This is a genomic window from Streptomyces sp. NPDC048441 (genome assembly GCF_043200235.1).
Classification (GTDB): Bacteria; Actinomycetota; Actinomycetes; order Streptomycetales; family Streptomycetaceae; genus Streptomyces.
This window is the reverse complement of the sequence record NZ_JBICXM010000004.1, coordinates 426,433-482,968: the sequence shown is the minus strand read 5'-3', so window position 1 is coordinate 482,968 and position 56,536 is coordinate 426,433. Positions and strand designations below refer to the sequence as shown.

General features: G+C 70.4%; 51 protein-coding genes, 1 pseudogene and 1 riboswitch. Of the genes and pseudogenes, 13 read left to right on the top strand and 39 right to left on the bottom strand.

What is annotated here, in order from left to right:
- Window positions 1–244 precede the first annotated feature (244 nt).
- Complete coding sequence (locus ACGFSB_RS13385; RefSeq protein WP_393397925.1) at window positions 245–1,615, bottom strand: peptidase C39 family protein; 1,371 nt, start codon at window positions 1,613–1,615, stop codon at window positions 245–247.
- Between the two features lie 205 nt (window positions 1,616–1,820).
- Between ACGFSB_RS13385 and ACGFSB_RS13380 the strand changes: the two genes are divergently transcribed.
- Window positions 1,821–2,477, top strand: coding sequence for a uridine kinase (locus ACGFSB_RS13380; RefSeq protein ID WP_393397923.1), 657 nt, complete (start codon window positions 1,821–1,823; stop codon window positions 2,475–2,477).
- A gap of 434 nt (window positions 2,478–2,911) precedes the next feature.
- Window positions 2,912–4,783, top strand: coding sequence for an AAA family ATPase (locus ACGFSB_RS13375; protein WP_393397921.1), 1,872 nt, complete (start codon window positions 2,912–2,914; stop codon window positions 4,781–4,783).
- A 38-nt stretch (window positions 4,784–4,821) separates the two neighbouring features.
- On the opposite strand, the gene ACGFSB_RS13370 is transcribed toward ACGFSB_RS13375, so the two are convergent.
- The 10 genes from ACGFSB_RS13370 to ribD all read right to left on the bottom strand — a co-directional run bounded on the left by ACGFSB_RS13370 (window position 4,822) and on the right by ribD (window position 13,418).
- Complete coding sequence (locus ACGFSB_RS13370) at window positions 4,822–5,889, bottom strand: hemolysin family protein (RefSeq protein WP_393397919.1); 1,068 nt, start codon at window positions 5,887–5,889, stop codon at window positions 4,822–4,824.
- Complete coding sequence (locus ACGFSB_RS13365; protein ID WP_393397917.1) at window positions 5,886–7,235, bottom strand: hemolysin family protein; 1,350 nt, start codon at window positions 7,233–7,235, stop codon at window positions 5,886–5,888. Before ACGFSB_RS13365 ends, ACGFSB_RS13370 begins: the two co-directional genes overlap by 4 nt.
- 240 nt (window positions 7,236–7,475) lie before the next feature.
- Window positions 7,476–7,946 carry a PH domain-containing protein gene (locus tag ACGFSB_RS13360; protein ID WP_393397915.1) on the bottom strand — a complete coding sequence of 157 codons (471 nt, stop codon included), beginning with the start codon at window positions 7,944–7,946 and terminating at the stop codon, window positions 7,476–7,478.
- Window positions 7,947–7,969: 23 nt separating this feature from the next.
- Window positions 7,970–8,818, bottom strand: coding sequence for an ATP phosphoribosyltransferase (gene hisG, locus ACGFSB_RS13355; protein ID WP_393397913.1), 849 nt, complete (start codon window positions 8,816–8,818; stop codon window positions 7,970–7,972).
- A 63-nt stretch (window positions 8,819–8,881) separates the two neighbouring features.
- Window positions 8,882–9,154, bottom strand: coding sequence for a phosphoribosyl-ATP diphosphatase (locus tag ACGFSB_RS13350; protein WP_055564821.1), 273 nt, complete (start codon window positions 9,152–9,154; stop codon window positions 8,882–8,884).
- A 35-nt stretch (window positions 9,155–9,189) separates the two neighbouring features.
- On the bottom strand, window positions 9,190–9,675 hold the full coding sequence (ribH, locus tag ACGFSB_RS13345; protein ID WP_393397910.1) for a 6,7-dimethyl-8-ribityllumazine synthase: 486 nt from the start codon (window positions 9,673–9,675) through the stop codon (window positions 9,190–9,192).
- 84 nt (window positions 9,676–9,759) lie between these two features.
- Window positions 9,760–11,058 (bottom strand): bifunctional 3,4-dihydroxy-2-butanone-4-phosphate synthase/GTP cyclohydrolase II, encoded by a 1,299-nt coding sequence (locus ACGFSB_RS13340; RefSeq protein ID WP_393397908.1) that lies wholly within the window; start codon window positions 11,056–11,058, stop codon window positions 9,760–9,762.
- Window positions 11,055–11,660, bottom strand: coding sequence for a nicotinamide riboside transporter PnuC (locus tag ACGFSB_RS13335; RefSeq protein ID WP_393398085.1), 606 nt, complete (start codon window positions 11,658–11,660; stop codon window positions 11,055–11,057). Before ACGFSB_RS13335 ends, ACGFSB_RS13340 begins: the two co-directional genes overlap by 4 nt.
- Before the next feature lie 56 nt (window positions 11,661–11,716).
- The gene (locus tag ACGFSB_RS13330; RefSeq protein WP_393397906.1) at window positions 11,717–12,361 is read right to left on the bottom strand and encodes a riboflavin synthase; all 645 of its coding nucleotides are present in this window, start codon (window positions 12,359–12,361) and stop codon (window positions 11,717–11,719) included.
- 1 nt (window position 12,362) lies between these two features.
- Window positions 12,363–13,418: a bifunctional diaminohydroxyphosphoribosylaminopyrimidine deaminase/5-amino-6-(5-phosphoribosylamino)uracil reductase RibD gene (gene ribD, locus ACGFSB_RS13325; RefSeq protein ID WP_393398084.1), complete on the bottom strand. Its 1,056-nt coding sequence runs from the start codon at window positions 13,416–13,418 to the stop codon at window positions 12,363–12,365.
- 218 nt (window positions 13,419–13,636) lie between these two features.
- A riboswitch (FMN riboswitch) is annotated at window positions 13,637–13,767 on the bottom strand.
- A 212-nt stretch (window positions 13,768–13,979) separates the two neighbouring features.
- Between ribD and ACGFSB_RS13320 the strand changes: the two genes are divergently transcribed.
- Window positions 13,980–14,840: an RNA polymerase sigma-70 factor gene (locus tag ACGFSB_RS13320; RefSeq protein WP_393398082.1), complete on the top strand. Its 861-nt coding sequence runs from the start codon at window positions 13,980–13,982 to the stop codon at window positions 14,838–14,840.
- 58 nt (window positions 14,841–14,898) lie between these two features.
- On the opposite strand, the gene ACGFSB_RS13315 is transcribed toward ACGFSB_RS13320, so the two are convergent.
- Window positions 14,899–16,098 carry an ROK family transcriptional regulator gene (locus ACGFSB_RS13315; protein WP_393397904.1) on the bottom strand — a complete coding sequence of 400 codons (1,200 nt, stop codon included), beginning with the start codon at window positions 16,096–16,098 and terminating at the stop codon, window positions 14,899–14,901.
- A gap of 98 nt (window positions 16,099–16,196) precedes the next feature.
- On the opposite strand from ACGFSB_RS13315, the gene ACGFSB_RS13310 reads away from it, so the two are divergent.
- Entirely contained in the window at window positions 16,197–17,408 is a 1,212-nt protein-coding gene (locus ACGFSB_RS13310) for an MFS transporter (protein WP_393397902.1), read from the top strand.
- Window positions 17,409–17,545: 137 nt separating this feature from the next.
- Complete coding sequence (locus ACGFSB_RS13305; RefSeq protein ID WP_393397900.1) at window positions 17,546–18,964, top strand: uracil-xanthine permease family protein; 1,419 nt, start codon at window positions 17,546–17,548, stop codon at window positions 18,962–18,964.
- On the opposite strand, the gene ACGFSB_RS13300 is transcribed toward ACGFSB_RS13305, so the two are convergent.
- On the bottom strand, window positions 18,943–20,064 hold the full coding sequence (locus ACGFSB_RS13300) for a glycoside hydrolase family 6 protein (RefSeq protein WP_393398080.1): 1,122 nt from the start codon (window positions 20,062–20,064) through the stop codon (window positions 18,943–18,945). The genes ACGFSB_RS13305 and ACGFSB_RS13300 overlap by 22 nt on opposite strands.
- Window positions 20,065–20,293: 229 nt before the next feature.
- On the opposite strand from ACGFSB_RS13300, the gene ACGFSB_RS13295 reads away from it, so the two are divergent.
- Window positions 20,294–20,998: a DUF5995 family protein gene (locus tag ACGFSB_RS13295; RefSeq protein ID WP_393397898.1), complete on the top strand. Its 705-nt coding sequence runs from the start codon at window positions 20,294–20,296 to the stop codon at window positions 20,996–20,998.
- Between the two features lie 100 nt (window positions 20,999–21,098).
- On the top strand, window positions 21,099–22,031 hold the full coding sequence (locus ACGFSB_RS13290) for an LLM class F420-dependent oxidoreductase (protein WP_393397896.1): 933 nt from the start codon (window positions 21,099–21,101) through the stop codon (window positions 22,029–22,031).
- Window positions 22,032–22,114: 83 nt separating this feature from the next.
- On the opposite strand, the gene ACGFSB_RS13285 is transcribed toward ACGFSB_RS13290, so the two are convergent.
- Window positions 22,115–23,809 carry a flavin monoamine oxidase family protein gene (locus ACGFSB_RS13285; protein WP_393397894.1) on the bottom strand — a complete coding sequence of 565 codons (1,695 nt, stop codon included), beginning with the start codon at window positions 23,807–23,809 and terminating at the stop codon, window positions 22,115–22,117.
- 62 nt (window positions 23,810–23,871) lie between these two features.
- Entirely contained in the window at window positions 23,872–24,660 is a 789-nt protein-coding gene (locus tag ACGFSB_RS13280; RefSeq protein ID WP_393398078.1) for a carbon-nitrogen hydrolase family protein, read from the bottom strand.
- A gap of 352 nt (window positions 24,661–25,012) precedes the next feature.
- On the opposite strand from ACGFSB_RS13280, the gene ACGFSB_RS13275 reads away from it, so the two are divergent.
- A complete protein-coding gene (locus ACGFSB_RS13275) occupies window positions 25,013–25,567 on the top strand; it encodes a Repetin (protein ID WP_393397892.1) in 555 nt (184 codons plus the stop codon).
- A 29-nt stretch (window positions 25,568–25,596) separates the two neighbouring features.
- Here ACGFSB_RS13275 and ACGFSB_RS13270 read toward each other — a convergent pair whose 3' ends face one another.
- The 3 genes from ACGFSB_RS13270 to ACGFSB_RS13260 all read right to left on the bottom strand — a co-directional run bounded on the left by ACGFSB_RS13270 (window position 25,597) and on the right by ACGFSB_RS13260 (window position 28,049).
- On the bottom strand, window positions 25,597–26,052 hold the full coding sequence (locus ACGFSB_RS13270) for an Lrp/AsnC family transcriptional regulator (RefSeq protein ID WP_393397890.1): 456 nt from the start codon (window positions 26,050–26,052) through the stop codon (window positions 25,597–25,599).
- Window positions 26,053–26,062: 10 nt separating this feature from the next.
- Window positions 26,063–27,526, bottom strand: a complete 1,464-nt coding sequence (locus ACGFSB_RS13265) for an amino acid permease (protein WP_393397888.1) — start codon at window positions 27,524–27,526, stop codon at window positions 26,063–26,065.
- Window positions 27,527–27,785: 259 nt separating this feature from the next.
- Window positions 27,786–28,049 (bottom strand): hypothetical protein, encoded by a 264-nt coding sequence (locus ACGFSB_RS13260; RefSeq protein WP_393398094.1) that lies wholly within the window; start codon window positions 28,047–28,049, stop codon window positions 27,786–27,788.
- On the opposite strand from ACGFSB_RS13260, the pseudogene ACGFSB_RS13255 reads away from it, so the two are divergent.
- Both ACGFSB_RS13255 and ACGFSB_RS13250 read left to right on the top strand, forming a co-directional pair.
- Window positions 27,936–28,313, top strand: a pseudogene (locus ACGFSB_RS13255) (LLM class flavin-dependent oxidoreductase); the annotation flags it as partial. The gene ACGFSB_RS13260 and the pseudogene ACGFSB_RS13255 sit on opposite strands and share 114 nt — an antisense overlap.
- Window positions 28,314–28,354: 41 nt before the next feature.
- Entirely contained in the window at window positions 28,355–28,513 is a 159-nt protein-coding gene (locus tag ACGFSB_RS13250) for a hypothetical protein (RefSeq protein WP_393398092.1), read from the top strand.
- A gap of 71 nt (window positions 28,514–28,584) precedes the next feature.
- On the opposite strand, the gene ACGFSB_RS13245 is transcribed toward ACGFSB_RS13250, so the two are convergent.
- The 5 genes from ACGFSB_RS13245 to rpe all read right to left on the bottom strand — a co-directional run bounded on the left by ACGFSB_RS13245 (window position 28,585) and on the right by rpe (window position 32,930).
- Entirely contained in the window at window positions 28,585–30,027 is a 1,443-nt protein-coding gene (locus ACGFSB_RS13245) for a GuaB1 family IMP dehydrogenase-related protein (RefSeq protein ID WP_393397886.1), read from the bottom strand.
- A 174-nt stretch (window positions 30,028–30,201) separates the two neighbouring features.
- A complete protein-coding gene (locus ACGFSB_RS13240) occupies window positions 30,202–30,564 on the bottom strand; it encodes a barstar family protein (protein WP_393397884.1) in 363 nt (120 codons plus the stop codon).
- The gene (locus ACGFSB_RS13235) at window positions 30,561–30,962 is read right to left on the bottom strand and encodes a ribonuclease domain-containing protein (protein ID WP_393397882.1); all 402 of its coding nucleotides are present in this window, start codon (window positions 30,960–30,962) and stop codon (window positions 30,561–30,563) included. The genes ACGFSB_RS13240 and ACGFSB_RS13235 overlap by 4 nt, the downstream gene beginning before the upstream one ends.
- A 75-nt stretch (window positions 30,963–31,037) precedes the next feature.
- Complete coding sequence (locus ACGFSB_RS13230; protein ID WP_393397880.1) at window positions 31,038–32,084, bottom strand: sugar-binding transcriptional regulator; 1,047 nt, start codon at window positions 32,082–32,084, stop codon at window positions 31,038–31,040.
- A gap of 159 nt (window positions 32,085–32,243) precedes the next feature.
- Window positions 32,244–32,930 carry a ribulose-phosphate 3-epimerase gene (gene rpe / locus ACGFSB_RS13225; protein ID WP_393397878.1) on the bottom strand — a complete coding sequence of 229 codons (687 nt, stop codon included), beginning with the start codon at window positions 32,928–32,930 and terminating at the stop codon, window positions 32,244–32,246.
- Window positions 32,931–33,062: 132 nt separating this feature from the next.
- Between rpe and ACGFSB_RS13220 the strand changes: the two genes are divergently transcribed.
- On the top strand, window positions 33,063–35,336 hold the full coding sequence (locus ACGFSB_RS13220; protein ID WP_393397876.1) for an MMPL family transporter: 2,274 nt from the start codon (window positions 33,063–33,065) through the stop codon (window positions 35,334–35,336).
- Here the strand turns inward: ACGFSB_RS13220 and ACGFSB_RS13215 are convergent.
- Window positions 35,310–36,749: an RsmB/NOP family class I SAM-dependent RNA methyltransferase gene (locus ACGFSB_RS13215; RefSeq protein WP_393397874.1), complete on the bottom strand. Its 1,440-nt coding sequence runs from the start codon at window positions 36,747–36,749 to the stop codon at window positions 35,310–35,312. The two genes, ACGFSB_RS13220 and ACGFSB_RS13215, sit on opposite strands and share 27 nt — an antisense overlap.
- A 34-nt stretch (window positions 36,750–36,783) precedes the next feature.
- The gene (fmt, locus tag ACGFSB_RS13210) at window positions 36,784–37,728 is read right to left on the bottom strand and encodes a methionyl-tRNA formyltransferase (RefSeq protein WP_393397872.1); all 945 of its coding nucleotides are present in this window, start codon (window positions 37,726–37,728) and stop codon (window positions 36,784–36,786) included.
- A gap of 462 nt (window positions 37,729–38,190) precedes the next feature.
- Here fmt and ACGFSB_RS13205 point away from each other — a divergent pair, with 462 nt between their 5' ends.
- Window positions 38,191–38,739 (top strand): hypothetical protein, encoded by a 549-nt coding sequence (locus ACGFSB_RS13205; protein ID WP_393397870.1) that lies wholly within the window; start codon window positions 38,191–38,193, stop codon window positions 38,737–38,739.
- Window positions 38,740–38,902: 163 nt separating this feature from the next.
- Here ACGFSB_RS13205 and ACGFSB_RS13200 read toward each other — a convergent pair whose 3' ends face one another.
- From ACGFSB_RS13200 to pyrR, 14 genes are all read right to left on the bottom strand, one after another.
- Window positions 38,903–41,053 carry a primosomal protein N' gene (locus ACGFSB_RS13200; RefSeq protein ID WP_393397868.1) on the bottom strand — a complete coding sequence of 717 codons (2,151 nt, stop codon included), beginning with the start codon at window positions 41,051–41,053 and terminating at the stop codon, window positions 38,903–38,905.
- A gap of 122 nt (window positions 41,054–41,175) precedes the next feature.
- Window positions 41,176–42,384, bottom strand: coding sequence for a methionine adenosyltransferase (gene metK / locus ACGFSB_RS13195; RefSeq protein WP_393397866.1), 1,209 nt, complete (start codon window positions 42,382–42,384; stop codon window positions 41,176–41,178).
- A gap of 290 nt (window positions 42,385–42,674) precedes the next feature.
- Entirely contained in the window at window positions 42,675–43,940 is a 1,266-nt protein-coding gene (coaBC, locus tag ACGFSB_RS13190) for a bifunctional phosphopantothenoylcysteine decarboxylase/phosphopantothenate--cysteine ligase CoaBC (protein WP_393397864.1), read from the bottom strand.
- A gap of 85 nt (window positions 43,941–44,025) precedes the next feature.
- Entirely contained in the window at window positions 44,026–44,298 is a 273-nt protein-coding gene (gene rpoZ / locus ACGFSB_RS13185) for a DNA-directed RNA polymerase subunit omega (protein WP_005319902.1), read from the bottom strand.
- Between the two features lie 94 nt (window positions 44,299–44,392).
- Window positions 44,393–44,986 carry a guanylate kinase gene (gmk, locus tag ACGFSB_RS13180; protein ID WP_393397862.1) on the bottom strand — a complete coding sequence of 198 codons (594 nt, stop codon included), beginning with the start codon at window positions 44,984–44,986 and terminating at the stop codon, window positions 44,393–44,395.
- Window positions 44,987–45,024: 38 nt separating this feature from the next.
- Entirely contained in the window at window positions 45,025–45,348 is a 324-nt protein-coding gene (locus ACGFSB_RS13175; RefSeq protein WP_005319887.1) for an integration host factor, read from the bottom strand.
- 276 nt (window positions 45,349–45,624) lie between these two features.
- Window positions 45,625–46,470 (bottom strand): orotidine-5'-phosphate decarboxylase, encoded by an 846-nt coding sequence (gene pyrF, locus ACGFSB_RS13170; RefSeq protein WP_393397860.1) that lies wholly within the window; start codon window positions 46,468–46,470, stop codon window positions 45,625–45,627.
- A complete protein-coding gene (locus ACGFSB_RS13165; RefSeq protein ID WP_393397858.1) occupies window positions 46,467–47,576 on the bottom strand; it encodes a quinone-dependent dihydroorotate dehydrogenase in 1,110 nt (369 codons plus the stop codon). Before ACGFSB_RS13165 ends, pyrF begins: the two co-directional genes overlap by 4 nt.
- A gap of 54 nt (window positions 47,577–47,630) precedes the next feature.
- On the bottom strand, window positions 47,631–50,939 hold the full coding sequence (gene carB, locus ACGFSB_RS13160; protein ID WP_393397856.1) for a carbamoyl-phosphate synthase large subunit: 3,309 nt from the start codon (window positions 50,937–50,939) through the stop codon (window positions 47,631–47,633).
- Complete coding sequence (carA, locus tag ACGFSB_RS13155) at window positions 50,932–52,089, bottom strand: glutamine-hydrolyzing carbamoyl-phosphate synthase small subunit (RefSeq protein WP_393397854.1); 1,158 nt, start codon at window positions 52,087–52,089, stop codon at window positions 50,932–50,934. Before carA ends, carB begins: the two co-directional genes overlap by 8 nt.
- Window positions 52,086–52,655, bottom strand: coding sequence for a hypothetical protein (locus ACGFSB_RS13150; RefSeq protein ID WP_393397852.1), 570 nt, complete (start codon window positions 52,653–52,655; stop codon window positions 52,086–52,088). The genes carA and ACGFSB_RS13150 overlap by 4 nt, the downstream gene beginning before the upstream one ends.
- Entirely contained in the window at window positions 52,652–53,938 is a 1,287-nt protein-coding gene (locus ACGFSB_RS13145; protein WP_393397850.1) for a dihydroorotase, read from the bottom strand. Before ACGFSB_RS13145 ends, ACGFSB_RS13150 begins: the two co-directional genes overlap by 4 nt.
- A 3-nt stretch (window positions 53,939–53,941) precedes the next feature.
- Window positions 53,942–54,928, bottom strand: a complete 987-nt coding sequence (locus ACGFSB_RS13140) for an aspartate carbamoyltransferase catalytic subunit (RefSeq protein WP_393397848.1) — start codon at window positions 54,926–54,928, stop codon at window positions 53,942–53,944.
- Window positions 54,929–55,010: 82 nt separating this feature from the next.
- Entirely contained in the window at window positions 55,011–55,583 is a 573-nt protein-coding gene (gene pyrR, locus ACGFSB_RS13135; protein ID WP_363211019.1) for a bifunctional pyr operon transcriptional regulator/uracil phosphoribosyltransferase PyrR, read from the bottom strand.
- Between the two features lie 198 nt (window positions 55,584–55,781).
- Here pyrR and bldD point away from each other — a divergent pair, with 198 nt between their 5' ends.
- Complete coding sequence (gene bldD / locus ACGFSB_RS13130) at window positions 55,782–56,282, top strand: transcriptional regulator BldD (RefSeq protein ID WP_135330908.1); 501 nt, start codon at window positions 55,782–55,784, stop codon at window positions 56,280–56,282.
- Window positions 56,283–56,536: the final 254 nt, after the last annotated feature.

Here is a 56,536-nt window from a genome sequence, read left to right as displayed (position 1 = left end):
CGTCGCGGGCGCGGGCATGGGCCTGACCCACTGGGCCAGGGGCGATTCCGGGACGGACTCCGCGTTGACGGGCGCCACCCAGGGCGTGGCGTACTTCTGCGCCTTCTGCTTCCTCAGCTGGTGGCAGTCGCGGAGGCAGCACCACCAGGCCCGGCCCGAGAGCCGACCACCGCCTCCACACCCGCCTGGGCCACCTCCACCGCTTCCACCACCGGGGCGGGCCACCGGCCCGCCCCGGTGAACGTCACCTGATCCCTACCCCCGCCAGCGCCGCCTTCTGCGCCGCGCTCAGCTTCGTCGGGAAGTACAGATAGCAGACGCCTCCCGTGCCGGAGACGACCTTTCCCGTGGCGTTGTAGCGCTTCGTGCGGAGCCAGATATTTTCCCACTCCCGCCTCTTGTAGACCCGGCGCACCGCCGGATCGCTGGGCGACGCCGGGTCGTTGGCGATCACGTCGCCATTCGCCGTGAAGCCGATCACTGTCATCAGGTGGCCCGCCGTGCCGTAGCCGGCGCCCGTCAGCTCCTCCTTGAGGAACGACTGGGACGTTATGGCCGGGATGCCCGCGGCGATCAGCGACTCCAGTTCGGTGAGGGAGGACAGGCGGGTGACGACGCCCTGGAGGTCCTTGTACGTCGACGCGTACGCCGCGTTGAAGGGCCAGTTGCCGCAGCCCGCGTACTGGTAGTCGAAGGTGTGGCGCGCCGCGTGGCACACCTGGGGGTCGGCGTAGGACGGGTCGACCCAGGAGAGGTCGTCGGCGGTCGGCTTGCGGCCCCAGGATTCGATGATCATCTGCGAGGAGGTGGGGCTGCACCAGGCCTCGCCGCCGTTGTCGTACTCCGGATACTGCCCGGCGTGGATCTCCTGCGAATAGCGCGGGACCTTCAGTTCCTTGGTGAGCCCCGGCTTGGACGCCGGGACCGTGAAGCGGTCGGGGACGTCGGACGCCATCGCGCCGAGGCGCCACACGGTGGGGGTCACCGTGGCGCCCGGCTTGCGGTACAGGGTCAGGCGCAGTCGGTACGAGGCGAGGCGGAGCCCCTTCGTCGTGTCGTCGATGGAGAAGGTGTCCGTCCAGATGCTGGACTTGCCGTCGCTCTGGTCGTCGAGCGACGTACGGCGGATGTCCTTCTCCTTGTCGTCGCCCGATGTCCAGCGGCCCAGGACGTACCAAGGAGTCTTCGTCTTGTCCGAGTACGTCCCCTGGAGCTCGACCTGGAGCCAGGTGCCGGTGGGCGTGCGGGCGTTCCAGGAGGCGACGACCTCCGTGGCGGGAGTGGTGGGGCGGTGCACCGGGGACGTCCACTGGGCGTACTCCCACGTGGCGGTCTTGCCGGTGTGCGGATCGGCGTAGTCGGTGCGGCCCGCGGCCTGGGCGATCTCCACGGCGGGGCGGGCTCCGGAGACGGCACGGGTGCCGTTGGCGGTGCCCGCGCTCCAGTCCGCGTGCGAGGTCCAGAAGCGGTTGCTCACCGGCCTCTCGGCGCGCGCCTGACGGCGTAGGCCTTGGCCGCCCGATGCGAGCGCCGGGCTCGCGGTGGCGGCCACGGCGGCTACGGCGGCGGCCGCGGCGAGGACGGTTCTGCGGGACATGTCATCAGCTCGGTCCATGGCGGGACCCCCAGTCGACGTGGGTTCCGGACGGATCCGGAAGGGGCAGGTCAGATGCACGGCGGTATGCCAACTATGGCTGCTGCACGCCGACTTCTGCCAGCGATTCGGACACCACCGCACCTGTCAATATTGGCCTCGACCACTGGCGTGAGCTGCGGCGGCGCGCGGAACTCTGGATTCCGCACCCGTACGCTGGTAGGCGATGACCGCACAGCCACCGCACACACCCGTTCCCCTCTCCCGCCTCGCCCACTCCCTGCTCCGCCTTCCGCCCTCCTGCGGCCCCGTCCGGCTCGTCGCCGTCGACGGGCACGCCGGTTCGGGCAAGTCGACCCTCGCCAGGGGCCTCGCCGGGGCGCTCGGCGGCGCGCCCGTCCTGCGCCTCGACGACATCGCGAGCCACGACGAGTTGTTCGGCTGGACGGAGCGGCTGCGGCGGCAGGTCATCGTGCCGCTCTCGCGCGGCGAGACGGCGCACTACGAGACGTACGACTGGAACTCGCGCCGCTTCGGCGCCGAGACCCGCACCCTGCCGCCCGCCCCCGTCGTCCTCATCGAGGGTGTCGGCGCGGGCCGCCGCACGCTGCGCCCGTTCCTGGCGTGGCTGCTGTGGATGGAGTTGCCCCGAGATGAGGCATGGGGACGGGGCCGCCACCGGGACGGAGCAGCCCAGAGCGACTTCTGGGACGGGTGGGAGCCCGCGGAGCGCCGGCACTTCGCCGATGATCCCTCGCGGCCCTTTGCCCAGTCTTTGGTACGACAGTTGCGAGAGGGATATGAGGTACTGCCGGGGCCGGATGTAACGGCCACACAGAGCCAATCCGTCACACAGAGTGATGGACCGGGGGCAGTGCGCTGACCCCGCGGAAAGCGACTTCCGGAAGTTCCGCCGAGTTTCCATGAGTGCCTCAACTCGGCTTGACCGAGGGCCCTTACAGGACTTACGTTCTGAATGTGCGGTCTTTCGGGGCCGCCCGCAGACGCGAAGCCCCCGGTTGTTCCCCCGTGATCGGGGGCTTCGTTCTGCCCTCCGCGCTCGCATTCCGGGCGCCACGAGCCGCCATTCGCTCACACTCGGTGACGACGGGATACCCCCTCACCTGCCTGATCCCGCGCTGCGGCACCCTACGGCCGAGCACTCCCCCGCAGGTACGATGCCCTTCGGTGCGATTTTCCGGACGGCTGCTCTGCGCACCGATTCAACGTCCGTCCGCAGCACGGCGGTTCAGCGAAGTTGCCGGCGGGCATCGGCCCGGCGGTACACAAACGGGGGCACGGTTTGTGGGGGACGTGATGGACTTCGACGCGGTGGGCTCACCCGCCCCGGCCGACCTCGCCTGGCTGAGGGGCGTCGACGCCTACACGATGGGCGCCTATCCGCAGGCGGAGGAGGAGTTCCGGGCGGCGGTGCGGATGGATCCGGGGATGGCTGACGGCTGGCTCGGCCTGCACGCGCTGCGGATCGACACGACGACGGCGCTCCTTCGGATGTTCCAGCACCGGGACAGGTTCGGCGAGCAGCGCACTCGGCACGGGCGCACGCTCAATTCCTGGTACTGGCTCGGCTGGTGGGTGCAGCCCGTCCTGGAGAGCACGCGCGACCTGCTGCTCGCGCACGCGTCGCACTGGCTCGACGGGCGCCATGTCCCGGAGCTCGACCGGGCGTTGGCGGGCCTTCCACCGGTCGACGCGGATCCCCAGGTGCGGTTCCTGCACGCCTGCCGGTCCTATCTGGTCAAGGACTGGGACCAGTTGGTCCGGCACACGGACTCGCTGATCGACGACGCGATGCTGGGCATCGAGGCAGGCCTCTTCGGAGGCATGGCCCGCGTACGCCTGGAGATGTACGGCCAGGCCGAGCCGCTCCTGTCCGCAGCGCTGATGCGATGCCGCAGCGAGCAGCCGCAGCGCAAGGAGCTGCGCTACTGGCTGGCCCGCGCGCACGAGGGCACGGGCCGCTCGGCGGCGGCCCTGCCCCTCTACCGGGCGGTGCACCGGGTGGACCCCGCCTTCATGGACACCTCGGCGCGGCTCGCGGCCATCTCCGAGGGCGATGGGTACGACGAGATGACGGACCTGGCGTCGATCGCCATGACCGGCTTCGGGCAGGACGTCATGGACGCGCCCGACGGGATCGATCCGCTCTTCGGTACAGAAGGCCGCGACCTGAAGGTCACCGAGCCCGAACTCCCGCCGGGCGGCGGCTCCGCCGAGACGGATTCCGTGCGCGAGAAGGCCGTGATCCCCATCCAGCCGGGGCCGGCTCAACTGCCTCCGGGGCCCACCGATCCGGCACTCCTCGAGGCGGCGCTCGCCGAGCTGGAGGGCATGGTCGGCCTCGAACCGGTGAAGCGACAGGTCAAGGCGCTCTCCGCGCAGCTGAACATGGCACGGCTCCGGGCCGCGCAGGGGCTGCCCGTGCAGCCGCCGAAACGACACTTCGTCTTCTCAGGCCCCTCGGGCACCGGCAAGACCACGGTGGCCCGCATTCTGGGCCGGGCCTTCTACGCGCTCGGCCTGCTCGGCGGCGACCACCTGGTGGAGGCGCAGCGCGCGGACCTGGTCGGCGAGTATCTGGGCCAGACCGCCGTGAAGGCCAATGAGCTGATCGACTCGGCGATCGGCGGTGTCCTCTTCGTGGACGAGGCGTACTCCCTCTCCAACTCGGGCTACGGCAAGGGCGACGCGTATGGCGACGAGGCCCTCCAGGTCCTGCTGAAGCGAGCCGAGGACAACCGCGACCACCTGGTCGTGATCCTCGCGGGCTACCCCGAGGGTATGGACCGGCTCCTCGCCGCCAACCCCGGGCTCTCCTCCCGCTTCACCACGCGCGTCGATTTCCCCTCGTACCGCCCGCTGGAACTCACCTCCATCGGGGAGGTCCTGGCCCGCGAGAACGGCGATGTGTGGGACGAGGAGGCGCTCGACGAGCTGCGCTCGATCAGCGGCCATGTCGTCGACCAGTCCTGGATCGACGAACTCGGCAACGGCCGCTTCCTGCGCACGCTCTACGAGAAGAGCTGCGCCTACCGCGACCTGCGGCTCACCGGCTACCCCGGCGAGCCGAGCCGTGACGACTTATCGACACTGCGGCTCCCGGACCTGATGCAGGCGTACGGAGAGGTGCTCTCGGGGCGGGGACCACAGAATCCGCCGGGACTCTGAAGCCCCCGACGGTGGGCTGAAACCCCCGCCCCGACCGCTCACACGAGGGCGCTGTCCCTGGCCTCCTGAGGTTTCCGTGGCACCGCGACCCGGTGCGCCGGGTCGCGGACCTCGCCGACCAGGAGCTCCAGGACATCCTCCAGGGCGACCAGGCCGAGCACCTTGCCCGAGGCGTCAGCGACCTGCGCCAGATGCGTCGCGGCGCGGCGCATCACCGTCAGGGCGTCGTCCAGAGGGAGTTCGGCGCGCAGTGTGGTCATCGGCCGCCAGATCTGCTGCGGCACCGCGCGGTCCGTCTCTTCGACGTCCAGTACGTCCTTCACGTGCAGGTAGCCCATGAAGGCGCCGTTCTCCGCGCAGACCGGGAAGCGGGAGTAGCCGGTGCGCCCGGTGAGTTCGATGACCTGCTCGGGAGTGACCGATGCGCCCACGGTGACCAGGGATGCCCGGTCGAGCAGGACGTCCGTCACCGGGCGCGAACCCAGCTCGAGGGCGTCCTCAAGGCGCTCCTGCTCCTCCGGTTCGAGCAGCCCCGCCTGGCCCGAGTCGCCGACGAGCCGGTTGAGCTGCTCACTGGTGAAGACGGCCTCGACCTCGTCCTTCGGCTCCACCCCGAAGAGCTTCAGGACGACCCGCGCACAGGCCCCGAGCGCCACCGTAACCGGACGGCACAGACGGGCGAAGGCGACAAGGCCGGGGCTGAACCAGAGCGCGGTCTTCTCGGGGGCCGCCATCGCGAGGTTCTTCGGGACCATCTCGCCGATGACGAGGTGGAGGAAGACGACGACGGCGAGCGCGATGGCGTACCCGAGCGGATGGATGACGCCTTCGGGGATGTGGGCCGCTTCGAAGACCGGCTCCAGGAGATGCGCGACGGTGGGCTCGGCGACCGCGCCGAGCGTCAACGAGCACATCGTGATGCCGAATTGGGCGGCCGCCATCATCTGCGGCAGATGTTCCAGGCCGTAGAGGACCTGACGGGCCCGCTTGCTGTCCAGCGGCTCGATCTGGCTGCGGCGCACGGAGACGAGCGCGAACTCGGCCCCTACGAAGAAGCCGTTGGCGAGGACGAGGAGAAGGGCGAACAGGAGTTGGAGCACGCTCATCGGACGGCCTCCGCGACCTGTGCCTTAGGGCTACCGCCGATGTCCACGGTCCGTACGAGACGCACCCGCTCGGCTCGGTAGTGGTCGACCTGGCGCACCGCGAGCCGCCAGCCCGGAAGTTCGGCCCGGTCACCGGGAGCGGGGATGCGGCCCAGCAGATCGGCGACGAGCCCGGCCACGGTCTCGTACGGCCCCTCGGGGACGTCGAGTCCTATCCGCTGGAGGGTGTCGACGCGGCAGCTGCCGTCGGCGTCCCACGCGGGGCTGCCGTCCTCCGCCGGTGCCACGGCGATTTCGGGCAGGTCGAGGAGGTCGTGCTCGTCGCGGACCTCGCCGACGAGCTCCTCGACGATGTCCTCCAGGGTGACCACGCCTGCTGTGCCGCCGTACTCGTCGACGACGACAGCTATCGGCTGCTCACTGCGCAGCTGCTCCAGGAGCTGCTGCACGGGCAGCGTCTCGGGGACCAGGAGCGGCGCCTGCGCGATGCGTCCCACGGGCGCTCTCAGGCGCTCGTGGGCCGGGACCGCGAGCGCGTCCTTGAGGTGCACCATGCCGACGATCTCGTCGATGCGATCGCGGTACACGGGAAAGCGCGAGAGCCCGGTGGCGCGGGTCAGGTTCACCACGTCCTCGGCGGTCGCCGAGGTCTGCAGCGCGCTGACCTTCACGCGCGGCGTCATGACGTGCTGCGCGGTCAGCTCGCCCAGGGAGAGCGTGCGGACGAACAGCTCCGCGGTGTCCTGTTCGAGGGTGCCCGCCTGCGCCGAGTGCCGGGCGAGGGAGACCAGTTCGCCGGGCGTGCGGGCCGAGGCGAGCTCGTCGGCCGGCTCGACGCCGAGCAGCCGCACGAGCCGGTTGGCCGTGGCGTTCAGGAGAGAGATCACGGGCCGGAAGAGCCGCGAGAACACATGCTGCGGGCCCGCGACGAACCGTGCGACCTGGAGCGGCTTGGACACCGCCCAGTTCTTCGGGACCAGCTCGCCGATCACCATCTGCACGGCGGAGGCGAGGAGCATCCCGACCACTACGGAGAAGCCCGGTACGGCACCTTCCGGAAGGCCGGTGGCCGTGAAGGGGCCCGCGAGCAGATGCGCGAGGGCCGGTTCGGCGAGCATACCGACCACCAGTGAGGTGATGGTGATGCCGAGCTGGGTGCCGGAGAGCTGGAAGGACAGCTCCTTGAGGGCGTCGACGACCGTACGAGCCCTTCGGTCGCCGTCGGCGGCTGCCTTCTCCGCGTCCGGGCGCTCGACCGTGACGAGCCCGAACTCGGCGGCCACGAAGAAGCCGTTGGCGAGAATCAGCAGGAATGCCGCCCCGAGAAGCAGCAGGGAGGTGGTCATACCGCCGCCTCCCTGGTCAGTCCAGTCCCGGTATGTCGGGAGGGGGCGGCGCATGTACTACAGGACGAACCGTCCATCGCCGGAGGGAGTCACTCCTCGGGTAGCAGGAGCCCCTGTGGACCGGGCGGACCCGTCAGGGGCGGGGCAGCACACCATGCGTGCCCCGCCACCAGATTAATCAAGACCGGGCCCGGAACGTCAGGGCGTGCGCCCCTGAGTGAGCCCGGATGTCGGTCCGGCTCAGCCCTGAGGCGTCTCGGGGGCTCCCGCCGATCGCGTATCGGCGAGGGCACGCAGGGCGCGGGCGTCCCTGATGGCGCGCTCCTTGGCGATGCCGGGCTGGATGCCGAGGGCCGGCAGGCTGGTGCCGTCGCTGAGGTTGAGGAACACCCAGGGGTCGCCGGGGCGCAGGTTGACCTGGACGATCTCGGCCCAGGCCAGGCGCCTGCTCGTGGCGATGTTCACGACGGTCACGCCGGACTCGTCGGCGACGACCTTGGGCCTGCTCAGGAGCATGAGCACGCCGAAGAGCAGCGCCCCGGTGAAGATGAAGCTGGTCCGCTCCCCCGGGCTGAGGCCCGGGATGAGCAGGGCGATCACCGTGAGGACCACGAAGATCGCGGCTCCAGCGGTGAGCAGCACGACCCGGGTCCGGCTCGGCCGGAAGGTGACCGGCAGAGTGGGCAGGGCGGGGGTGGTCTGGTCAGGCATGGCGGGCGTCTCCTGCCGGGTCATCAGAGGCGGCAGGCGTGAATGGCCGTGGTCAGGATGGCCCGCGCGCCGATGGCGTACAGGTCGTCCATGATCCGCTGGGCTTCCTTGGCGGGGACCATGGAGCGGACGGCCACCCAGCCTTCGTTGTGCAGGGGCGAGATCGTCGGCGACTCGAGGCCCGGGGTGAGGGCGACGGCCTGCTCCAGGTGCTCGGCACGGCAGTCGTAGTCCATCATCACGTACGCACGGGCCACCAGGACGCCCTGGAGACGGCGCAGGAACTGCTGCACCTTGGGGTCGTCGCTCTCGGCGCCGGTACGCCGGATGACGACCGCCTCGGACTTCATGATCGGCTCGCCGAACACTTCGAGGCCCGCGTTGCGCAGCGAGGTGCCGGTCTCCACGACGTCCGCGATGACCTGGGCGACACCCAGCTCGATGGCGGTCTCGACGGCGCCGTCCAGGTGGACGACGGAGGCGTCGATGCCGCTGTCGGCGAGGTGCTTGGCGACGATGCCCTCGTACGAGGTCGCGACGGTCTTGCCCGCGAGATCCGCGATGGTGCTCGCCGTGCCGGGCTTCGCGGCGAAGCGGAAGGTGGAGCGGGCGAAGCCGAGGGGCAGGATCGTCTCGGCGTTCGCGCCCGAGTCGATCAGGAGGTCCTGCCCTGTGATGCCGATGTCGAGCTTGCCGGCCGAGACATAGATCGCGATGTCCTTGGGCCGCAGGTAGAAGAACTCCACCTCGTTGTCGGGGTCGACGAGGACGAGTTCCTTCGACTCCTTGCGCTGCTGGTATCCAGCCTCATGGAGCATCGCCGACGCAGGTCCTGACAGTGAACCCTTGTTGGGGACGGCGATGCGCAGCATGAGGTCGGATTCCTTTGCGTTGAGGGGAGTTTGAGGGGAGATGGGACGGCGGGGGCGTACGGCTCAGAGGTGCGCGTACACGTCGTCGAGGGAGATGCCGCGGGCGACCATCATCACCTGCACGTGGTAGAGGAGCTGCGAGATCTCCTCGGCGGCGGCTTCCTTGCCCTCGTGCTCGGCGGCCATCCAGACTTCGGCGGCCTCCTCGACGACCTTCTTGCCGATGGCATGGACGCCCTTGTCCACCAGCTCGGCGGTGCGCGACGTGGCGGGGTCGCCGTTGGCGGCCTTGTGCTGGAGCTCGGTGAAGAGCTCCTCGAAAGTCTTCTTGGACATGATGTCGCTTACTTTACGCGGCTCCCCGACCCCGCTCACCGCCAGGGTTCGGAGATCGTACGCAGCGTGGCCGCGGTGGCGACGGCGGCGGTGACCGCCTCGTGCCCCTTGTCCTCGCGGGAGCCCTCGATGCCCGCCCTGTCCAGCGCCTGCTCCTCGGTGTCGCAGGTGAGGACGCCGAAGCCGATCGGCACTCCGGTGTCGATGGTGACCTGGGTCAGGCCCTGGGTGACGCCCTGGCACACGTACTCGAAGTGCGGGGTGCCACCGCGGATGACGACGCCGAGCGCCACGATCGCGTCGTAGCCGCGGCCCGCGAGGACCTTGGCGACGACCGGCAGCTCGAAGCTGCCGGGCACGCGCAGGACGGTCGGCTCGTCGATGCCGAGCTCGTGCAGGGCGCGCAGCGCGCCGTCGACGAGGCCGTCCATGACCTTCTCGTGCCACTGGGCGGCGATCACCGCGACCCGCAGGTCGCCGCAGTTCTTCACGCTCAGTTCGGGTGCACCCTTGCCGCTCACGCGCTTCTCCTGGTTCTCGTCTGTTCTCGTCTGTTTTCGTATGCCGGTACTTAGCTGATGCCAGTACTTAGCTGATGCCAGTACTTACTGATTGCCGCAGGCGGACACCTCGGGGGTGTCCAGCCACGGCAGGTCGTGCCCCATCCGGTCCCGCTTGGTGCGCAGGTAGTGGAGGTTGTGCTCGCCCGCCTGGACCGCCATGGGCTCGCGCCCCGTGACCTTCAGGCCGTGCCGGACGACCGCGTCGGTCTTGTCGGGGTTGTTGGTCATCAGGCGCAGGCTCTTTACGCCGAGGTCGTCGAGGATCCTGGCGCCCGCGCCATAGTCCCTGGCGTCGGCGGGCAGGCCGAGCTCCAGGTTGGCGTCCAGGGTGTCGCTGCCGCGCTCCTGGAGTTCGTAGGCGCGCAGCTTGGAGAGCAGACCGATGCCTCGTCCCTCATGTCCACGGAGGTAGACCACGATGCCGCGCCCCTCGTCCGTGATGCGCCGCATCGACGCCTCCAGCTGGGGGCCGCAGTCGCAGCGGAGGGAGTGGAAGACGTCGCCGGTCAGGCACTCGGAGTGGATGCGGACGAGGACGTCGTCGCCCTCGCCGATCTCGCCGTGGACGAGGGCGACGTGCTCGACACCGTCGACGGTCGAGCGGTAGCCGAAGGCCGTGAAGTCGCCGAAGGCGGTGGGCAGGCGGACCTCGGCCTCGCGGCGGACCGTCGGCTCGGAGCCGCGGCGGTAGGCGATCAGGTCCTCGATGGAGATGATCGTCAGGCCGTGCTTGCGGGCGAAGGGGATCAGCTCCGGCAGGCGGAGCATCGTGCCGTCCTCGCCCGCGATCTCGACGATCGCCCCGGCCGGGCGCAGGCCCGCGAGCCGGGCCAGGTCGACCGCGGCCTCGGTGTGGCCGTCCCGGACCAGGACACCGCCGGACTTGGCGCGCAGCGGGAAGATATGTCCTGGCCGCACGAAGTCGGTGGGTTCGTACGTGCCCGCCGCGAGCAGCTGGAGCGTGGTGGCGCGGTCGGCGGCCGAGATGCCCGTGGTGACGCCGTGCGCGCCGCTCGCGTCGACGGAGACGGTGAAGGCCGTCCGCATCGACTCGGTGTTGTTCTCGACCATCTGCGGGAGCTTGAGGCGGTCAAGCTCGTCGCCCTCCATGGGCGCGCAGATCAGGCCGCGGCACTCGCTCATCATGAAGGCGATGATCTCGGGCGTGGCCTTCTCGGCCGCGATGACGAGGTCGCCCTCGTTCTCGCGGTCCTCGTCGTCGACGACCACGACGGGCCGCCCGGCGGCGATGTCGCGGATGGCCGCCTCTACGGGGTCGAGGGCGAGGTCCGAGGCGTCTTCCTCATGACCCGTGCTGTACCAAACAGGTGCCGCAGTCATGCCGGGGCTCCTTCCATGTCGGGCTGCGAGGCCTGCGAGGCCTGCGAGGACACGGTGCGCGACCGCAGCCACCAGTCGCGCATCCCCCACAGGACGAGGGCGAGATAGATGACGTACACAAGGCCCGAGAAGGCCAGGCCGCTGCTGAAGGCGAGCGGCACTCCGACCATGTCGACCAGGAGCCAGGCGAACCAGAACTCGACGAGGCCACGGGCCTGGGCGACCATCGCGGCGAGCGTGCCGACGAAGATGTAGGCGTCGGGCCACGGGTTCCAGGAGAGATCCGGGACGGCGGCGAACAGTGCCCCGACCGCGAGCGTGCCGACCGCTGTGCCGCCGAGCAGCACCCCGCGCTCCTTCCAGGTGGCGAACCGGACGGCGATGGAGCCGTCCTGCGCCTGCTGCTTGCCGTTGGTCCACAGGCGCCAGCCCCACAGGGCTACGCCGATGACGAGCAGCTGCTTGCCGACGCCGCCGGAGAGGTGTGCGGACGCGTAGGCGCCGACGAGGATGACGCCGGAGAGGAACTGGGCGGGCCAGGTCCATATGGAGCGCCGCCAGCCGAGCGCGAGGGCGATCAGGCCGACGGTGTTGCCCACCATGTCGGACCAGATCACGTGCTGCCCGAAGGCCGTGAAGGCTTCGGAGTTGAGCCAGTTCACTTCGAGGCCTCCTGAGCGGGAGCGGGAGCCGGGGCGGGAGCTGTGGCGTGGGCGCGGTCGCCGAGCATCCGCTCGACGTACTTCGCGATGATGTCCACCTCGAGGTTGACCGGGTCGCCCGGCTGCTTGATGCCGAGCGTGGTCAGGGCGAGGGTGGTGGGGATGAGGCTGATGGTGAAGTAGTCGGGTCCCGCGTCGACCACCGTCAGGCTGACGCCGTCGACGGTGATGGAGCCCTTCTCGACCACATAGCGGGCGAGTTCGGCGGGGAGCGAGACCTTGACGATCTCCCAGTTCTCGGAGGGCTTGCGGTCGACGATCTCGCCGGTCCCGTCCACGTGCCCCTGCACGATGTGCCCGCCGAGGCGGTCGCCCACGGCCGTGGGCCGCTCCAGGTTGACCCGCGAACCTGCTGCGAGCGCGCCCAGACTTGACCGGTCGAGGGTCTCGGCCATCACATCGGCGGTGAACTCGTCACCCTCGTGCTCCACGACCGTCAGACAGACGCCGTTGACCGCGATGGAGTCGCCGTGCTTCGCGCCGTCGGTGACGACGGGGCCACGGACACGGAAGCGCGATGCGTCGTCCAGGTTCTCGACGGCGGTGATCTCGCCCAGCTCTTCGACGATTCCGGTGAACACTTCAGTGCTCCTTCGCTACGAGGGTCGCGGTGACGCGCAGATCGGGTCCGATGCGCACGGTCTCGCTCACGTCGAGCCGCAACGCTTCGGTGATGGTCGTGATTCCGCCGCCGGTGAGGACGGCGGGGCCCGCGCCGAGCAGGACGGGGGCGAGATAGCCGACGACGCGGTCGACGGCGCCCGCGGCGACGAAGGCTCCGGCGAGGGTCGGCCCGCCTTCGAGGAGGACGGAACGCACCCCGCGCGCGTGGAGCACGTCGAGGAGGGCTCGGATGTCCAACCCGCCGTCCGCGCGCGGGAGTCGTACGGTCTCGGCCTCAAGTCCGGGGGTGACATCCTCGGCGATCGCGATGAGTGTGGGCGCCGCGTCATCCAGGACGCGGGCGCCGGGCACGACGGCGGTGCCGTTCGTGTCGACGACGACCCGCAGCGGCTGGACGGCTCCCGCCACACCCCGCACGGCGAGGTGCGGGTCGTCGGCGCGCTGCGTGCCGGAGCCGACGACGACGGCGTCGCTCTCGGCGCGAAGGCGGTGGACGTCGGAGCGGGCCTCCGCCGAGGTGATCCAGCGGCTCGTGCCGTCGGCGGCGGCGATGCGGCCGTCGAGCGTCGCCGCGTACTTCCAGGTGACGTGCGGGCGGCCGAGCCGCACGGAGGTCAGCCAGGCGGCGTTCCCCGCGGCGGCCTCGTCCTCCAACAGGCCCGATTCCACGTCGAGTCCGGCGGTACGCAGCCGGTGCGCGCCCCCGGTCGCGGTGGGGGTCGGGTCGCCGACCGCGTAGACGACGCGGGCGATCCCGGCGTCGATGAGCGCCTGGGCGCAGGGGCCGGTGCGTCCCGTGTGGTTGCAGGGTTCGAGGGTCACGAGGGCGGTGGCGCCGCGGGCCCGTTCGCCGGCCGCGCGCAGGGCGTGGACCTCGGCATGCGGGCCACCCGCGCGCAGGTGGTAGCCCTCGCCGACGGCCTCTCCGGAGGCGTCGATGATGACGCACCCGACGACGGGATTGGGGCTTGTGGAGCCGAGGCCGAGCGCGGCGAGCGTGATGGCGCGGCGCATGGCGATGCGCTCATGCTCATTCGCTGCGACTGCGGGGGCGGTGGCCACCGGGTCCTCCTGCCTCATAGGGCACGGACTCCGGGGCCTGTCGATGACGACAGAATGTACGGACTGCGACACCGGGAGCGACGCCGGAAACGAGACCTCTCCCTGGGGAACCCGAAAAAACGGGTATCCCAAAAACAAGCCACTCGGCGACGTGCACGAATGCCCGCCCGCCGCGCACTGCCTCCCATCCGGACTTTCACCGTCGGTCCAGGAATTTCACCTGGTCAACCGGCCGCTGGAGGCGGACGGGTCGCGGACTATAACCGCCGGTTCGGAATTACACCGACCCCGGAGTGCGCTGCTTTTGGTACGAGGCCAGTGTGCCACGCCTGATCGCGGCCCATACGGGTGAGCCCGTGTGGGCTGGCTCACAGCAGCCTGTGACAGGGGCCTGACCGGCGGTGACGGGCCCTCTGGCACGCTGGGCGTGTGACGACCGCAGAGCCGAACGCAGAACCGACCGCAGCTCCGGCCGCAGAACCGGCCGCTGAGTTCGAGGCCCACCGCCCCCATATGTTCTCGCTCGCCTACCGAATGCTCGGCTCCGCCCAGGACGCGGAGGACGCCGTTCAGGACGCGTACCCGCGCTGGAGCGGTGCGGACCGCACCGCCATCGAGCGGCCCGCCGCCTGGTTGACCAAGGTCGTCACCAACCTGTGCCTGAACAGGCTGACCTCGGCGCGGGCGCGGCGCGAGGCGTACGTGGGGTCCTGGCTTCCGGAGCCGGTCATCACGTCGGATGGCGCGCTCGGCCCGCTGGAGTCCGCGGAGCAGCGGGACACGGTGTCGATGGCGCTGCTGATCCTCCTCGAGCGGCTCACGCCGGTGGAGCGCGCGGTGTTCGTGCTGCGCGAGGCCTTCGCGTACAGCCATCGGGAGATAGCCGGCGTGCTTGACATCGGCGAGGCCAACAGCCGTCAGCTGTATCGCAGGGCGTCACGGGCGGTGGTCGGCGAGCGGGCGCGATTCGACACGGTGACCGAGCGGCGGGAGGAGTTCGTGACGTCGTTCTTCGCCGCGGCCCGTGAGGGCGACCTCGCGGGCCTGGAGAAGATCCTCACCGCGGACGTGACGTGGTGGGGCGACGGCGGCGGCAAGGCCACCGCCACGCGCAGGCCGATCGCCGGGCGCGCGAAGGTGCTCCGGTTGCTGGTGGGCGGCATGGACAGGTTCGCGTACCCCGTGGATCTTTCGTACGCCGAGGTCAACGGCGCGCCCGCGATGGTCGCGCGGGCCACAGGGGCGGCGGGGAAGGCCGGGGCGGTCGTCGGCATCGCGTCGTTCGCGTTCCGGGACGGCCTGATCAGCGAAGTGCGGGCGGTGGTCAATCCCGACAAGCTCACCTTCGTCGCGCGTCAGCTGTCACCTGCCTGACCGCCGCGCGGCCGGCCCCCGAACGGGCCGTGGGGAAGGGCCGCCCGACCCCCCTCACTCAGCGGCGGGGCCCGAACAGCTCGTCCTGCGCCGCGTCCCTGGCCGCGAGCAGCGCGCCTCGCAGCACCGCCGAGCCGCCGAGCGTGCTGGCACGCACCTCGGTGCGCAGCGGTGACATAGCGGCGAGACGGCCCTCGACCCGGGTGGCGAGCACGTCACCGCCCGCGCGGCCCACCTCGCCGCCGAGCACGACGCAGCCGGGGTCGAGGATCGCGGCCGTCGCGGCGGCGCCCACGGCGACCCGGTCGGCGACGGCGTCGAGGAAGGCTTCGTGTCCGGTCGATACGGCGTGCCGGACGAGGTCCGCGGCTTCGCCCCCGACCGCCACACCGTGCTCACCGACCGCCACACCATGCTCACCGACCGCCACACCGTGCTCCGCGGCCAGTTCGCGAAGGGCGGCGGCGCAGACCAGCGAGTGGAAGCCGCCCTCGCAGCCGGTGGCGGACGGCAGCACGGCCGTGCCCGGCACCGGCAGGAACCCGATCTCCCCCGTGCCGCCCGAAGCGCCGCGGCGCAGCGTCCCGTCGAGCACGACGGCCGCGCCCACCCCTTCGCCGAGCCAGAGGAGCACGAAGGTGTCGCGGTCGTGGGCGGCGCCGTCACGCTGTTCGGCGCGGGCGGCGAGGTTGGTCTCGTTCTCCACCAGTACGCGCGCCGGGAGCCGATCCTGGAGGGCGCCCGCGAGGCGGCGGTGCCAGGCGGGGAGCGCGGTGGTGTCGCGCAGCTCGCCGGTGGTGGGGTCGATGAGGCCGGGGGCGCCGATCGCCACGGTGTGCAGCCGCCCGCTGCCGCCCTCCTCCGCGGTGCGCTCGACGAGGGCGACGGCCCGCTCGACGGCGGGCCCGGTGTCCGTGTCACCGCCGATGGTCGCGGAGGCCTCGGCGAGCACCGCGCCCAGCAGATCGGTGACGACGACGGAGACGCCCTCGGTGCGCACGTCGAGGGCGGCGAGATGCGCCTGGTCGGCGACGATCCCGTACAGCCGGGCGTTGGGCCCCCTGCGCTGGGCACCCGCCTCCCCCACGACCGCGATCAGGCCCGAGCCCTGGAGGCGCTCGACGAGGTCGGCGACCGAGGGCCGGGACAGACCGGTGAGCTGCTTCAACTGGTTGGCTGTCAGCGGCCCTTCGCGCTGGAGGAGTCCCAGGGCGAGCCGGTCGTTGATGACCCGGGCGGTGCTCGGTGATGCGGGCATGCCGGGGATCCTTCCATAAAGCTGCTATTTATCAGGCAGGGTTCCTGATAGTTTACGTCGCCGTAGCGAGGCGGCACCTTGGGAGGGGCGGAGTATCGATGAGTGAAGTGGTCTACGACGTACGTCAGTTGAAGCGGGCGCGGTACGCCGTGGCCGCCGTCTTCTGCGTGCACGGCGCCGTGACCGGCTCCTTCGCGACCCGCGTCCCCTGGATCCAGGAGCACGCGGGGCTGAGCGCGGGGCTCCTCGGCCTGGCCCTCGCCTTCCCCGCGATCGGCGCCTCCGTGGCGATGCCGCTCGCGGGCTGGGTCAGCCACCGCTTCGGCGCGAGGACGGCGCTGCGCGGGCTGCTCGCGCTGTGGACGATGGCCCTCACCCTCCCCTCGCTCGCGCCGAACCTGCTCACGCTCTGCCTCGTCCTGTTCGTGTACGGCGCGACGGCGGGCATGTCGGACGTGGCGATGAACGCCCTGGGCGTCGAGGTCGAGACCCGTATGAAGAAGTCGATCATGTCGGGCCTGCACGGCATGTGGAGCGTCGGCGCCCTGATCGGCTCCGCGGCCGGCACGGTCGCCGCCCACCTGGGCGCGGACGCCCGCCTTCACCACGCGCTCGCGGCGGTGGCGCTCACCGCGATCGGCCTCGTCGCCTGCCGGAACGTGCTCGACCTTCAGGCGGCACCCGAGGAGGCGGCGCCGCCGCGCTTCTCGCTGCCGCCCAAGTCGGCGCTCCTTATCGGCGCGGTCGGCTTCTGCGCGGTCTTCGCGGAGGGCGCGAGCCTGGACTGGTCGGCGGTGTATCTGCGGGACGTCCTGGACACATCGGCCGGTCTCGCCGCGGCGTCCACCACCGGCTTCACGCTCACCATGGCGATCGCGCGGCTCGCGGGCGACGCGGTGGTGGACCGCTTCGGGTCGGTGCGGACGGTGCGGGTGGGCGGCGTGGTCGCGGCCCTCGGCGGTCTTCTCGTCGTGGTGGCGCCGCATCCCGCGCTCGCCATGTGCGGGTTCGCCCTGATGGGGCTCGGCATCGCGGTCGTGGTGCCCCTCGCCTTCGCGGCGGCCGGGCGCAGCGGACCGAATCCGAGCCAGGCCATCGCGGGCGTCGCGACCATCACGTACACCTCGGGCCTGATCGCCCCTTCGGCGATCGGCACGCTCGCCGACGCGACGAGCCTGGTGGTCTCCTTCGGTCTGGTGACGGTGCTCGCCTGCGGGCTCGCATTGTTCGCGGGTGTCCTTCGCACGGACGGCCGCGACGCCACGCCGGTCGCGCCCGCGGACGCGACGGCGCCAGGGCCGAAGTCCTGAACCCGCGGCTGCGCAGGATGGGGCCGGGGCGCCCCGCGAGCGACCGCTGAGAAACCACGGCACTTATGCCGGATTAACATTGCGCTGACTCATTCGGGTCTTGACAAAGTCGGGCGCACAGAAGGCGGAGCAGAACCATGGATCTCGGCGTGCGCTGGAGACTGCACGGCGACGGGCGCACCCCCGCGCCCGGAGCCGTCGTCCGTCCCGACGAGCGGCTCTCGTGGCCGCGGACCATCGGGCTCGGCGCCCAGCACGTGGTCGCCATGTTCGGCGCGTCCTTCGTGGCGCCCGTCCTGATGGGCCTCGACCCGAACCTCGCGATCATGATGTCGGGCGTCGCGACGGTCATCTTCCTCCTGGCCACGCGCGGCCGGGTGCCCAGCTACCTGGGCTGTTCGCTCTCCTTCGTCGGTGTGGCGGCGGTCATCCGCGCCCAGGGCGGCTCCTCCGCGACCGTGACGGGCGCGGTCTTCGTGGTCGGCGCGGCACTGTTCCTGGTGGGCCTCGCCGTCCAGAGATTCGGGGCGCGGATCATCCATGCCGCGATGCCGCCGATCGTGACCGGCGCCGTCGTCATGCTGATCGGCTTCAATCTCGCGCCGGTCACCGCCTCCACGTACTGGCCGCAGGACCAGTGGACGGCGCTCCTGGTGATGCTGTTCACCGGTTTGGCCGTGGTGTGCCTGCGCGGATTCTGGTCACGCGTGGCGATCTTCCTGGGGCTGATCTTCGGGTACGCCCTGTCCTGGGCCCTCGACTCGGTGTTCGGCAAGATCCACTCGGCCGACGCCTCCGGCAAGGTCGTCGACCACTGGCGCCTCGACCTCTCCGCTGTCGGCAACGCGGACTGGATCGGCCTGCCCTCTTTCCACGCGCCGAGCTTCGAGTGGTCGGCGATCCTCGTCGCGCTGCCCGTGGTCATCGCCCTGGTCGCCGAGAACGCCGGGCATGTCAAGGCGGTCGGCGAGATGACCGGCGACGACCTGGACGACAAGCTGGGCACGGCCATCTCCGCCGACGGCGCCGCGTCCATGCTCTCCACCGCGGTCGGCGGCCCGCCCAACACGACGTACTCCGAGAACATCGGTGTGATGGCCGCGACCCGCGTCTACTCCACGGCCGCCTACTGGGCCGCCGCGGGCTTCGCCCTGCTCTTCGGCCTCTGCCCCAAGTTCGGCGCGGTCGTGGCGGCGATCCCGGGCGGCGTGCTCGGCGGCATCACCGTCATCCTCTACGGCATGATCGGCCTGCTCGGCGCCCAGATCTGGATCAGCGCCGGGGTGGATCTGCGCAATCCGCTGAACCTCGTCCCGGCCGCCGCGGGCATCATCATCGGCGTCGGCGGCGTCTCGCTGAAGATCACCGACAACTTCGAGCTGAGCGGCATCGCCCTCGGCACGATCGTCGTGATCACCGGATACCACGTCCTTCGCGCCTTCGCCCCGCCCCACCTCAAGTCGCAGGAACCGCTCCTGGATTCGGGCACTTCCACGTACGACGCGGAAGACGGCGAAGAGAACACCGACGGGTCTCAGCCGCGCGCCAAGTCGTAGGCGTACCCGGGTGTGAAGGTCCCCGGCTCGCCCTTGCAGCCATCGGACTCGCCCGGCAGTTTGATCCACAGATAGGCGTCGATCCGAGCCTGGCCGGTACGCAGCGTCGGGCTCTGCCCGAGCCCCCGGCCCGCCGGGTCGCACCACTCGCCGTCCGCCGGGGCTCCGTTCCCGTTCCGGCTGGTGTCGATGACGGCGCCCAGGCTCGCCGGGCCGCCGAGTGCGGAAAGGACCTTGCGGGCGTAGGCGGCTTCGTCGGCGGTGCGGTGGAAGTTCGACACGTTCGTGAAGACGCCGTCCGACGAGGCGGGGGACGCGGCGCCCGCCGCGCGCAGCCGCCCGGCCTGTCGCGCGGCGCCGTTCCAGCCCGAGTGCCCCGCGTCGAAGTAGACCCTGGCCTTGGGGTCGGCGGCCTTGAGGGTGCGGCCGGCGCGGGCGAGCGAGGCGTAGCGCGCGGTGCGCTGCTTCGCCGAGAGGCACTCGGACTGCGCGACCGCGTCCGGTTCGAGGATGACGATGACCTCGCCGGAGCCGAGGCCCGCGGCGAACTTCTCGATCCACGCGTCGTACGCCGCGAGATCCGGCGCCCCGCCCTGCGACGCTCCCCCGCAGTCGCGGTCCGGTATCGCGTACGGCACAACCACGGGCACCCTGCTCCCGGCGCCCGACGTCACCGCCCGCACCCGTGAGGTGATGGTCCCCGGCGCGTAGTCCGCGAACCAGACGGCGGCGGGCTTATCGGCTATCCGTGACTCGATGAGCGGGCGGCGCGGGTCGCTCCGGTTGCCTCTGACCCAGTCGAGGACCTGCGAATCGCCGTACCGGTAGAGGGAGTTGCCCTTCGGGGCGGCTGTGCTCGGTTTCTTCGGAGGCTGCGTCGAAGGCTTCGGCTTCGGTTTCGGCGCGGCGGAGGACTTCGCCGAGGAAGGCTTCGCCGAGGACTCCGACGCGGATGGCGTCGGCACCGCGGGCAGCGGTTCCAGCGTCGGCGACTTCGTCACCTTCGGCCGCGCCTGGTCCTTGCCGCCGCCCTCGTCCAGCGCGGACACCATTCCGGTGACGGTGCCGACGGCCGCCACGACCGAGGCCGCGGCCACCATGACCCCATGGCGGGCGGCGCGCCCGCGCTCGGCCCGCCGTTCGGCGCGATGTCGCGCACGGTTGCCTGACACACCTGACACAGTTCCGCTCCTCCCCCTCCGCCGCGCCCCCCTGACACGACGCACCCGCTCCCCTCCCCAGGGGCACACACGGTCGCCGTTCCCTCGTTCTGGGGACGCGGCCGGTGCGGTGGCACTCGGGCCAGCCTAGGACTGGGACGCTGCCACCATGGCGCAGTTGGAGCGGTTCGCGGAGTGCAGGAACCCGGCACATGAGGTGGACGGGGTGGTGACGCGGATGCGCACGCTCGGTGCGGGGTTCGCATCGGGTGACGGGGTCGGCGTCTTCAACCGGGTCTATCTGTCGGTCACCGAAGAGGTCGACCGGCATGTCGACGGCGGCCGTTTCCCTGATGCCGGGGCCGCCATCGCGCTGGACGTGCTGTTCGCCGAGCGCTATCTGGCGGCGGTCGCCGCCGTGGCCGCCGACCGCAGGCCGCCCGCGTGCTGGCGGCCGCTGTTCCAGTTCCGTCGCCATCCGGGCGTACGCCCCCTGCAGTTCGCGCTCGCGGGCATCAATGCGCACATCGGGCACGACCTTCCGCTCGCCGTCGTGGACACCTGTCGTACGCTCGGCTGCGAACCGGCCGACATCGAGGACGAGTTCGACCGCGTGGGCGACATCCTCGTATCACTGGAGGAGCGCATCCGCGAGGATCTGATGCCGGGGCCCGACCTCTTCCAGATCGCCGACCCGCTGACCCATCTCCTCGGCTCCTGGAGCCTGGAACGGGCCAGGGACGGCGCGTGGGCGACGGCGCTGACGCTGTGGGCGCTGCGCGAACTGCCCTCCGTCACCGAGGCGTTCCGCTCCCGGCTGGACGCGGCGGTGGGTCTGGTGGGCCGGATGCTGCTCACTCCCGTGCCGGACTGATCCGGCCACGCCGGCGTCGCCTGCGTTGCCCGGCGGAACAACTCACCCTCGGCGGTTGTAAGTTGAACGCAAGGGATATCGGATGCGAAGGAGCACCAGCATGGCCATTCGACTCGGACTCAGCCTCCCACAGGGCCGCCAGTACAGCATCGGACGTGATGTCCCCGCCGTGGCCCGCGCGGCCGAGGAGATCGGGTACGAGAGCCTCTGGGTCTATGAGCGCGTCCTGTTCCCCGAGCCCCCGACGCAGGGTCTGTACGGAATCGAGGGCCTGCCCTGGCCCGACACGTACCGCTCGGTGCCCGACCCGCTGATCACGCTGACGCTGGCCGCCGCGGCCACCGAGCGGGCCCGCCTGGGCACCAGCGTCCTGGTCGCCCCGCTGCACGTGCCGTTCCAGCTGGCGCGCTCGCTCGCCACGCTGGACGCGGCGAGCGGTGGCCGCGTCGTCGCGGGTCTCGGCACGGGCTGGTCGCACGACGAGTACGCGGCCGCGGCGGTGGCCCCCTTCAACAAGCGCGGCAAGGTACTGGACGAGCTGATCGACGTCTGCCACGCGGTGTGGGGCCCGGACCCGGTGTCGTACGAAGGTGAGCTGACCACGATCGCGCCCTCCGTGGTCGGCCCGAAGCCCGCCCGCCCCATCCCGATCCTGCTGCCCGCCAACAGCCCCCGCGCCCTGCGCAGGCTCGTGGACCGTGCGGACGGCTGGATGCCGGTGGGCATGGGCGCCGGCCAACTGGCCGAAGAGGCACGCGTACTCAAGGAGCTCGCTGCCGAGCGCGGACGCGAGAAGCCGGTCCAGAGCGTCCTGCGGGTCAACACGCGGTACACGGCGAAGGCGTACGAGGGCGAGGGCCGCGCCCCGTTCCAGGGCAGCGTCGAGCAGATCACCGAGGACCTCCAGGCCCATGCCTCGGTGAACGCCGTGGAGGAGATCCTCATCGAGCTCCAGGGCAGCACGCGGGACGCGGAGGAACTGAAGGACTTGGCGGCGGAGGTGTACGAGGCCGCGAGGGCGGCCGGGGTATAGGTCCTAGGGGCGCGGGGAACTGCGCGACCAGCCACAACGGACCGCCAGATTCCCACGCGCCCCACCTGAATCGGCGCTCCCTGTCAGTCCTCAGGCAGCTCGACAGGCGCAATCTCGTCGTACACATCCCCGGGCCCGGGGTTGGTCGCATCGGTAGCACCACCAAAGTGGTGCATAACCCCCCACACAGCATTCAGCGCAGTCTGAACCGCACCCTCGGCCCACCCGGCCGTCCAGGAAATATCGTCACCGGCGAGGAAGATCCCCCGCTTGTCCTCGGGCAACGAGCCCTGCATGAAGTGCGTGAACAGCCGCCGCTGGTATCGGTAGTGACCCGGCAGGTTCGCCTTGAACGCGCCCATGAAGTAGGGCTCGTTCTCCCATGACACGGTCACCGGATTGCCGATGATGTGCTTCCTGATGTCGACCTTGGGATAAATCTCGCCGAGCGACTTGAGCATGACCTCCATGCGCTCGTTCGCGGACAGCGGCAGCCACTTCAGGCTGTCGTCGCACCAGGTGTAGGAGAGGCAGATGGTCGCGGGCTTGTCCGGCCCGTCGTCCAGGAGGTAGGTACCGCGCGTCATGCGGTCGGTGAGCGTCATCGACATGACGTCACGCCCCGTCTCCTCGTCCTTGTCCAGCCAGAACGGCCGGTCGACCGGGACGAAGAGCTTCGAGGACTCCATGTAGTGGGTCCGCTCCATCGCCGTCCAGTGGTCGATGGGGAAGAGCGTGTCGTCGCACGCGATCTTCGAGAGCAGCATCCACGACTGGGCGGTGAAGATCGCCGCCTGGTAGGTGCGGATGTCACCCGAGGCGTCGGTGACCGTGACGCGGTTGCCCGCGGTCCGGTCGAGCCGGGTCACGGCGGGCTTCGGCACGCCGCCCTCGTGCAGCGAGCTCAGGGACGTACCGGGCTCCCAGTGCACGGTCTTCCGCGGCTCACGGTCCCACATCCGCAGCGGGAGCTGCTGGCTGCCGCCGACGATGCCCCGGTGGTGGTCGTCGGCCTCGGTGTAGACGACGCGCAGGATCTCCAGGATGGAGTTCGGGAAGTCGGTGTCCCAGCCGCCCGTGCCGAAGCCGACCTGGCCGAAGATCTCGCGGTGCCGGAAGGACTTGAAGGCCTCGGACTCGCAGAGGAAGCCGTAGAAGGTCTGGTTGTCGAGCTTCTCGACGAGCTTCGACCAGATCTCCCGGATCTTCGGTACGTCGCGCTCACGCAGGGCGCGGTTCATGTCGGAGAAGTCGGCGCCCTCCTCCAGGCAGGAGTTCCAGGCATTCATGACGTCGCGGTAGACCTGGGGCAGGTCGTCGACGGACGTCGCGTAGTGGGACTCGCCCTTGAGGTCGACGACCGTCGAGGGGGTCGACTCGGCGAGGGGGTTGGGGAACGGCTGAGTCTTGAGGCCCACCAGGTCGATGTAGTGCTGAAGCGCCGTCGAGGACGGCGGGAAGCGCATCGCGCCCATCTCGGCGGTGAGGTCGCCGTCACAGCCGTCGAACCCGACGGTGCGAAGCCGACCGCCGATCTGGTCGGCCTCGTAGACGACGGGCTTCAAGCCCATCTTCATCAGTTCGTACGCGGCCACGATGCCGGAAAGGCCACCGCCGATGACCGCGACCTCCGTGCCGTGCTCGGTCGCGGGTATCTGGCCCAGGCCCGCCGGGTGCGCGAGGAAATCGTCGTACGCGTAAGGGAAGTCCGGACCGAACATGGTGATCGGCGGCTGGGCGTCGGTGTGCTGGACGGCATTGGGCACCGTGGACGTCATGGGGTACGGACTCCTTGCGGGAACGGCAGAACAGAAGAAGGGGGAAGCTCGGGAGGCTCAGCTCAGATCAGGGAGGTGTACAGCCCCGGGCGGCGATCTCGCAGATAGGGATTGGCCTCGCGCGACGCGGCCAGGAAGGCGGGGTCCGCGTCGGCGAACACCAGCTGCTCGTCCCGCCCCGCACGGGTGCGGGCGACTCCGTCGGGTCCGGCGAGCGTGGAGAGCCCGACGAACTCGAACTCCCCTTCCTTGCCGACCCGGTTGACGTACGCGACGTACATCTGGTTCTCGAAGGCCCGCACCGGCACGACGGACTCGGCGACGAACTGGAAGGGGTGCATCTGGGCCGTGGGCACGAGCAGCAGGTCGGTGCCCGCGAGGGCGTGCGTGCGGACGTTCTCCGGGAACTCCACGTCGTAGCAGATCATCAGGCCGATCCGCAGACCGCCCAACTCGGCCTGGACGACGGCCTGTTCACCGGGCGTGAAGGAGTCGCGCTCGAAGCAGCCGAAGAGGTGGGTCTTGCGGTAGTTCGCCAGCCGCGCGCCGTCGGGGCCGATCAGCTGGACGGAGTTGAAGACCCTCTCGCCCTCCCGCTCCGGATAGCCGAAGGCGACGGCGACTCCATGGCGTACGGCGGTCTCGGCGATCGCGGCAGCCGATGCCCCGTCGGCGGGCTCGGCCAGGCGGGCCACGTCGTCGCCGATGGCGTACCCGGTGAGGTACAGCTCGGGCGCCACCAGGAGACCCGCGCCCGCCGCGGCGGCACGGGCGGCGGCCTCGTCGAGCGCCTTCAGATTGGCGGCGACGGAGCCAAGGCGGCCCGAGCTCTGGAGCAGGGCGGTGCGCAGCGGGGGCATGGCGGGACCTCGGGGCGTGCGAAGGGACTGACGGACTGGTGGGGACCGTTAAGACGGTACGGTCGGCGGCCTTGCCCGGACAAGGCGCGAGCGTTGCGGGCTGCCGCACGATCTGTTGCGCGTGGCGGGCCCGAAGCGGCGATTCGTTGCGCGGGGGCGTGCGCCTCAGGTATCAGTGGTGTGCGCCTCGGGTGTCAGTCGTGTCCACCTCCGGTAAAGGGGTGGGTCCGCCGCACGGCGGAGGCGGTCACCCCCTCGCGCACGATGCACCTGGCACCGGCCCACGGAAGTGTGGATCACGCCCGGAAGGACCGGGCGGACCACAGCCACCCGGGGGCTTCCCATGAACCGCCGCTCCACCCTCATCCGAGCCATCGCCGTAGGCGCCGCGCTCCTCGCCCTTGCCGGAGCCGTGGGCCCCGCGACCGCGTCGGACGCCCCGCATCCGGGGCGCGAGGCCGCCGCTCTGACCGGAACCGCCAAGCTGGACCGTCCCCCTGGCGACAACGCCACCATCACCTTCGACGCCCATCTGGACGCCAGGGACCGAAACGACCCCGGGGCGGCGCACGGCACCATCAAGCTCAGCCATTACATGGAGAACCCGAAGTTCGGCGGCTCCGCCGAGGCCCGCGTGGACTGCCTGCTGACCGGCGGAAAGGTGGCCACGGTGTCGGCGGTCGTCACGAAGGCGGACGGCGGCCTCAAGGGGGCGGTCGGCAAGCGCGTCGGCATGACGGTCCACGACCAGGGCAAGCAGGACCGCTTCGGCTACAGCTGGGCCATGGTCGGCATCCCGAACGACCTGCCGGACGACATGCCCAAGTGTGTGAGCGCGGCCCCGTTCGACAAAACGAAGCTGGGCAGCGGCGACCTTCACGTACTGCCGATGAAGTAGCGCACCCAGCCGCCCGCCCCAGCGGAGCGCTACGCGGGCGACCCCGATGAATACCGCCGCATCAGCGGCGAAAGCACAAGGACGGACTTCGTCCGCTCCACGAAATGCTCGCCCGCGATCCGCTCGAGCACCCGCTCGAAATGCCGCATGTCGGCGGCGAAGACCTGGACGACGGCGTCCGCCTCCCCGGTGACGGTGGAGGCGGACGCGACTTCCGGATACCGCTCGAGGCCACGGCGGATGGCCTCGGGCGAGGTATTGCGACGGCAGTAGATCTCGATGAACCCCTCGGTCTCCCAGCCGAGCGCGGCCGGGTCGACCCGCACGGTGAATCCCGTGATGGCGCCGGTCTCCCGCAGCCGGTCCACGCGCCGCTTCACGGCGGGCGCGGAGAGTCCGACCAGCTGGCCGATGTCGGCGTAGGAACGGCGGGCGTCCTCGGCGAGGGCGTGCACGATGCGTTCGTCGAGATCGTTCAGTCGCACTGGGGGTGGATCACTTCTCTGCGGAGGCCAATCGGGAGCGGCTCATGCCGTAAAAGAAGTAGAACACGAGGCCGACGGCCATCCAGACACCGAAGACGATCCAGGTGATCGAGTCGAGGCTGAACATGTTGTACGCGCAGAAGCCGAAGCCGAGCACGGGGAAGAGCCAGCCCAGCGGCACCCGGAAGGTGCGCGGCATGTCCGGCCGGGTGCGGCGCAGGACGATCACCGCGATGTTGACCAGGCCGAAGGCGAAGAGCGTGCCGATGCTGGTGGCGTCGACGAGCTTGCCGAGCGGGATGACCGAGGCGAGGGCGGCGCAGAACAGCGACACGATGACGGTGTTCACGCGGGGCGTGCCCGTCTTCTTGCTGACCTTGCCGAACACCTTGGGGACCAGGCCGTCGCGGGACATGGCGAACAGGACGCGGGTCTGGCCGTAGAGGACGGTGAGGACGACGGACGCGATGGAGATGACGGCGCCGGCGGCGAGGATCGTGCCCCACATGCCCTGCCCGGTGACATCATTCATGATCGCGGCGAGCGTGGCCTCGGAGCCCTCGAAGTCCTTCCAGTTCCAGGCACCGACGGCGACGGCGGCGACCAGGACGTAGAGCGCCGTGACGATGACCAGCGAGAGCATGATCGCGCGGGGCAGGTCACGCTGCGGGTTCTTCGCCTCCTCACCGGCGGTGGAGGCGGCGTCGAAGCCGATGTACGAGAAGAAGAGGCTCGCGGCGGCGGCGCTGACACCGGCCGTGCCGAGCGGCATGAAGTCCGAGTAGTTGCCGGACTTGAAGCCCATGAAGCCGATGGTGCAGAAGAGCGCGAGCGCGGCGATCTTCACGATGACCATGATCGTGTTGGCCGTCGCCGACTCCTTGGCGCCGCCGAGCAGGAACACCATGGCGAGCAGCACGACGATCAGGCCCGGCAGGTTGATGATGCCGCCCTCACCGGGTGCCGAGGAGAGCACGTCGGGGATGGTGACGCCGATGGTGCCGTCGAGCAGCTCGTTCAGATACTCGCCCCAGCCGACGGCGACGGCCGCGACCGAGACGCCGTACTCCAGGACCAGGCACCAGCCGCAGACCCAGGCGACGAGTTCACCCATCGTTGCGTACGCGTATGAGTACGAGGACCCGGCGACCGGTATGGAGCCCGCCAGCTCGGCGTACGAGAGGGCCGAGAAGAGGGCGGTGAGTCCGGCGATCACGAAGGAGATCGTGACGGCGGGCCCGGCCTTGGGGACGCTCTCGCCGAGGACGACGAAGATGCCGGTGCCGAGCGTGGCGCCGATGCTGATCATGGTCAGCTGCCACATGCCGAGGGAGCGCCTCAGTGAGCCGCCTTCACCCTGGCCGCCCTCCGCGACCAGGAGTTCCACCGGCTTGCGCCGCATCAGGCGACGGCCGAGTCCCATGGCCCCCGAGGGACTTGGGCGGTTCTGCGGGGGTGCGCCTTGGTCGAGCACGCATGGCTCCTTCATCGCTGCCGGTCAGGGCGGCGGGACCGGCGGCAGCTCCCACGCATGGATGGGGACCGCCGAGCAGGCGGTCCCCGCCACACCACGTACAGCGGATGACTCTATGTGGGGCGCTTCACGTACGTAATGAAGCAACCTTGCGCAGACCCGCATGATCGTTGCGCACTTCCCCTTCCTGCGGGTCTTCGTTGCGCGGTCCGTTTCGTCCGTTGCGCGCCGAGGCCCGCGGGAAGCGGTTGACACTTCGTCAGATCTCCCTCATCGTGCACCCCGGTCGAGAGGGAGGCAGCAGGCAATGGACCTCGATGTGCTGTACGAGATCGACGTACCGAAGCCCTGGAACGGACCCCATCCGCACGGCCAGCGCGCCGCCGAGCAGCGCGCCTACCGCGAGGCCGTGGAACAGATCCGGCTCGCGGACCGGGTCGGCTTCCGCACGGTGTGGGCGGTGGAGCACCACTTCCGCGAGGGCCGCTCGCACTGCCCGGCACCCGAGGTGCTGCTCGGCCATCTCGCGGCGCTCACCGAGCGGATACGCCTCGGCTTCGGCGTCACCCTCACCCCCTTCGGCTTCACTCCGCCGCAGCGGATCGCGGAGAAGGTGGCGGCGGTGGACGTCCTGTCGGACGGCCGCGTGGAGTGGGGCACGGGACGCTCAACTCCCATGGAGCAAACGGCCTTTGGCGTCGACCGCGAGCAGTCGCGGGCGGACTGGCGCGAGGCCATCGAGATCGTGACGGGCATGTGGCGCGAGGAGTACTTCGCGTACGAGTCCGAGCGGTTCTCCTTCCCCCGCAGGATGGTGACGCCGAAGCCTTGCGAACCGCCGTGGAACGCGCGGCCCTGGACGCGGGGACCGGCCTGCTGCCGGGCGGCGAACTGCTGCACGCCGGACACCTGGTGGACGGCGTACATCCGGGGGACGCGGGCCACGCACTGCTGGCAAAGGCGGTGGCGGCGACCAGCGCCCCGTAAGGGGCGCGGGGAACTGCGCGACCAGCCACGGTCGACCCGCGGACATAGCAGCGCGGTCCCCCGCGGAGCGGCTAGCTCCAGCTGGCGTGGAGGGGCTTGCCCTCCGCGTACCCGGCGGCGCTCTGCACACCCACAGTCGCCCGCTCCGCGAACTCCGCCAAGGAGCCCGCACCGGCATACGTGCAGGAGGAGCGGACACCCGCGATGATCGAGTCGATCAGGTCCTCGACACCGGGCCGCTCCGGGTCCAGGAACATCCGCGAAGTCGAGATGCCCTCCTCGAACAGCGCCTTCCGGGCACGGTCGTAGGCCGACTCCTCGCTCGTGCGGTTCTTGACCGCACGGGCCGACGCCATGCCGAACGACTCCTTGTAGAGGCGGCCGTTGGCGTCCTGCTGCAGGTCACCCGGGGACTCGTACGTCCCGGCGAACCACGAACCGATCATGACGTTCGACGCACCGGCGGCCAGCGCCATGGCGACATCACGGGGGTGGCGGACACCGCCGTCGGCCCACACGTGCTTGCCGAACTTGGCTGCCTCCTCGGCGCATTCGAGCACCGCGGAGAACTGCGGGCGGCCGACGCCGGTCATCATGCGCGTGGTGCACATGGCGCCGGGGCCCACGCCGACCTTGATGATGTCGGCACCGGCCTCGATCAGATCGCGTACGCCCTCGGCGGCGACGATGTTGCCCGCGACGATCGGCACCTGCGGGTCGAGCGCGCGCACGGCCTTGACCGCGGCGATCATCGACTCCTGGTGACCGTGCGCGGTGTCCACGACGAGGGTGTCGGCGCCCGCGTCGAGAAGCTGCTTGGCCTTGGCCGCGACATCGCCGTTGATGCCGACGGCGGCGGCGATGCGCAGCTTGCCCTTGGCGTCGAGGGCCGGGCTGTAGAGGGTCGCGCGCAGGGCGCCCGTGCGGGTCAGGATGCCGGCGAGGCGGCCGTCCTTGTCCACGGCGGGGGCGTAGCGGCGGTTGGCGCCGTCCAGCTTGTTGAAGGCGTCGCGCGGGTCGATGTCCGCGTCGAGCAGCACGAGGTCCTTGGACATGACCTCGGAGAGCTGGGTGAAGCGGTCCACGCCGTTCAGGTCCGTGTCGGTGACGACGCCGACCGGCTTCTGGTCGGCGTCCACGACGACGCCCGCGTTGTGCGCACGCTTGGGCAGCAGGGCCAGCGCGTCGGCGACGGTCTGCGTGGGGGCCAGGATGATCGGGGTGTCGAGGACGTGGTGGCGCGTCTTGACCCAGGAGATGACCTCGGTGACGACCTCGATCGGAATGTCCTGCGGGATCACGACGAGGCCACCGCGGCGGGCGACGGTCTCGGCCATCCGGCGGCCCGCGATCGCGGTCATGTTCGCGACGACCAGCGGGATCGTGGTGCCGGTGCCGTCCGGCGACGAGAGGTCCACGGCCTGGCGCGAGCCGACGGCGGAGCGCCTGGGGACCATGAAGACGTCGTCGTACGTCAGGTCGTACGCAGGCTGGATGTCATTGAGGAAACGCACGTGCTGCTCATCCCAGTCGATCAGAGGTGGCCCCCGGACAGTTAGGCCGAGGGAAAAGCACGTACTTCAGTGTCCCATGCCCCGGGGAATGCGCTGCCTGGGATGATCACCCAGCGAGCCCGCGAGCGCCCTGGTCGGAACCTCCAAGCGGCGGCCCCGAAGGTCACCGTCCGCTCACGCGCGCGTGCCGAGCGCCAGAACGATCTCCAGACCCGCCCCGCGCTCTCGTGCGTACCCCACCGCGTCGGTGAACACCTCCTGGGCGACGACCCACTCCTGGGGCGCGGCGTCCGCGTACTCCTGCCAGCCGGAGACGACGAGCAGCCGTCCGGGCGCGGCAGGCGCCCATCCCAGGTCGGTGAGGCAGTCGGCGAGCGCGTCCCAGTTGCGCCCGAACCAGTCGGGCAGGTCGAGCGCGCGGGCGCAGCGCTCCATGAACGCGGCCTTGTCTCGCACGCCGTTCAGGTCGAGCGAAACGGTGCTCAAGCCGGCGGCGCGGACGGCATCGAGCACGGTCGCCAACGGATCGGACGTCATCTCAGTACCGCCTTGAAGGACGCGTAGTGGTCATCCGTGTAGTAGATCTCGTCACCGCTCCCAGTGACGATCCGGCGTGCGCCGCGGTCGCGTTCGCCGGGGGTACGGACGGTGTACTCCCGGTAGTAGCCGCGTTCGTGCTGGGGCAGCTCCCGCTCGAAGTTGCGGAAGACGGTGCCGTCCTTCTCGTACGGGAACGGGCCCCCGTCGTCGATGCGACGCAGCGTCCGCCGGGCCTCCGCGGGCAGCCGCCCGGCCTGAACGGTGGCCTTGCCGCGAGCCCAGGCGGGGGCGGAGGTCTCCGCTTCCCCGCCGCTGCCCGAGGAACACCCGGCGACGAGGACAGCGAGACAGACCAGTAGCGCCGCCAGCGCGCGGGGGACAAACCGGGTCACCATGCGACAGATGCTGCCACGACGCTCCATCAGGGGCGCGGGGAACTGCGCGACCAGCCGCGGACGGCCCGCGGATACTCAGCTACCGTCCGGATCGGCCCGATCCAACGCGGGGTACGGCGTAGGCCCCATGACCAGCAACTGATCCGCCGCGGCCGTATCCGTCACCAAGCTGGTGACAAGCCCCGACCGAAGCACCGCGTCAATGGCGGCAGCCTTCCGCTGCCCGCCCGCGATGGCGACAACCTCAGGAATCCGCCGGAGCCGATCGGTCTCGACGGTGATGCACCGCTCCCCCAGATCACGCCCGACCCGACGCCCCTCGGCGTCAAAAAGGTGCGCGGACATCTCAGCGGCCACGCCCAGCGAAGCGTAATGCGCACGCTCCTCCTCGCTGAGCATGTCGTGGACGGTGGAGATGCCGGGCTCCCAGGAACCGATGGACACCGCGGCCACCGTCACCTTGTCGAAGTACTCAAACGCCCGCGCGATCCCGGTCTGGTTCCGCAGCGCGGCGGCCGTGGCCGGGTCCGGGAGCAGCATCGGCGCGTAGATGGGGTGGGCCTCGCCGCCGGAGACCTGCGCGGCACGCCGCACGGCCTCGACCGAACCGCGTTCGGCGGTCCCGGCGTCGTACACACCCGTCAGCTGCACGACCGTGCACGGCGGCAACTGGTCGAGGGCCGCGGCCATGTGAATGGTCGAGCGCCCCCACGCCAGGCCGAGCACATCGCCCTCGGTCACCAGTTCACCGAGCAGATCGGCCGCGACCTCGCCGAGGTTCTCGGGGTCGGGCGACTCTTCGACCTCGTCGGTGGAGGACGGCGACTCGACGACGACCGCGTGCCGCAGGCCGTAGCGGGCACGGAGCGCGTCCGAGCGCTCCGCGTCCAGCTCGGCGGGCACACGGATCTCGATCCGTACGAGATCGCGTTCGAGAGCCGTCTCCAGGACCCGGGCCACCTTGAAGCGGCTGACGCCGAACTCCTCGGCGATCTGGATCTTGGACTTGCCCTCGAGATAGAAGCGGCGGGCCATGGCCGCCGCCTGCACCAGCTCCGCGGGTCCCATCCGCATGGCTGACCGGCCGCCCGTCGACACGACGATCTCCTCACTGTCGTTCACGCAATACTGTCGTTCCGCATTCACACGCTTTGGTACGGCTTCGCGCGCCTTGCCACTGCTTCGAGCGCATCGCCGCAGCGCAACGTGGGTTCGCCGTTCATCCTTGCAGATCCGGCGTACTTGATCAGCCCCGAAGGACCGCGTTCACGTTCCCGTGGCTCAGTGGCCGCACGCCCATCCCGCCGTGGCGCTCGCCCCGGCCGCTTGGGTGCGCAGTGCACGTACCGCCTCTGCCGGGTCCTTCGCCCCGTACACCGCCGAACCCGCCACGAAGACGTCGGCGCCCGCCTCGGCGCAGCGCTCGATGGTCTCGGCCGAGACCCCGCCGTCGACCTGGAGCCAGAGTTCGAGGCCGTGCTTGCTGATCAACTCGCGAGTGCGGCGGATCTTCGGCAGCATGATGTCCAGGAACGCCTGGCCGCCGAAACCCGGCTCGACCGTCATGATCAGCAACATGTCGAGCTCGGCGAGCAGATCCTCGTACGGCTCGATGGGGGTCGCGGGCTTCAGCGCCATCGAGGCGCGGGCCCCCTTGGCACGGATCTCACGGGCCAGGCGGACCGGCGCGGCGGCGGCCTCCACATGGAAGGTGACGGATCCGGCGCCCGCTTCGACGTACTGCGGAGCCCAGCGATCGACGTCCTCGATCATCAGATGGCAGTCCAGCGGCGTATCCGTCGCTCGGGCCAGAGACTCTACGACCGGCACCCCGAGGGTGAGGTTAGGGACGAAGTGGTTGTCCATGACGTCGACATGTAGCCAGTCGGCACCTTCTACCGCCCTTGCCTCCTCGGCAAGGCGGGCGAAATCCGCGGACAGGATGCTGGGGTTGATCTGCACGGCCATGCCCCAAGACTGCCATGCCCGGCGCCCGTTGCCCTCCACGGTCCGAAGCGTGAGCCGACCGGCTCCTTTGACCATGGACCGCGTGCCATGCTGGGCGGTCCACCGGGACGACGTGGGGCAGCGGGGGTAGCCATGCCGGAGGAACGGCCGGACGGACAGCGCCAGGCGGGCCGAGGCGTGGCCTGGCTGGTGTGCGGGCGGCGCACCAAGTGGCTGGTGGTGCTGTTCTGGCTGGTGGTGATCGTGGCCGCAGCGCCCCTCGCCCAGAAGCTCACGGACGCCCAGGACAACCAGGCGTCATCCTGGCTGCCGGGGTCCGCGGAGTCCACCCAAGTCCTCGACATCTCCGATGAGTTCAGGACCGAACAGATTCCGGCGGTCGTCGTGTACGCCCGCGAGAGCGGCCTCACGGCCAAGGACCGGGCGCGGATCGCCGAGGACGTCAGCGAGCTCAAGGAGCTGCGCGCCCACGGCATCCGCGGCGCGGAGACCCGCGCCGCCGTCTTCGACACCAAGGACCCGAATACCGCCGCGGCGGCCCAGATCTTCGTACCCATCACCATGGACGAGAAGGGCTGGGAGCGGATCGCGCCCGCCGTCGACTCCATCCGTGAGCGTGTGGGCGGGACGACCGGTGAGAGGAGCAACGGACTCGCCGTGCACGTCACCGGACCCGGCGGTACGTCGGCGGACCTCTCCGAGGCGTTCGACGGCCTCGACTCGACGCTGCTCCTCTCGGCGGCCGGCGTCGTCATCGTGATCCTCCTGATCACCTACCGCAGTCCGGTCCTCCTGATCGTCCCGCTGATCTCGGTGATCGTCTCCCTCTTCACCGCCCAGGCGCTGATCTACCTCCTCGCGGAGTACGGCGGCCTGACGGTCAACGGCCAGAGCGCGGGCATCCTCACGGTCCTCGTCTTCGGAGCGGGGACGGACTATGCCCTGCTCCTCGTCGCCCGCTACCGCGAAGAGCTGCGCCGTCACGAGGACCGGCACGAGGCGATGCAGCTCGCCCTGCACCGGGCGGGGCCCGCGGTCATCGCGTCGGGCGCCACGGTCGTCGTGAGCATGTTGGTGCTGCTCACCGCCGAGATGAACTCGACGCGGGGTCTCGGCCCGGTCGCCGCCATCGGTGTCGCGGTCGCCCTGTTGGCGATGCTGTCGCTGTTCCCCGCCCTCCTGGTGGTCTGCGGCCGGTGGCTGTTCTGGCCGCTCATCCCGCACAACGGCTCCGCGGAGCCCACCGAGCGAGGCGTCTGGGCCCGCATGGGCCGCCGTATCGCCCATCGCCCGCGCCTGACCTGGGGCGTCACCGCGGTGGCCCTGGCAGCCCTGGCGTTCGGCCTGACGCAGTTGCGCGCCGAAGGGCTCAGCAACGCGGACTCCTTCACGGACAAGCCCGACTCGATCGTGGGCCAGGAGCTACAGGCCGAGTACTTCCCGGCGGGCAGCGGCGACCCCCTGGTGATCGTGGCCACCGCGGACCAGGGCGACAAGATCCGCGGCGCGGTCGCCGGGACCCACGGCATCGACCGGGCGAGCGTCGGCGTACCGCCGGGGACGAAACCGGAGGCCGACGGCAAGGTCCTGTTCGAGGCGACGGCGACCGACCCGTCCGACAGCGAGGCGGCCAAGCGGACCGTGGACCGGGTCCGCGACGCGGTCCACGCGGTGCCCGGCGCGGACGCGCAGGTGGGCGGCGGGACTGCGGCCCTCCTGGACATGGACCGCGCGACGGCTCACGACAACAAGCTGGTGATCCCGCTCGTCCTCGGGGTCGTCCTGCTGATCCTCGCGCTGCTGCTCCGCGCCCTGATCGCGCCACTGCTCCTGATCGCGACGGTCGTTCTCTCGTTCTCCGCCGCGCTCGGCATCAGTGCGCTCGCCTTCCGTCACCTCTTCGACTACGCGGGCGAGGCCACGGACTTCCCGCTCTTCGTCTTCGTGTTCCTGGTGGCGCTCGGCATCGACTACAACATCTTCCTGTCGACCCGCATCCGTGAGGAAGCGGGCCGACAGGGCACCCGTGCGGGCGTGGTGACCGGCCTCGCCGCGACCGGCGCGGTCATCACGTCGGCGGGCCTCGTCCTCGCAGGCACGTTCGCCGCGCTCGGCACGCTCCCGATGGTGGCGTTCGCCGAGATCGGCTTCGCGGTCGCGCTCGGCGTCCTGCTCGACACCTTCGTCGTACGTTCCGTCCTGGTCACGTCGTTGTTCCTGGACGTGGGGCCGAAGGTGTGGTGGCCGCACGCGCTGAGCAAGGACGCGGCGGCCCCCCGTGCTCCCGAGGTGGCCTCAGGCGGTCCGCCTGAGACCTCAGGCAGTCCGTCCGAGACCTCAGGCGGTCCGTCCGAGACTTCAGGCGGTCCGTCCGAGACCTCAGGCGGTCCGCCGGATCAGCGCTAGATACATCGCGTCCGTGCCGTGCAGATGCGGCCACAGCTGTACGTCGGGTCCGTCGCCGAGCGCCGGGACGCCGGGCAGCAGCGGGCGCGCGTCGATCAGTTCTGCGCCCTCGTGCCGCTTGAGCACGTCGTCGACGACGGCGCGCGTCTCGGCGAGATGCGGCGAGCAGGTGGCGTAGCCGACGACGCCCCCGACGCGTACGGACTCCAACGCCGTACGCAGCAGCCCCCGTTGGAGCGGCGCGAAGCTGTCCAGGTCCTCCGGTCGCCGACGCCAGCGGGCCTCGGGGCGACGGCGCAGGGCGCCGAGTCCGGTGCAGGGCACGTCCATCAGGACGCGGTCGAAGGTGCCGGGGAGCCACGGCGGCCGGGTGCCGTCGGTGGCGATGACCTGATACGGGCCGGGGTTGCCCCGCAACGCCTGCGCCACCAGACGAGCCCGATGGGGCTGCTTCTCCGCGGCCAGCAGGGTGGCGCCGCGCCCGGCGGCGAGACCCGCGAGCATGGCGGCCTTGCCGCCGGGTCCCGCGCAGCCGTCGAGCCACTTCTCGTCGCGCCCGTCGACCGGGGCGTTCGCGAGTGCGACGGCGACCAGCTGGCTGCCCTCGTCCTGGACACCGGCACGGCCCTCGCGCACGGCGCCGATCGAGCCGGGCTCGCCGCCCTCGCTGAGCCGCACGGCATACGGCGACCAGCGGCCCGGCAGCGCGGACTCCTCGCCGACCTCGTCGAGGAGTTCATCGGCCGTCGTACGTCCCGGCCGGGCCACGAGGGTCACCTCGGGCCGTTCGTTGTCGGCCTCCAGGAGGTCCTCGATGCCCGCACGGCCGCCGCCGAGCGCGTCCCACAGCGCGGAGACGACCCAGCGGGGGTGCGAGTGGAAGACAGCGAGATGATCCTCGGCGTCCTCGTCGTAGGGCGGCGCGACCTTCTCCAGCCACCCGTCGAGATCGTCGGCGGCAACCTTGCGAAGCACGGCGTTCACGAACTTGGCCCGCCCGTCGCCGAGGACGACACGCGCCAGCTCGACGGAGGCGGAGACGGCGGCGTGCGTGGGGATGCGCGTACCGAGCAGTTGGTGCACGCCCATGTTCAGGACGTCGAGCACCGGCGGATCGACCTCGCGCAGCGGCCGGTCGATGCAGGCGGCCACGATCGCGTCGTACGTTCCCTGTCTGCGCAGCGTCCCGTAGACGAGCTCGGTGGCGAGCGCCGCGTCACGCGCGTCGAAATCGCCCTTGTCCCGGGCCTTGCGCAGGAGCGGCGGCAGGACGAGGTTCGCGTACGCGTCGCGCTCGTCCACGGCTCGCAGCGCCTCGAAGGCGAGGAAGCGGACAGGGTCCTTCTTGGGGCGGCGATGAGGCTTGCCGGGCTTGCCCTGCTTCTGGGGCGGCCGGTTGGGCTGGTCGTTCAAAGGTGCTCCGCGATTGGATGGGGGCCGAACCTGTTCAGCGTACGTCGGTTGTCCCGAACCGCTCACCCGGGGCGATCCGCACCCCGCGTGCCCAGTCGGCACCGCGCATGGGCTTCTTGCCCTGGGGCTGGACCCAGAGCAGCTCCACGGCGTGCGAGCCGGAGCCGACGTACACATTGTTCTTGGCGGCGGAGAGCTCGCCGGGCGCGAGGTCGGTACGGTCGGGGACGAGCGCGGCCTGGATGATCTTCAGCCGCTCGTCGCGGAAGACGGTCCAGGCGCCGGGGGCAGGCGTGCAGCCGCGCACTACGCGGTCGACCCGCAGGGCCGGGACCGCCCAGTCCACCTGGGCGTCATCGACGGTGATCTTCGGGGCGAGGGTGATGCCGTCGGCGGGCTGCGGGACCGCCCGCAGCGAGCCGTCCTCAATACCGTCCATGGTGGCGGCGAGCAGCCCGGAGCCAGCGAAGGCGAGGCGGGTGAGCAGGTCACCGCTGGTGTCGGTGGCCCGGACGACCTCGGTGACGGTCCCGTACACCGGGCCGGAGTCGAGCCCCTGCTCGATCAGGAAGGTGGAGGCACCCGTGATCTCGTCGCCCGCCATCACCGCGTGCTGTACGGGGGCGGCACCACGCCAGGCGGGCAGCAGCGAGAAGTGCAGATTGACCCAGCCGTGGGCCGGGATGTCCAGGGCCACCTTGGGCAGCAGCGCGCCGTACGCGACGACGGGGCAGCAGTCGGGCGCGATCTCGCGCAGCCGTGCCAGGAACTCCTCGTCGCGCGGCTTCGCGGGCTTGAGCACCTCGATCCCGGCCTCCTCCGCACGCTGGGCGACCGGGCTCGCGACGAGCCTGCGGCCCCGGCCCGCGGGGGCGTCGGGCCGGGTGACCACGGCGGCCACCTCGTGCCGGTCGGAGGCGATCAGGGCGTCCAGTGCGGGGACGGCGACCTCGGGGGTGCCTGCGAAGACAAGCTTCATCGTTGGCTTTCGGCCTCTCGGGGCGGGAAGGTGCGGGGAGCGCACCAGTCTATGAGCCGCCCCGCCGGGACGCTCCCTGCGGGGGCGCCGACGCCTCGCCGCCTGGCTCTTGCCGCCCGGTTCTTGTCACCCGTCCCTTGCCGCCCGGCTGTTGTCACCCGTCCCTTGCCGCCCGGCCTGGGTGCCGCGCATCCCGGGGGTCGCTCGCTGCGGGCCTGCTGACCCGGGCCGCTCATCGGGGGGCACTCACCGCGGGCCACCCGACCCGCCCCGACCCCGCCCGCTCCACCCGGCGCGCCGCTCGCCCGGGGGCGTACGCGTGGCCGCGCGCCCTGTGCATATGCGCATACGCCCCTGCACCGTGACCCCACACGACCTAGCGCGTTGGTCAAGAAAGAGTTGACCACAACGGGCCGCGGATGCGGCCCGATCCTTTTCAACGCCGGTTCGAGAGGCTTGTTCATGGCCGACCACGCAACCCACGACGCCCAGGCACGGGCCAGCCTGCACCTCCTGGTGCGGGACATCGAGCGGGTCCGCCGGCAGGTGGACGCACTGCGTACCCTCACCGCCCAGCTCGGCAACGTCTACCGCCCGCGCCGCTCCAGCCCCTCCGCGGGCTTCGTCGTGTACGGGCGGGCCCCCGCTCCGACCGTCCGCCTCGCCCAGGAACTGCGGGACAGCGTCGAGACGCTGGTGACCGCGGCCGTGGACTTCGACCGTTCGCTGGGCTTCTCGTGGGACGCGGTGGGCTCCGCCCTCGGGGTCACCAAGCAGGCGGTGCACCGCCGTTACGGGGCCCGCAGGGCCACGACGCAGGCGGCTGCGGACGCCGAGCGGGCCACGGAGACGATCCCGTCCCCCACGACCGCTCGCCCCCCGGTCCCGGTCGGCGCCCCCCTCCCCTCGGTCCCCGCGGCCCGCGCGATGCCGACCCAGCCCACAGCGGGCAGCCCCATCCTCCGCGACGACCCCCGCACCAACGCCTTCCCCGGCCCCCGCAACGGCTAGACACAACGGCTGGATACGACAACAGCGACGGCGGCTGCCCCCAACCGGTTTCCCCGGTTGGGGGCAGCCGCCGTCGTACCCCGCCCGAGTTGTACCCCCGCCGGGACCGCGGACCGCGGACCGCGAGGAAAGCCCGCCCCCTTGCGGGGCACGACAAATCCGCCTAGCCGATATCCAACGGGTCCACCCGAATCCGTACGGGCTCCGCCGCCGCACCCCGCGCCGCTCGCCCCGCCTGCGCCGCCTTCAGCGCAGCGGCAAGCGCCGCCCCGCTCCCCGGCGGCACCCGGATCAGCACCCGCTCCCACTGCTCCCCGACAGGCGCGGACCCGGCCCTGCGGGTAGGCCCAGGCCCCGCGTCCGACACCGGGACGGGACCCAACACCACCGCGTCCCGAGGAAGTTCCACCCCGGCGAGGAACCCCGAAAGTGCCTCCGAGGTCCCCGCCACGGATGCCATGCGCGACACCGGCGGAAACGCCAGCTCGGCCCGCTCCGAAAGCTCCCGCACCGCGTGCCCCACGGGATCCCACCGCACCAGGGCCTGCACAGGCCGCAGCGTCGGCTCGGCGACGATCGCCACCGTCCCGCCCGCCCCCTGGGGCCGCACCAGGGACGCCGCCCCGATCCACCGCCGCAAAGCATCCTCCGCGGCCCGTAGATCGGGCCGCCCCAGCATGGCCCACCCGTCCAGCAGCAGGGCGGCGGCATAGCCACCCTCGGCGACAGGCTCCGCCCCCGGCGTACTCACCACCAGAGCGGGCTCCCCCGGCACGGTGTCGAGCACCTGCTCCCGCCCGGAGGTCCGCACCGGCACAGCGGGAAACGCCCGCCCCAGCTCCTCGGCCGTACGCCGCGCGCCCACCACCTGCGCCCGCAGCCGGAACCCCCCGCACTCCCCGCAGTGCCAGCCGCCTTCCTCCACCCCGCACCAGCCACACCACAGCCCGCCACCGTCCCGCGCCTCCAACGGCCCGGCACAGTGCCGACACCGAGCAGGCTCCCGGCATCGCTCGCACGCGAGCCGGGGCACATACCCCCGCCGAGGCACTTGCACCAGCACAGGCCCGTGCTTCAGCCCCTCCCGGACGACGTTCCAGGCCAGCGTGGGAAGCCGCGCGGCCCGAGCCGCCCCGTCCCGGGCGAGATCGCCGTCCCCCACGGTCCGTACGAGCGGCGCGGCTCCCCGCACCTGCTCACGATCGGCGACCAGCGGCGCGGCCCACCCGGTCTCGACGAGCTGGGCGGCTTCCACCGTGCAGCTCCAACTCCCCAACAAGAAACCGCACTTGTCCCGCGAAGCACGAAGTTCGAGCACCTCACGCACATGCGGAAAGGGAGCGTTGTCATCGCTGTGGCTCGCATCGCCGTCGTCCCAGACGACGACAAGCCCGAGATCGCGCACGGGCGCGAACATGGCGGCCCGCGTCCCGACGACGGCCCGCACGGCACCGCGCCGCACGGACAACCACTCCCGATACCGCCGCTCCTGCCCCGCATCGGCGGTGAGCACCGCATGTCGCCCGGGACCCATCAGCCCGGTGAGCGCCGCATCGACACGAGCGGCGGGCCGCCCGGCGGGCACCACGACAAGGGCCCCGCGCCCCGAAGCAAGCGTCGCTTGCACGGCCCGCGCGATCTCCTCGGCCCACTCCGGTCCGGGGAGGGCGGTCCACACAGCCCGAGGCGCACCCCCCGAGGCAAGGGCCCCCAAGAACTCCGCCCCATGCCCGTACCGCCGCCAGGACCCGACCTCAGGCGCCGCCGGAGGCGCGGGAACCTCCCCGGCCTCCCGCGCCTCGGCCCGAGCATGGCGAGGCGGAACGGCAAGCTGCAGCACATCGGCGAGGCTGCCCGCATACCGATCGGCCACGGCCCGAGCGAGCCCGAGCAACTCACCATCAAGCACGGGTTCGGGCGAGACGACCTGCGCAAGAGCAGCCAGGGGCCCGGAGTAGTCCGTCTCGGCAACCCTCTCCACGAGGAACCCGTCGATCAACCCCCCACCCTCACGCCGCCCACCGCGCACGTTCCGCGCCCCGGCCCCGAACCGCACCCGCACCCGCACCCCCGGCTGCGCCTGCTCGTCCAACTCCTCCGGCACCGCATAGTCGAAGTACCGGTCAAGGTGCAGCACCCCTTTGTCGACAAGTACCCGAGCCACCGGCAGGCTCTTGGCCAACGCGGCCCCACGCCAAGTCCGCGGCTTGGCCCGCGGCACCTCAGCCTTGCGCACCGCTTCCCGAATAAGCGCAAGCTGCTCCGGAGGCTCGGCCCCGCCCGCCCTATCGGATTTCTGGTTCTCGCTGCTCACAGCAGCATTCCTACCAGACCCCACTGACACCCCCACGAGCCCGAGATCCACCACGGCACGACGAAGCCCGGCACCCCACCAGGGGCACCGGGCTTCGTCGAATTCCGCGAAACGAGGCAGCCTTAAAGGCCCGCCGCCTTCCGCAACGCGTCCACGCGGTCCGTCCGCTCCCACGTGAAGTCGGGAATGGCGCGGCCGAAGTGGCCGTACGCCGCGGTCTGCGCATAGATCGGGCGCAGCAGATCGAGGTCGCGGATGATCGCGGCCGGGCGGAGGTCGAAGACCTCGGCGATGGCGGCCTCGATCTTGTCGGTGTCGACCGTGGCCGTGCCGAACGTCTCCACGAAGAGGCCCACCGGCTCGGCCTTGCCGATCGCGTACGCGACCTGGACCTCGCAGCGGGCCGCGAGGCCCGCGGCGACCACGTTCTTGGCGACCCAGCGCATCGCGTAGGCGGCGCTGCGGTCGACCTTGGACGGGTCCTTGCCGGAGAAGGCGCCGCCGCCGTGGCGGGCCATGCCGCCGTACGTGTCGATGATGATCTTGCGGCCGGTCAGACCGGCGTCGCCCATCGGGCCGCCGATCTCGAAACGCCCGGTCGGGTTGACCAGGAGGCGGTACCCCTCGGTCTCCAGCTTGATGCCGTCCTCGAGGAGGGCCTTCAGCTCCGGCTCGACCACGAACTCCCGGATGTCGGGGGCGAGGAGCGAGTCCAGGTCGATGTCCGACGCATGCTGCGAGGAGACCACGACCGTGTCGAGGCGGACGGCCTTGTCGCCGTCGTACTCGATGGTGACCTGGGTCTTACCGTCCGGGCGCAGGTACGGGATGGTGCCGTTCTTGCGGACCTCGGACAGACGGCGCGAGAGGCGGTGCGCGAGGTGGATCGGGAGCGGCATGAGCTCCGGCGTCTCGTCGCACGCATAGCCGAACATCAGGCCCTGGTCGCCCGCGCCCTGCTTGTCGAGCTCGTCCTCATCGCCCTCGACCCGCTGCTCGTACGCCGTGTCGACGCCCTGCGCAATGTCGGGGGACTGCGATCCGATGGACACCGAGACGCCACAAGAAGCGCCGTCGAAGCCCTTCTTCGAGGAGTCGTAACCGATCTCGAGAATCTTGTCGCGCACCAGCTGCGCGATCGGCGCGTACGCCTTGGTCGTGACCTCACCGGCCACATGCACCAGGCCGGTAGTGATCAACGTCTCCACGGCGACCCGGGATTTCGGGTCCTCCCGCAGAAGGGCGTCGAGAATGGTGTCGCTGATCTGGTCAGCGATCTTGTCGGGGTGACCCTCGGTCACGGACTCCGAGGTGAAGAGACGGCGGGACACATCGCTCCCTGTGGTTGCAGCGGCTGCTGGCTGATCATTGGTGGACGGGCCGAGAGCTGCGCTCGACGTCGTCCGAGACCAGTTTATCGGTCACACTCGGCCGCCGGACCACGTGTCTCGCCACTTGGGAGTGCTGTGACCTGCGGCACTGCATTGTGCGGTACGACGATCGGTCTCCACCAGAGGGCATCGTGCCCGAATTTCCCGGGTTTGGGACGCCCAGTGGGGCGAATGTGACATTCGACCTCAGGGTTCTCGACCTTGTTCCACTCGGGCCCACCCCAACTTTTTCAGGAGATCTTCGGCAGACGTTCAGCCACCAGATCCCAGACCTGGTCCGCGAGCGCTTCCTTGGGACCGTACGGCACCGGCGTCTCACTGCCGTCCGCGCCGAGCACGACCGCCTCGTTCTCCTCGGAGCCGAACGTCTTGCGCTCGCCCACTTCGTTGACGACGAGCAGGTCACAGCCCTTGCGTGCCAGCTTGGCTCGGCCATTGGCGAGCACGTCGTCCGTCTCGGCGGCGAAGCCGACGACGATCTGGCCGGGGCGCGGCCGGTCGCCGGCGATCTCGGCGAGGATGTCGGGGTTGCGGACCAGGGCGATCGGGGCCGGTTCCTGGCCGTCCTTCTTCTTGATCTTTCCTGCCGCGTACGTCTCCGGGCGGAAATCGGCCACGGCCGCCGCCATCACCACGGCGTCGGCGTCCGCCGAAGCCTTCAGGACCGCCTCGCGGAGCTGGACGGCCGTGCCGACGTGCAGGACGTCGACGCCCGCCGGTTGCGGCAGCGCCGCGTTCGCCGATACGAGGCTGACGCGGGCGCCCCGCGCCGCCGCGCTGCGGGCCAGCGCGTACCCCTGCTTGCCGGAGGAACGGTTACCCAGGAAGCGCACCGGGTCGAGCGGCTCTCGCGTCCCGCCCGCGCTGACGACCACGTGCCGGCCCGTGAGGTCGCGGGCCAGGTCGCCGCGCGCCAGGACACGGCGTACGACCTCGAAGAGCTCCGCAGGGTCGGGGAAGCGGCCCTTGCCCGTGTCCACGCCGGTGAGGCGGCCGACGGAGGGCTCGATGACCAGGGCCCCGCGGCGGCGCAGTGTGGCGACGTTCTCCTGGGTGGCCGGGTGCTCCCACATCTCCGTGTGCATGGCGGGCGCGAAGATCACCGGACAGCGGGCGGTGAGGAGCGTATTCGTCAGGAGGTCGTCGGCGAGGCCGTGCGCCGCCTTCGCCATCATGTCGGCGGTCGCCGGGGCGACGATCACGACGTCGGCGGACTGACCGATCCGTACGTGCGGGACCTCGTGGACATCGGACCAGACCTCGGTCGAGACCGGGTTGCCCGACAGGGCCGACCACGTGGCCGCCCCCACGAAGTGCAGCGCCGCGTCGGTCGGCACGACGCGTACGTCATGGCCCGACTCGGTCAGCCGCCGCAGCAGCTCACAGGCCTTGTACGCGGCGATACCGCCGCTGACCCCCAGAACGACCTTGGGCTTGTCCACCGTCCGTGCCTCCCCGCACTCGGCTCCCCGCACCGGGAAGACGTACGACTCCATGACACACCACAGGCCCGGCAGTCGCGCTGCCGGGCCTGTGGTGATGAGAACTACAAGAAACAGAACTACAAGAAAAGAACTGCGACTACTGAGCCGGGCCCTCGATGGCCTCGGACGTCAGCAGACCCGCGTTGATCTCGCGGAGCGCGATCGAGAGCGGCTTCTCGTGGACGTGGGTGTCCACCAGCGGGCCGACGTACTCCAACAGGCCCTCACCGAGCTGCGAGTAGTACGCGTTGATCTGGCGCGCGCGCTTGGCGGCGTAGATCACGAGGCTGTACTTCGAGTCGGTCGCTTCGAGGAGCTCATCAATCGGCGGGTTGATGATGCCCTCGGGCGCAGTGATGGAAGAGGACACTCTCTGCCTTCCGATGGGGTTCGGTCTTCTGCTGGAAAATGAAGATCAAACCGAATTACTGAGGATTTACTGAGCATTTTACTGCGGATGAAGATCAAACAACTTTCATCAAGGCTAGCAGCTCACGCGCTACATCCTCGACGGAGGTATTGACCAGGGGCGTATCGAACTCCGCCTCGGCGGCCAGCTCGATCTTCGCGGCAGCCAGCCTGCGCTCGATCACCTCGGGCGCCTCGGTCCCCCGACCGGTGAGCCGGCGGACCAGCTCGTCCCAGCTCGGCGGGGCGAGGAAGACGAGCAGCGCCTCCGGCATCGACTCGCGGACCAGACGCGCGCCCTGCAGATCGATCTCCAGGAGGACGGGCTCGCCCGCCTCGAGGCGGGCGATGACGGCACCCCGCGGCGTGCCGTAGCGGTTGCCCGCGAACTCGGCCCATTCGAGCAGCTCGCCGTTGGCGATCAGCTTGTCCATCTCTTCGTCGGAGACGAAGAAGTAGTGGACACCATGCTTCTCGCCGGGGCGCGGCTTCCGGGTGGTGGCCGAGACCGAGAGCCAGACCTCGGGGTGTTCTTTGCGCATATGAGCGACGACCGTGCTCTTGCCGACCCCAGAGGGGCCGGAGAGCACGGTCAGCCGCGGACGTGCGTCCGGGGGTACGGGGGTCGTCCCCCGGGATGTTGCAGCCATGCAGCGATTATCCAGGTTCTCAGGAGTGCCTGAGAACGTCAGGCAGCGCCACCACCGAACTCACGCTCCAAGGAGGCGATCTGATTGGAGCCGAGACCGCGCACACGGCGGCTCTCGGAGATGCCAAGACGCTCCATGATCTGCTTGGCGCGGACCTTGCCCACGCCGGGCAGGGACTCCAGGAGAGCGGAGACCTTCATCTTGCCGATGACATCATTCTCCTGTCCCTGCTTGATGACCTCATGCAGGGAGGCACCGGAGTGCTTGAGTCGATTCTTGACCTCGGCCCGCTCCCGGCGAGCCGCGGCGGCCTTTTCGAGCGCGGCTGCGCGCTGTTCAGGGGTAAGGGGCGGAAGAGCCACGCCTACGTCACCTCGGATGTCGAACTGTCGGATACGGACCGGTGAGGAACCTAATCGCCCCACACCTGGTGAGCAACGTGCAACGCGCTTGCCCGTTCGCTCTCGTCGGAGACTAGCGGGCATGGCCGCTGGAGTCAGCGAGAACAGACGAAAAGTCCTGGTCAGCCTCTGTCGAGGCGTACATTTCGGTCATTTCACCCTGGATTTGGCCGGGTGAGCCATCAGAGAAACGTAAGGACGTGGCCGGACACGTCCTTCGAAGGCGGAAAAACACCCTCAGGCCGAGGCGACGGCCTCGCGAATCTCGTCCGCGAAACGGTTCGCCGCGACGCGCAGCCCGGCCACATCGGGCCCGTGACGCAGGACACCCCGGCTGACGCTCGGCACCACATTGCGTACGACATCCCCGAAGACGCCCGGCAGATCCGCCGGGGTGGCGCCCTGTGCTCCGATGCCCGGGGCGAGCAGCGGACCGTTGACGGCGAGGTCGTACGAGGACAGGGCGCCGAGGGTTGCCCCGACGACGGCCCCGAAGGAGCCCAGGGGCTCCGCACCGGCGTTCTCGGCCGCCAGGTGGCCAAGGATCGTCGCGCCGATCGTGCGGCCGTCCTCGCGCACCGCGTGCTGCACCTCGGCACCCTCGGGGTTGGAGGTGAGGGCGAGCACGAAGAGCCCGGTGCCGTTCTCGCGCGCGAGGTCGACGGCCGGCTTCAGCGAGCCGTAGCCGAGGTAGGGCGAGACCGTGAGGGCGTCACTGAACAGCGGCGAGTCCTTGTGCAGGAAGGTCTCCGCGTACGCCGCCATCGTCGAGCCGATGTCGCCGCGCTTGGCGTCCATGACCACCAGAGCGCCGGCCGCGCGCAGCTCCTGCACCGCCTTCTCCAGTACGGCGATGCCGCGCGAGCCGAAGCGCTCGAAGAACGCGCTCTGCGGCTTGAACACCGCGACGCTCTCCGCCAGCGCCTCGACGACCGTCGCGGTGAACCGCTCAAGGCCCGCCGCGTCATCGTTCAGGCCCCAGGCGGAGAGCAGGGAGGCGTGCGGGTCGATGCCGACGCAGAGCGGTCCGCGCTCGTCCATGGCGTGGCGAAGGCGCGTACCGAAGGGTTCGAGGGCAGTCATGATGCGGGCTTCCTTACGTCGGCGCCGACGGCCTCGGCGAGCGTGGCGTACGGGGAGGTGTTCAGGCGCGCGGCGAGCCCCTTGTGGATCTCGCGCGCCCAGAAGGGTCCTTCGTAGATGAACGCGCTGTACCCCTGCACCAGGGTGGCGCCCGCGAGGATCCGCTGCCAGGCGTCCTCGGCGTTCTCGATGCCGCCGACGCCCACGAGCGTGATGCGGTCGCCCACGCGCGCGTAGAGGCGGCGCAGGACCTCCAGGGAGCGCTCCTTGAGGGGCGCTCCTGATAGACCGCCGGTCTCTCCGTAGAGCGAAGGTTCGGATCGCAGACCGAGGCTCTCGCGCGCGATGGTCGTGTTCGTGGCGATGATGCCGTCGAGACCGAGCTCGACGGCCAGGTCGGCGACCGCGTCGATGTCCTCGTCCGCGAGGTCGGGGGCGATCTTCACGAGGAGCGGGACGCGCCGCCCGGAGACGCTCCGGTCGGCCTCTTCACGTACGGCGGTGAGCAGCGGCCGCAGGGACTCCGTGGCCTGGAGGTTGCGCAGGCCCGGGGTGTTCGGGGACGACACGTTCACCACGAGGTAGTCGGCGTGGGCGGCGAGCCGCTCGGTCGACTTCACGTAGTCGGTGGCCGCCTCATCCTCGGGGACGACCTTGGTCTTGCCGATGTTCACGCCGACGACGGTCTTGAAGACGGCCTCACGGGTGCCCAGACGCTCGGCGACGGCGGCCGAGCCCTCGTTGTTGAAGCCCATGCGGTTGATGAGCGCACGGTCCGGTACGAGGCGGAAGAGACGCTTCTTGGGGTTGCCGGGCTGCGGCTCCCCCGTGACCGTGCCGATCTCGATGTGGTCGAAGCCCAGCATCGACATGCCGTCGATCGCCACGGCATTCTTGTCGAAGCCCGCCGCGAGCCCGAAGGGCCCGTGCATCCGCAGCCCGAAGGCCTCGGTGCGCAGCTCCTTGTGACGCGGCGCGAGCACGGCCGCGATGACGGTGCGCAGCAGGGGGATGCGGGCCGCGAGCCGGATCCAGCGGAAGGCCATGTAGTGGGCCCGCTCCGGGTCCATGCGCTTGAAGACGAGGTTGAAGAAGAGCTTGTACATGTAGGTGTCCTCACCAGAAGGGGGACACCGGATCGGTGTCCCCCTAGTGGGCTGCTAGTCGCGGGCCGCGGTCAGATGCTCCGCGTGTTCCTGGAGTGAACGGACGCCCACGTCCCCGTGGTTGAGCGCGTCGATGCCCTGGACGGCGGCGGCGAGCGCCTGGACCGTGGTCAGGCAGGGCACGGAGCGGGACACGGCCGCCGTACGGATGTCGTAGCCGTCGAGGCGGCCACCGGTGCCGTACGGAGTGTTGACGATGAGGTCGACCGCGCCGTCGTGGATCAGCTGGACGATCGTCTTCTCGCCGTTCGGGCCCTCGCCCTCGCTCTGCTTGCGCACGATCGTGGCGTTGATGCCGTTGCGCTTGAGCACCTCGGCCGTGCCGGACGTGGCCATCAACTCGAAGCCGTGCGCGACCAGTTCACGCGCCGGGAAGATCATCGAGCGCTTGTCGCGGTTGGCGACGGAGATGAAGGCGCGGCCCTTCGTCGGCAGCGGACCGTACGCGCCCGCCTGCGACTTGGCGTACGCCGTGCCGAACACCGAGTCGATGCCCATGACTTCACCGGTGGAGCGCATCTCCGGGCCGAGGACCGTGTCGACGCCACGCCCGTGGATGTCGCGGAAGCGAGACCACGGCATGACAGCTTCCTTCACCGAGATCGGCGCGTCCATCGGCAGCGTGCCGCCGTCGCCGGTCGCCGGGAGCATTCCCTCGGCGCGCAGCTCGGCGACGGTCGCGCCGAGCGAGATCCGCGCGGCGGCCTTGGCCAGCGGCACCGCGGTCGCCTTCGAGGTGAAGGGAACGGTGCGCGAGGCACGCGGGTTGGCCTCGAGGACGTAGAGGATGTCCCCGGCCATCGCGAACTGGATGTTGATGAGCCCGCGGACCCCGACGCCCTTGGCGATGCCCTCCGTAGAGGCGCGAAGCCGCTTGATGTCGAAGCCGCCGAGCGTGATCGGGGGCAGCGCGCACGCCGAGTCGCCGGAGTGGATACCCGCCTCCTCGATGTGCTCCATGACGCCGCCGAGGTAGAGCTCCTCGCCGTCGTAGAGGGCGTCGACATCGATCTCGATCGCGTCGTCCAGGAAGCGGTCGACGAGGACCGGACGCGAGGGGCTGATCTCGGTCGACTCCTCGATGTACGCGGAGAGGCGGGTCTCGTCGTACACGATCTCCATGCCGCGGCCGCCGAGCACGTACGACGGGCGTACGAGGACGGGGTAGCCGATCTCGTCGGCGATGGCCTTGGCCTCGGCGAACGTGGTCGCGGTGCCGTGCTTGGGTGCCGGGAGACCGGCCTCCGCGAGCACGCGGCCGAAGGCGCCGCGGTCCTCGGCGGCGTGGATGGCCTCGGGCGGGGTGCCCACGACCGGCACGCCGTTGTCCTTGAGCGCCTGCGCGAGGCCGAGCGGGGTCTGGCCGCCGAGCTGGACGATGACGCCCGCGATCGGCCCTGCCTGCGCCTCGGCGTTGACGATCTCCAGGACGTCCTCGAGCGTCAGCGGCTCGAAGTACAGCCGGTCCGAGGTGTCGTAGTCCGTCGAGACGGTCTCGGGGTTGCAGTTGACCATCACGGTCTCGTAGCCCGCGTCGCTCAGCGCGAAGGAGGCGTGGACGCAGGAGTAGTCGAACTCGATGCCTTGGCCGATGCGGTTGGGGCCCGAGCCCAGGATGATGACCGCGGGCTTCTCGCGCTTGGCGACCTCGTTCTCCTCGTCGTACGAGGAGTAGAAGTACGGCGTGTTGGCGGCGAACTCGGCGGCGCAGGTGTCGACCGTCTTGTAGACCGGGCGCACCCCGAGGGCGTGCCGCACCTCGCGCACGACGTCCTCGCGCAGGCCGCGGATCTCGGCGATCTGGGCGTCCGAGAAGCCGTGCCGCTTGGCCTCGGCGAGCAGGTCGGCGTCCAGGCGCTCGGCTGCGGTCAGCTCGTCCGCGATCTCCTTGATCAGGAAGAGCTGGTCGACGAACCACGGGTCGATCTTCGTGAACTCGAAGACCTCTTCCGGCGTTGCGCCGGCGCGGATGGCCTGCATGACGGAATTGATGCGCCCGTCGGTCGGCCGGACGGCCTCTTCCAAAAGAAGGGCCTTGTCGCCGGGCTCGCCCACGAAGGTGAACTGCGAGCCCTTCTTCTCCAGGGACCGCAGCGCCTTCTGCAGCGCCTCGGTGAAGTTGCGGCCGATCGCCATGGCCTCGCCGACCGACTTCATGGTGGTCGTCAGGGTCGAGTCCGCCGAGGGGAACTTCTCGAAGGCGAAACGCGGGGCCTTGACCACTACGTAGTCGAGCGTCGGCTCGAAGGAGGCCGGGGTCTTCTCGGTGATGTCGTTCGGGATCTCGTCCAGCGTGTAGCCGACGGCCAGCTTCGCGGCGATCTTCGCGATCGGGAAACCGGTGGCCTTCGAGGCGAGCGCGGAGGACCGCGAGACGCGCGGGTTCATCTCGATGACGATGACCCGGCCGTCCGTCGGGTCGATGGCGAACTGGATGTTGCAGCCGCCGGTGTCGACACCGACCTCGCGGATGATCGCGATGCCGACGTCACGCAGGGTCTGGTACTCGCGGTCGGTCAGCGTCATCGCGGGCGCGACGGTGATCGAGTCGCCGGTGTGCACGCCCATCGGGTCGAAGTTCTCGATGGAGCAGACGACCACCACGTTGTCGTGCTTGTCGCGCATCAGCTCGAGCTCGTACTCCTTCCAGCCGAGGATGGACTCCTCGAGGAGCACCTCGGTGGTCGGCGAGAGCGTGAGGCCCTGCCCGGCGATGCGGCGCAGCTCCTCCTCGTCGTGCGCGAAGCCGGAGCCCGCGCCGCCCATGGTGAAGGAGGGACGGACGACTACGGGGTAGCCGCCCAGCTCGTCGACGCCCTTGAGGACGTCGTCCATGGTGTGGCAGATGTACGAGCGGGCGGACTCGCCGTGCCCGATCTTCTTGTGGACTTCCTCGACGACGCCCTTGAAGAGCTCGCGGTCCTCGCCCTTGTTGATCGCCTCGACGTTGGCGCCGATGAGTTCGACACCGTACTTCTCGAGGACGCCCTGCTCGTGCATGGAGATCGCGGTGTTGAGCGCGGTCTGGCCGCCCAGGGTGGGCAGGAGCGCGTCGGGGCGCTCCTTTGCGATGATCTTCTCGACGAACTCCGGGGTGATCGGCTCGACGTAGGTCGCGTCGGCGATCTCGGGGTCGGTCATGATCGTCGCAGGGTTGGAGTTCACCAGGATGACGCGCAGGCCCTCGGCCTTGAGCACGCGGCACGCCTGGGTACCGGAGTAGTCGAACTCGGCGGCCTGGCCGATGACGATCGGGCCGGAGCCGATGACCAGGACGGACTGGATATCGGAGCGCTTAGGCACGCTGGCCCTCCATCTGAGCTGTGTTCATCAAAGACGTGAAGCGGTCGAAGAGGTACGCGGCGTCATGCGGTCCCGCAGCGGCTTCGGGGTGGTACTGGACGCTGAACGCGGGCTGGTCGAGGAGCTGGAGCCCCTCCACCACCTGGTCGTTCAGGCACACGTGGGAGACCTCGGCCCGCCCGTAGGGGGTGTCGGAGACCTTGTCGAGGGGCGCGTCGACGGCGAAGCCGTGGTTGTGCGCGGTGACCTCGACCTTGCCGGTCGTACGGTCCTGCACGGGCTGGTTGATGCCGCGGTGGCCGTACTTCAGCTTGTACGTGCCGAAGCCGAGGGCACGGCCGAGGATCTGGTTGCCGAAGCAGATGCCGAAGAGCGGGGTCCCCCGCTCCAGGACGGCCCGCATGACCGCGACAGGGCCGTCCGCGGTCGCCGGGTCGCCGGGACCGTTGGAGAAGAACACGCCGTCGGGCTCGACCGCGTAGATGTCCTCGGCGGTCGCGGTCGCGGGCAGGACGTGCACCTCGATCCCGCGCTCGGCCATGCGGTGCGGGGTCATGCCCTTGATGCCGAGGTCGACGGCGGCGACGGTGAAGCGCTTCTCGCCGATCGCGGGGACGACGTACGTCTCCTTGGTAGCGACCTCCGCGGCGAGGTTCGCGCCCTTCATCTCGGGCTGCTGGCGGACCTCGGCGAGCATCACGCCCGCGTCCGGGAGGGCGTTGCCGGAGAAGATGCCGACGCGCATCGCGCCGCGCTCGCGCAGGTGGCGGGTGAGGGCACGCGTGTCGATGCCGCTGATGCCGACGACGCCCTGGTTGACGAGCTCCTCGTCGAGGGTGCGCTGGGAGCGCCAGTTGGAGGACACGCGCGCGGGGTCGCGCACGACGTAACCGGCGACCCAGATCCGCTTCGACTCGGGGTCCTCGTCGTTCACGCCGGTGTTGCCGACGTGCGGGGCCGTCATGACGACGACCTGGCGGTGGTACGACGGGTCGGTGAGGGTCTCCTGGTAGCCGGTCATGCCGGTGGAGAACACCGCTTCGCCGAAGGTCTCCCCCACGGCCCCGTAGGCGCGGCCGCGGAAGATGCGGCCGTCCTCCAGGACGAGTACGGCGGGAACCTTGCTGGCTCCCCTGGTGGAGGTCGTCATCGTGCGGTGCCTTCCGTAGTGCTGGTGTTGATCATGTTGTTGATTGCCTCGACCCACTCCGCCTGCTCGGCCGCGTGGTCCGATCGGAAGCCCGAGTCGAGCAGCTTCTCGCCGTGCTCCCAGGTGACGATCAGCAGACCGCCCTCCGCGAGGACCTTTCCGGCGATGCCCTTGTCGAGCCTGGCCTCGCGCAGCTGTGCGGCCGGGATGAAGAAGTCGGCTGCCCCGGGGCGTACGACATCGAGGCCCGCGTCCGTGAGCGTCAGCTCCACGCGGCTGCGGGTACCGAGGCCGTGCGCCACGATGCGGTCGAGCCACTGCCCTGCCGTGGTCGAGCCGTGGTAGCGGCCGGTCAGCTCAAGTCTCACCGGGCCCGGCTCGCTCGGCGCGCTGGGGAGCTCCGGCAGGTCGCCCTGGAGCGTGCCGCGCCACTTCCAGCCCTCGCGCATCAGCCAGTAGACGAGCGCGATGAAGAGCAGCAGGCCGACGACCCAGCCCGCACGGGCGGCCCAGTCGGTCACGTCCGCCGATTTCTTCTCGGCGGCCAGTTCCAGAAGAGATGTCACGCGAGCTTCCCGTCGACGACCGTGGCGCGGCCCCGCAGCCAGGTGTGCGTCACACGGCCGGGCAGCTCACGGCCCTCGTAGGGGGTGTTGCCGCTGCGCGAGGCGAAGCCCGCGGGGTCCACGACACCACGGTAAGCCGGATCGAGAAGCGTGAGGTTCGCGGGCTCACCTGCCGAGACGGGGCGGCCGTGGCCCTTCGCCTGCCCGATCTCGGCGGGCTTGACGGACATCCGGTCGGCGACCGCGGCCCAGGTGAGGAGGCCCGTCTCGACCATCGTCTGCTGTACGACGGAGAGCGCGGTCTCCAGGCCCACCATGCCCATGGCGGCCGCGGCCCACTCGCAGTCCTTGTCCTCGTGCGGGTGCGGGGCGTGGTCGGTGGCGACGATGTCGATGGTGCCGTCGGCCAGTGCCTCGCGCAGCGCCATGACGTCGCGCTCGGTGCGCAGCGGCGGGTTGACCTTGAAGACCGGGTTGTACGAACGGACCATCTCGTCGGTGAGGAGCAGGTGGTGCGGGGTGACCTCGGCGGTCACGTCGATGCCGCGCGACTTGGCCCAGCGCACGATCTCGACCGACCCTGCGGTCGACAGGTGGCAGATGTGGACGCGGGACCCGACGTGCTCGGCGAGCAGCACGTCACGGGCGATGACCGACTCCTCGGCGACGGCGGGCCAGCCGCCGAGGCCCAGCTCCGCGGAGACGACGCCCTCGTTCATCTGGGCGCCCTCGGTGAGGCGCGGCTCCTGCGCGTGCTGTGCGACGACTCCGCCGAACGCCTTCACGTACTCCAGGGCACGGCGCATCATCACGGCGTCGTCGACGCACTTGCCGTCGTCGGAGAAGACGGTGACTCCGGCCGCGGACTCGTGCATGGCACCGAGCTCGGCGAGCTTCTTGCCCTCGAGGCCGACGGTGACGGCGCCGATCGGCTGGACGTCCGCGTATCCGCCTTCCTGGCCGAGGCGGTAGACCTGCTCGACGACGCCTGCGGTGTCGGCGACGGGGAAGGTGTTGGCCATGGCGAACACGGCGGTGTAGCCGCCGGACGCGGCGGCCTGCGTGCCGGTCAGGACGGTCTCGGAGTCCTCGCGGCCGGGCTCGCGCAGGTGGGTGTGCAGGTCGACGAGGCCGGGCAGCAGGATCTTGCCCTCGGCCTCGACGACCGTCGCGTCGCCCGCTTCGATACCGGTCCCCACTTCGAGGATCGTCTCGCCGTCGATCAGGACGTCCTGGGGCTCGCCGCCGAGCACCTTCGCACCACGGATCAGGGTCTTGCTCATGTCTTACTTCTCCTCTGAGGCGGTGGGGCGCGTGTGGGTGACGGCGGGTTCGTTGCCGCCCAGGAGCAGGTAGAGGACGGCCATCCGGGTGTGGACGCCGTTGGCGACCTGCTCGATGACCGTGCAGCGGTCGGAGTCGGCGACCTCGGCGGTGATCTCCATGCCGCGGACCATCGGCCCCGGGTGCATCACGATGGCGTGCTCCGGCATCTTCGCCATGCGCTCGCCGTCCAGGCCGTAGCGACGCGAGTACTCGCGCTCGGTCGGGAAGAACGCGTCGTTCATGCGCTCGCGCTGCACCCGCAGCATCATCACGGCGTCGGACTTCGGGAGCACGCGGTCCAGGTCGTACGACACGTCGCAGGGCCAGCTGTCCACGCCGACCGGCACCAGCGTGGGCGGGGCGACCAGGGTCACCTCGGCGCCCAGGGTGTGCAGGAGGTCGACGTTCGAGCGCGCGACCCGGCTGTGCAGGACGTCGCCGACGAGCGTGATGCGCTTGCCGCTCAGGTCCTTGCCGAGGCCCTCGTCCTTGCCGACGAGGCGGCGCCGCATGGTGAAGGCGTCGAGCAGGGCCTGGGTGGGGTGCTGGTGGGTTCCGTCGCCCGCGTTGATCACCGGGGCGTCGATCCAGCCGGAGGTGGCGAGGCGGTAGGGGGCGCCGGACGCACCGTGCCGGATGACGACGGCGTCGACGCCCATCGCCTCCAGGGTCTGGGCGGTGTCCTTGAGGGACTCGCCCTTGGAGACGCTGGATCCCTTGGCGGCGAAGTTGATGACATCGGCGGAGAGGCGCTTCTCGGCGGCCTCGAAGGAGATCCGGGTCCGGGTCGAGTCCTCGAAGAACAGATTGCAGATCGTGCGGCCGCGCAGGGCGGGCAGCTTCTTGATCGGCCGGTCGGCGACCCGGGCCATCTCCTCGGCGGTGTCGAGGATGAGAACGGCGTCGTCGCGGGTGAGGTCGGCGGCCGAGATGAGGTGTCGCATCATCTGGGTGTACTCCGTCATGTGGAGGTGTGCGGGCACGCGGGCGCGCAGGGGTGTGCCCCGGTGCCCGTGGGGGGAGCCGGTCCTACGCGGAAGCGGGCTTGGCACCGAGCAGCACGGCGTCGCGGCCGTCCTCCTCGGCGAGCTGGACCTTGACCGTCTCCCGCAGCGACGTGGGGAGGTTCTTGCCGACGTAGTCGGCGCGGATCGGGAGTTCGCGGTGGCCTCGGTCGACGAGGACGGCGAGCTGGACCGCGCGCGGCCGGCCGATGTCGTTCAGGCCGTCGAGGGCGGCGCGGATGGTGCGGCCGGAGAAGAGCACGTCGTCGACGAGGACGACCAGACGGCCGTCGATGCCGTCACCGGGGATCTCGGTGCGGGCGAGTGCGCGCGGCGGATGCATACGCAGATCGTCGCGGTACATCGTGATGTCGAGTGAGCCAACCGGGATAGTGCGTCCGGTGATTTCTTCGAGCTTCTCGGCGAGCCGTCGGGCGAGGAAGACGCCGCGGGTGGGAATGCCGAGCAGCACCACGTCTTCGGCGCCTTTGGCGCGTTCGACGATCTCGTGCGCGATACGGGTCAACACCCGTGCGATGTCAGGGCCTTCGAGCACAGGCCGGGCGACATCGGGTTCGTTCGTGTCGTTCGAGTCCATATGAAACGGACCTCCTTCTCCGCCTCACAGGACGGTTCTTAAAGGACGTCGGAATTGCGCCATCCACGGTACCAGCACGGGCAACACCGCCGGTCACAGCTCCCCTCGGAAGGGTCGGTACGGACCATTCGGCTTGACGCACCCAAGTAACGCTGCGTAACCTCACAGTGAGTTACCGTTCTTCGTCCGGGGAGCTATATGTCCAGCGAATACGCCAAACAGCTCGGGGCCAAGCTCCGCGCCATCCGTACCCAGCAGGGCCTTTCCCTCCACGGCGTCGAGGAGAAGTCCCAGGGACGCTGGAAGGCGGTCGTGGTCGGTTCGTACGAACGCGGCGACCGCGCCGTGACCGTACAGCGCCTTGCCGAGCTGGCGGACTTCTACGGCGTCCCGGTCCAGGAGCTGCTGCCCGGCACAGCTCCCGGCGGCGCGGCCGAGCCGCCGCCCAAGCTCGTCCTCGACCTGGAGCGCCTCGCGCACGTCCCGGCCGAGAAGGCGGGCCCCCTGCAGCGGTATGCCGCCACGATCCAGTCACAGCGCGGCGATTACAACGGCAAGGTGCTCTCGATCCGCCAGGACGACCTGCGCACCCTCGCCGTGATCTACGACCAGTCGCCCTCGGTGCTCACCGAGCAGCTGATCAGCTGGGGCGTCCTCGACGCGGACGCGCGCCGCGCCGTCGCCCACGACGACGTCTGATCCTTCAAGGGACAGCTGAGCAGAAACGTAACGCCGGGGGGGGGGGGGGGGGGGGGGGGGCGCGCCCCCCCCCCCCCGCCGCGGCCGCCCGGGCCCCCCCCCCCCCCCAACACCACCCCCCCCCCCCCCCCCCCCCCCCCCCCCCCCCCCAACCCCCCCCCCCCCCCCCCCCCCCCCCCCCCCCGGCCCAACCCCCCCCCCCCCCCCCCCCCCCCCCCCCACCCCCCCCGGCCCCCCGGGGGGGGGGCACAAAG

Coding starts and splice junctions, on each gene's coding strand:
- ACGFSB_RS13385 (WP_393397925.1), bottom strand. CDS start 1,615: ATGGACCGAGCTGATGACATGTCCCGCAGAACCGTCCTCGCCGCGGCC.
- ACGFSB_RS13380 (WP_393397923.1), top strand. CDS start 1,821: ATGACCGCACAGCCACCGCACACACCCGTTCCCCTCTCCCGCCTCGCC.
- ACGFSB_RS13375 (WP_393397921.1), top strand. CDS start 2,912: ATGGACTTCGACGCGGTGGGCTCACCCGCCCCGGCCGACCTCGCCTGG.
- ACGFSB_RS13370 (WP_393397919.1), bottom strand. CDS start 5,889: ATGAGCGTGCTCCAACTCCTGTTCGCCCTTCTCCTCGTCCTCGCCAAC.
- ACGFSB_RS13365 (WP_393397917.1), bottom strand. CDS start 7,235: ATGACCACCTCCCTGCTGCTTCTCGGGGCGGCATTCCTGCTGATTCTC.
- ACGFSB_RS13360 (WP_393397915.1), bottom strand. CDS start 7,946: ATGCCTGACCAGACCACCCCCGCCCTGCCCACTCTGCCGGTCACCTTC.
- hisG (WP_393397913.1), bottom strand. CDS start 8,818: ATGCTGCGCATCGCCGTCCCCAACAAGGGTTCACTGTCAGGACCTGCG.
- ACGFSB_RS13350 (WP_055564821.1), bottom strand. CDS start 9,154: ATGTCCAAGAAGACTTTCGAGGAGCTCTTCACCGAGCTCCAGCACAAG.
- ACGFSB_RS13340 (WP_393397908.1), bottom strand. CDS start 11,058: ATGACTGCGGCACCTGTTTGGTACAGCACGGGTCATGAGGAAGACGCC.
- ACGFSB_RS13335 (WP_393398085.1), bottom strand. CDS start 11,660: ATGGTGGGCAACACCGTCGGCCTGATCGCCCTCGCGCTCGGCTGGCGG.
- ribD (WP_393398084.1), bottom strand. CDS start 13,418: ATGCGCCGCGCCATCACGCTCGCCGCGCTCGGCCTCGGCTCCACAAGC.
- ACGFSB_RS13320 (WP_393398082.1), top strand. CDS start 13,980: ATGTTCTCGCTCGCCTACCGAATGCTCGGCTCCGCCCAGGACGCGGAG.
- ACGFSB_RS13315 (WP_393397904.1), bottom strand. CDS start 16,098: ATGCCCGCATCACCGAGCACCGCCCGGGTCATCAACGACCGGCTCGCC.
- ACGFSB_RS13310 (WP_393397902.1), top strand. CDS start 16,197: ATGAGTGAAGTGGTCTACGACGTACGTCAGTTGAAGCGGGCGCGGTAC.
- ACGFSB_RS13305 (WP_393397900.1), top strand. CDS start 17,546: ATGGATCTCGGCGTGCGCTGGAGACTGCACGGCGACGGGCGCACCCCC.
- ACGFSB_RS13300 (WP_393398080.1), bottom strand. CDS start 20,064: ATGGTGGCCGCGGCCTCGGTCGTGGCGGCCGTCGGCACCGTCACCGGA.
- ACGFSB_RS13295 (WP_393397898.1), top strand. CDS start 20,294: ATGGCGCAGTTGGAGCGGTTCGCGGAGTGCAGGAACCCGGCACATGAG.
- ACGFSB_RS13290 (WP_393397896.1), top strand. CDS start 21,099: ATGGCCATTCGACTCGGACTCAGCCTCCCACAGGGCCGCCAGTACAGC.
- ACGFSB_RS13285 (WP_393397894.1), bottom strand. CDS start 23,809: ATGACGTCCACGGTGCCCAATGCCGTCCAGCACACCGACGCCCAGCCG.
- ACGFSB_RS13275 (WP_393397892.1), top strand. CDS start 25,013: ATGAACCGCCGCTCCACCCTCATCCGAGCCATCGCCGTAGGCGCCGCG.
- ACGFSB_RS13260 (WP_393398094.1), bottom strand. CDS start 28,049: ATGGCCGAGCAGCACCTCGGGTGCCGGGCAGTGCGAGCGGCCCTCGCG.
- ACGFSB_RS13240 (WP_393397884.1), bottom strand. CDS start 30,564: ATGACGTCCGATCCGTTGGCGACCGTGCTCGATGCCGTCCGCGCCGCC.
- ACGFSB_RS13235 (WP_393397882.1), bottom strand. CDS start 30,962: ATGGTGACCCGGTTTGTCCCCCGCGCGCTGGCGGCGCTACTGGTCTGT.
- rpe (WP_393397878.1), bottom strand. CDS start 32,930: ATGGCCGTGCAGATCAACCCCAGCATCCTGTCCGCGGATTTCGCCCGC.
- ACGFSB_RS13220 (WP_393397876.1), top strand. CDS start 33,063: ATGCCGGAGGAACGGCCGGACGGACAGCGCCAGGCGGGCCGAGGCGTG.
- fmt (WP_393397872.1), bottom strand. CDS start 37,728: ATGAAGCTTGTCTTCGCAGGCACCCCCGAGGTCGCCGTCCCCGCACTG.
- ACGFSB_RS13205 (WP_393397870.1), top strand. CDS start 38,191: ATGGCCGACCACGCAACCCACGACGCCCAGGCACGGGCCAGCCTGCAC.
- coaBC (WP_393397864.1), bottom strand. CDS start 43,940: ATGGAGTCGTACGTCTTCCCGGTGCGGGGAGCCGAGTGCGGGGAGGCA.
- gmk (WP_393397862.1), bottom strand. CDS start 44,986: ATGGCTGCAACATCCCGGGGGACGACCCCCGTACCCCCGGACGCACGT.
- pyrF (WP_393397860.1), bottom strand. CDS start 46,470: ATGACTGCCCTCGAACCCTTCGGTACGCGCCTTCGCCACGCCATGGAC.
- ACGFSB_RS13165 (WP_393397858.1), bottom strand. CDS start 47,576: ATGTACAAGCTCTTCTTCAACCTCGTCTTCAAGCGCATGGACCCGGAG.
- carA (WP_393397854.1), bottom strand. CDS start 52,089: ATGACGACCTCCACCAGGGGAGCCAGCAAGGTTCCCGCCGTACTCGTC.
- ACGFSB_RS13145 (WP_393397850.1), bottom strand. CDS start 53,938: ATGAGCAAGACCCTGATCCGTGGTGCGAAGGTGCTCGGCGGCGAGCCC.
- ACGFSB_RS13140 (WP_393397848.1), bottom strand. CDS start 54,928: ATGATGCGACACCTCATCTCGGCCGCCGACCTCACCCGCGACGACGCC.
- pyrR (WP_363211019.1), bottom strand. CDS start 55,583: ATGGACTCGAACGACACGAACGAACCCGATGTCGCCCGGCCTGTGCTC.
- bldD (WP_135330908.1), top strand. CDS start 55,782: ATGTCCAGCGAATACGCCAAACAGCTCGGGGCCAAGCTCCGCGCCATC.